Source organism: Streptomyces sp. EDA2-14 (genome assembly GCF_054963755.1).
In genome coordinates this window covers 685,982-741,810 of the sequence record NZ_JBUEGE010000001.1, presented here as the reverse complement: position 1 = coordinate 741,810, position 55,829 = coordinate 685,982, and the positions used below count along the sequence as shown (strand labels likewise).

General features: G+C 70.5%; 57 protein-coding genes and 1 tRNA gene (1 of these 58 cut by a window edge). 32 read left to right on the top strand and 26 right to left on the bottom strand.

The features are described 5' to 3' along the window. A protein-coding gene (locus ACY34M_RS03265; protein WP_462717499.1) for a bifunctional glycosyltransferase 87/phosphatase PAP2 family protein crosses the window boundary here: on the bottom strand, window positions 1–502 show its beginning. The gene continues 1,526 nt to the left of window position 1, outside the view; only the first 502 of its 2,028 coding nucleotides appear in the window; the start codon lies at window positions 500–502; the stop codon falls past the left edge of the window. A 358-nt stretch (window positions 503–860) separates the two neighbouring features. Here ACY34M_RS03265 and ACY34M_RS03260 point away from each other — a divergent pair, with 358 nt between their 5' ends. Continuing rightward, the gene (locus ACY34M_RS03260; RefSeq protein ID WP_462717498.1) at window positions 861–2,246 is read left to right on the top strand and encodes an MFS transporter; all 1,386 of its coding nucleotides are present in this window, start codon (window positions 861–863) and stop codon (window positions 2,244–2,246) included. A 95-nt stretch (window positions 2,247–2,341) separates the two neighbouring features. Then, complete coding sequence (locus ACY34M_RS03255; RefSeq protein WP_462717497.1) at window positions 2,342–3,028, top strand: O-methyltransferase; 687 nt, start codon at window positions 2,342–2,344, stop codon at window positions 3,026–3,028. On the opposite strand, the gene ACY34M_RS03250 is transcribed toward ACY34M_RS03255, so the two are convergent. Then, window positions 2,992–3,414, bottom strand: coding sequence for an FHA domain-containing protein (locus tag ACY34M_RS03250; RefSeq protein ID WP_462717496.1), 423 nt, complete (start codon window positions 3,412–3,414; stop codon window positions 2,992–2,994). The genes ACY34M_RS03255 and ACY34M_RS03250 overlap by 37 nt on opposite strands. A gap of 85 nt (window positions 3,415–3,499) precedes the next feature. Here ACY34M_RS03250 and ACY34M_RS03245 point away from each other — a divergent pair, with 85 nt between their 5' ends. After that, on the top strand, window positions 3,500–3,925 hold the full coding sequence (locus ACY34M_RS03245) for a DnaJ family domain-containing protein (protein WP_462717495.1): 426 nt from the start codon (window positions 3,500–3,502) through the stop codon (window positions 3,923–3,925). 25 nt (window positions 3,926–3,950) lie between these two features. Next, window positions 3,951–4,268, top strand: a complete 318-nt coding sequence (locus ACY34M_RS03240; RefSeq protein WP_462717494.1) for an antibiotic biosynthesis monooxygenase family protein — start codon at window positions 3,951–3,953, stop codon at window positions 4,266–4,268. Window positions 4,269–4,289: 21 nt separating this feature from the next. Here ACY34M_RS03240 and ACY34M_RS03235 read toward each other — a convergent pair whose 3' ends face one another. Beyond that, entirely contained in the window at window positions 4,290–4,757 is a 468-nt protein-coding gene (locus ACY34M_RS03235) for a hypothetical protein (RefSeq protein ID WP_462717493.1), read from the bottom strand. A 55-nt stretch (window positions 4,758–4,812) separates the two neighbouring features. Beyond that, a complete protein-coding gene (locus tag ACY34M_RS03230) occupies window positions 4,813–5,466 on the bottom strand; it encodes a hypothetical protein (RefSeq protein WP_462717492.1) in 654 nt (217 codons plus the stop codon). 127 nt (window positions 5,467–5,593) lie between these two features. On the opposite strand from ACY34M_RS03230, the gene ACY34M_RS03225 reads away from it, so the two are divergent. Next, window positions 5,594–6,148 carry a GNAT family N-acetyltransferase gene (locus ACY34M_RS03225; protein ID WP_462717491.1) on the top strand — a complete coding sequence of 185 codons (555 nt, stop codon included), beginning with the start codon at window positions 5,594–5,596 and terminating at the stop codon, window positions 6,146–6,148. On the opposite strand, the gene ACY34M_RS03220 is transcribed toward ACY34M_RS03225, so the two are convergent. Beyond that, entirely contained in the window at window positions 6,075–8,147 is a 2,073-nt protein-coding gene (locus ACY34M_RS03220; RefSeq protein ID WP_462717490.1) for an MDR family MFS transporter, read from the bottom strand. The two genes, ACY34M_RS03225 and ACY34M_RS03220, sit on opposite strands and share 74 nt — an antisense overlap. A 252-nt stretch (window positions 8,148–8,399) precedes the next feature. On the opposite strand from ACY34M_RS03220, the gene ACY34M_RS03215 reads away from it, so the two are divergent. After that, the gene (locus tag ACY34M_RS03215; protein WP_462717489.1) at window positions 8,400–9,221 is read left to right on the top strand and encodes a peptidoglycan-binding domain-containing protein; all 822 of its coding nucleotides are present in this window, start codon (window positions 8,400–8,402) and stop codon (window positions 9,219–9,221) included. 84 nt (window positions 9,222–9,305) lie between these two features. Here the strand turns inward: ACY34M_RS03215 and ACY34M_RS03210 are convergent, their stop codons facing one another. Both ACY34M_RS03210 and ACY34M_RS03205 read right to left on the bottom strand, forming a co-directional pair. Continuing rightward, window positions 9,306–9,983: an HAD-IA family hydrolase gene (locus tag ACY34M_RS03210; protein ID WP_462717488.1), complete on the bottom strand. Its 678-nt coding sequence runs from the start codon at window positions 9,981–9,983 to the stop codon at window positions 9,306–9,308. Between the two features lie 181 nt (window positions 9,984–10,164). Then, the gene (locus tag ACY34M_RS03205) at window positions 10,165–10,911 is read right to left on the bottom strand and encodes a DUF4142 domain-containing protein (RefSeq protein WP_462717487.1); all 747 of its coding nucleotides are present in this window, start codon (window positions 10,909–10,911) and stop codon (window positions 10,165–10,167) included. Window positions 10,912–11,157: 246 nt separating this feature from the next. Between ACY34M_RS03205 and ACY34M_RS03200 the strand changes: the two genes are divergently transcribed. The 4 genes from ACY34M_RS03200 to ACY34M_RS03185 all read left to right on the top strand — a co-directional run bounded on the left by ACY34M_RS03200 (window position 11,158) and on the right by ACY34M_RS03185 (window position 16,235). Next, complete coding sequence (locus ACY34M_RS03200) at window positions 11,158–11,829, top strand: HNH endonuclease family protein (protein WP_462717486.1); 672 nt, start codon at window positions 11,158–11,160, stop codon at window positions 11,827–11,829. 120 nt (window positions 11,830–11,949) lie between these two features. After that, window positions 11,950–13,584 carry an alkaline phosphatase D family protein gene (locus ACY34M_RS03195; protein WP_462717485.1) on the top strand — a complete coding sequence of 545 codons (1,635 nt, stop codon included), beginning with the start codon at window positions 11,950–11,952 and terminating at the stop codon, window positions 13,582–13,584. Between the two features lie 157 nt (window positions 13,585–13,741). Further along, a complete protein-coding gene (locus ACY34M_RS03190; RefSeq protein ID WP_462717484.1) occupies window positions 13,742–15,691 on the top strand; it encodes an FAD/NAD(P)-binding protein in 1,950 nt (649 codons plus the stop codon). A 94-nt stretch (window positions 15,692–15,785) separates the two neighbouring features. Next, window positions 15,786–16,235, top strand: coding sequence for a DoxX family protein (locus ACY34M_RS03185; protein WP_462717483.1), 450 nt, complete (start codon window positions 15,786–15,788; stop codon window positions 16,233–16,235). Between the two features lie 111 nt (window positions 16,236–16,346). On the opposite strand, the gene ACY34M_RS03180 is transcribed toward ACY34M_RS03185, so the two are convergent. After that, window positions 16,347–16,898, bottom strand: coding sequence for a superoxide dismutase family protein (locus ACY34M_RS03180; protein ID WP_462717482.1), 552 nt, complete (start codon window positions 16,896–16,898; stop codon window positions 16,347–16,349). Window positions 16,899–17,139: 241 nt separating this feature from the next. Here ACY34M_RS03180 and ACY34M_RS03175 point away from each other — a divergent pair, with 241 nt between their 5' ends. Then, a complete protein-coding gene (locus tag ACY34M_RS03175; protein WP_462717481.1) occupies window positions 17,140–17,772 on the top strand; it encodes a DedA family protein in 633 nt (210 codons plus the stop codon). Here the strand turns inward: ACY34M_RS03175 and ACY34M_RS03170 are convergent. Next, window positions 17,760–18,011, bottom strand: a complete 252-nt coding sequence (locus tag ACY34M_RS03170) for a DUF2277 domain-containing protein (protein WP_462717480.1) — start codon at window positions 18,009–18,011, stop codon at window positions 17,760–17,762. The genes ACY34M_RS03175 and ACY34M_RS03170 overlap by 13 nt on opposite strands. Before the next feature lie 156 nt (window positions 18,012–18,167). Between ACY34M_RS03170 and ACY34M_RS03165 the strand changes: the two genes are divergently transcribed. Then, window positions 18,168–18,569, top strand: coding sequence for a hypothetical protein (locus ACY34M_RS03165; protein ID WP_462717719.1), 402 nt, complete (start codon window positions 18,168–18,170; stop codon window positions 18,567–18,569). A gap of 52 nt (window positions 18,570–18,621) precedes the next feature. Here the strand turns inward: ACY34M_RS03165 and ACY34M_RS03160 are convergent. After that, window positions 18,622–18,693 (bottom strand) — tRNA-Val (locus tag ACY34M_RS03160). Window positions 18,694–18,875: 182 nt separating this feature from the next. Between ACY34M_RS03160 and ACY34M_RS03155 the strand changes: the two genes are divergently transcribed. From ACY34M_RS03155 to ACY34M_RS03145, 3 genes are all read left to right on the top strand, one after another. Then, entirely contained in the window at window positions 18,876–20,306 is a 1,431-nt protein-coding gene (locus tag ACY34M_RS03155) for a hypothetical protein (protein ID WP_462717479.1), read from the top strand. An 83-nt stretch (window positions 20,307–20,389) separates the two neighbouring features. Further along, window positions 20,390–20,914 (top strand): DUF4383 domain-containing protein, encoded by a 525-nt coding sequence (locus ACY34M_RS03150; protein ID WP_462717478.1) that lies wholly within the window; start codon window positions 20,390–20,392, stop codon window positions 20,912–20,914. Window positions 20,915–20,943: 29 nt separating this feature from the next. Further along, on the top strand, window positions 20,944–21,162 hold the full coding sequence (locus ACY34M_RS03145; protein ID WP_462717477.1) for an FmdB family zinc ribbon protein: 219 nt from the start codon (window positions 20,944–20,946) through the stop codon (window positions 21,160–21,162). 121 nt (window positions 21,163–21,283) lie between these two features. On the opposite strand, the gene ACY34M_RS03140 is transcribed toward ACY34M_RS03145, so the two are convergent. The 3 genes from ACY34M_RS03140 to ACY34M_RS03130 all read right to left on the bottom strand — a co-directional run bounded on the left by ACY34M_RS03140 (window position 21,284) and on the right by ACY34M_RS03130 (window position 25,760). Beyond that, window positions 21,284–22,015: an HAD family hydrolase gene (locus ACY34M_RS03140; protein WP_462717718.1), complete on the bottom strand. Its 732-nt coding sequence runs from the start codon at window positions 22,013–22,015 to the stop codon at window positions 21,284–21,286. 86 nt (window positions 22,016–22,101) lie between these two features. Next, window positions 22,102–24,510, bottom strand: coding sequence for a phosphoribosyltransferase (locus tag ACY34M_RS03135; RefSeq protein WP_462717717.1), 2,409 nt, complete (start codon window positions 24,508–24,510; stop codon window positions 22,102–22,104). A gap of 77 nt (window positions 24,511–24,587) precedes the next feature. Then, the gene (locus tag ACY34M_RS03130) at window positions 24,588–25,760 is read right to left on the bottom strand and encodes an HpcH/HpaI aldolase/citrate lyase family protein (RefSeq protein ID WP_462717476.1); all 1,173 of its coding nucleotides are present in this window, start codon (window positions 25,758–25,760) and stop codon (window positions 24,588–24,590) included. A 220-nt stretch (window positions 25,761–25,980) separates the two neighbouring features. Between ACY34M_RS03130 and ACY34M_RS03125 the strand changes: the two genes are divergently transcribed. After that, window positions 25,981–26,865: a TerD family protein gene (locus ACY34M_RS03125; RefSeq protein WP_462717475.1), complete on the top strand. Its 885-nt coding sequence runs from the start codon at window positions 25,981–25,983 to the stop codon at window positions 26,863–26,865. Here the strand turns inward: ACY34M_RS03125 and ACY34M_RS03120 are convergent. From ACY34M_RS03120 to ACY34M_RS03095, 6 genes are all read right to left on the bottom strand, one after another. Further along, window positions 26,852–27,595: a TerD family protein gene (locus ACY34M_RS03120; protein ID WP_462717474.1), complete on the bottom strand. Its 744-nt coding sequence runs from the start codon at window positions 27,593–27,595 to the stop codon at window positions 26,852–26,854. The genes ACY34M_RS03125 and ACY34M_RS03120 overlap by 14 nt on opposite strands. Before the next feature lie 114 nt (window positions 27,596–27,709). Beyond that, window positions 27,710–28,855, bottom strand: a complete 1,146-nt coding sequence (locus tag ACY34M_RS03115; protein WP_462717473.1) for a DUF475 domain-containing protein — start codon at window positions 28,853–28,855, stop codon at window positions 27,710–27,712. A 70-nt stretch (window positions 28,856–28,925) separates the two neighbouring features. Continuing rightward, window positions 28,926–29,501, bottom strand: a complete 576-nt coding sequence (locus ACY34M_RS03110; RefSeq protein ID WP_462717472.1) for a TerD family protein — start codon at window positions 29,499–29,501, stop codon at window positions 28,926–28,928. Between the two features lie 98 nt (window positions 29,502–29,599). Next, on the bottom strand, window positions 29,600–30,175 hold the full coding sequence (locus tag ACY34M_RS03105) for a TerD family protein (RefSeq protein WP_462717471.1): 576 nt from the start codon (window positions 30,173–30,175) through the stop codon (window positions 29,600–29,602). Window positions 30,176–30,308: 133 nt separating this feature from the next. Next, window positions 30,309–30,767, bottom strand: a complete 459-nt coding sequence (locus ACY34M_RS03100; RefSeq protein ID WP_266720040.1) for a peroxiredoxin — start codon at window positions 30,765–30,767, stop codon at window positions 30,309–30,311. 176 nt (window positions 30,768–30,943) lie between these two features. Next, window positions 30,944–31,375, bottom strand: a complete 432-nt coding sequence (locus ACY34M_RS03095; RefSeq protein ID WP_462717470.1) for a DUF3052 domain-containing protein — start codon at window positions 31,373–31,375, stop codon at window positions 30,944–30,946. Window positions 31,376–31,807: 432 nt separating this feature from the next. On the opposite strand from ACY34M_RS03095, the gene aceE reads away from it, so the two are divergent. Next, entirely contained in the window at window positions 31,808–34,555 is a 2,748-nt protein-coding gene (aceE, locus tag ACY34M_RS03090; protein ID WP_462717469.1) for a pyruvate dehydrogenase (acetyl-transferring), homodimeric type, read from the top strand. Between the two features lie 93 nt (window positions 34,556–34,648). Here aceE and ACY34M_RS03085 read toward each other — a convergent pair whose 3' ends face one another. From ACY34M_RS03085 to ACY34M_RS03075, 3 genes are all read right to left on the bottom strand, one after another. Next, window positions 34,649–34,957, bottom strand: a complete 309-nt coding sequence (locus tag ACY34M_RS03085; protein WP_462717468.1) for a small hydrophobic protein — start codon at window positions 34,955–34,957, stop codon at window positions 34,649–34,651. A gap of 129 nt (window positions 34,958–35,086) precedes the next feature. Then, a complete protein-coding gene (locus ACY34M_RS03080) occupies window positions 35,087–35,455 on the bottom strand; it encodes a peptidase inhibitor family I36 protein (RefSeq protein WP_462724106.1) in 369 nt (122 codons plus the stop codon). Window positions 35,456–35,659: 204 nt separating this feature from the next. After that, window positions 35,660–37,270, bottom strand: a complete 1,611-nt coding sequence (locus ACY34M_RS03075; RefSeq protein ID WP_462717466.1) for an MFS transporter — start codon at window positions 37,268–37,270, stop codon at window positions 35,660–35,662. Window positions 37,271–37,380: 110 nt separating this feature from the next. Here ACY34M_RS03075 and ACY34M_RS03070 point away from each other — a divergent pair, with 110 nt between their 5' ends. The 7 genes from ACY34M_RS03070 (at window position 37,381) to ACY34M_RS03040 (ending at window position 45,073) form a co-directional block, all read left to right on the top strand. Continuing rightward, complete coding sequence (locus tag ACY34M_RS03070) at window positions 37,381–38,022, top strand: TetR/AcrR family transcriptional regulator (RefSeq protein ID WP_462717465.1); 642 nt, start codon at window positions 37,381–37,383, stop codon at window positions 38,020–38,022. Window positions 38,023–38,215: 193 nt separating this feature from the next. Continuing rightward, window positions 38,216–39,427 (top strand): alpha/beta hydrolase, encoded by a 1,212-nt coding sequence (locus ACY34M_RS03065; RefSeq protein WP_462717464.1) that lies wholly within the window; start codon window positions 38,216–38,218, stop codon window positions 39,425–39,427. Window positions 39,428–39,503: 76 nt separating this feature from the next. Next, window positions 39,504–40,382 (top strand): DUF4429 domain-containing protein, encoded by an 879-nt coding sequence (locus tag ACY34M_RS03060; RefSeq protein ID WP_462717463.1) that lies wholly within the window; start codon window positions 39,504–39,506, stop codon window positions 40,380–40,382. A 111-nt stretch (window positions 40,383–40,493) separates the two neighbouring features. Continuing rightward, on the top strand, window positions 40,494–41,870 hold the full coding sequence (locus ACY34M_RS03055; RefSeq protein WP_462717462.1) for a sensor histidine kinase: 1,377 nt from the start codon (window positions 40,494–40,496) through the stop codon (window positions 41,868–41,870). A gap of 15 nt (window positions 41,871–41,885) precedes the next feature. Then, on the top strand, window positions 41,886–42,563 hold the full coding sequence (locus ACY34M_RS03050; RefSeq protein WP_462717461.1) for a response regulator: 678 nt from the start codon (window positions 41,886–41,888) through the stop codon (window positions 42,561–42,563). Between the two features lie 153 nt (window positions 42,564–42,716). Continuing rightward, window positions 42,717–43,847: an alpha/beta hydrolase gene (locus tag ACY34M_RS03045; protein ID WP_462717460.1), complete on the top strand. Its 1,131-nt coding sequence runs from the start codon at window positions 42,717–42,719 to the stop codon at window positions 43,845–43,847. Continuing rightward, window positions 43,844–45,073 (top strand): acyltransferase family protein, encoded by a 1,230-nt coding sequence (locus tag ACY34M_RS03040; RefSeq protein ID WP_462717459.1) that lies wholly within the window; start codon window positions 43,844–43,846, stop codon window positions 45,071–45,073. The genes ACY34M_RS03045 and ACY34M_RS03040 overlap by 4 nt, the downstream gene beginning before the upstream one ends. A gap of 45 nt (window positions 45,074–45,118) precedes the next feature. Here the strand turns inward: ACY34M_RS03040 and ACY34M_RS03035 are convergent, their stop codons facing one another. Both ACY34M_RS03035 and ACY34M_RS03030 read right to left on the bottom strand, forming a co-directional pair. Beyond that, a complete protein-coding gene (locus tag ACY34M_RS03035) occupies window positions 45,119–46,165 on the bottom strand; it encodes an aldo/keto reductase (RefSeq protein WP_462717458.1) in 1,047 nt (348 codons plus the stop codon). 5 nt (window positions 46,166–46,170) lie between these two features. Beyond that, window positions 46,171–46,644 (bottom strand): MerR family transcriptional regulator, encoded by a 474-nt coding sequence (locus ACY34M_RS03030; protein WP_462717457.1) that lies wholly within the window; start codon window positions 46,642–46,644, stop codon window positions 46,171–46,173. A gap of 108 nt (window positions 46,645–46,752) precedes the next feature. On the opposite strand from ACY34M_RS03030, the gene ACY34M_RS03025 reads away from it, so the two are divergent. Further along, a complete protein-coding gene (locus ACY34M_RS03025) occupies window positions 46,753–47,220 on the top strand; it encodes a GNAT family N-acetyltransferase (protein WP_462717456.1) in 468 nt (155 codons plus the stop codon). 30 nt (window positions 47,221–47,250) lie between these two features. Further along, window positions 47,251–48,060, top strand: coding sequence for a serine hydrolase domain-containing protein (locus ACY34M_RS03020; protein ID WP_462717455.1), 810 nt, complete (start codon window positions 47,251–47,253; stop codon window positions 48,058–48,060). 70 nt (window positions 48,061–48,130) lie between these two features. On the opposite strand, the gene ACY34M_RS03015 is transcribed toward ACY34M_RS03020, so the two are convergent. Then, window positions 48,131–48,784 carry a pirin family protein gene (locus tag ACY34M_RS03015; RefSeq protein WP_462717716.1) on the bottom strand — a complete coding sequence of 218 codons (654 nt, stop codon included), beginning with the start codon at window positions 48,782–48,784 and terminating at the stop codon, window positions 48,131–48,133. A gap of 97 nt (window positions 48,785–48,881) precedes the next feature. Here ACY34M_RS03015 and ACY34M_RS03010 point away from each other — a divergent pair, with 97 nt between their 5' ends. From ACY34M_RS03010 to ACY34M_RS02990, 5 genes are all read left to right on the top strand, one after another. Beyond that, window positions 48,882–50,111: a PucR family transcriptional regulator gene (locus ACY34M_RS03010; protein WP_462717454.1), complete on the top strand. Its 1,230-nt coding sequence runs from the start codon at window positions 48,882–48,884 to the stop codon at window positions 50,109–50,111. 89 nt (window positions 50,112–50,200) lie between these two features. Continuing rightward, window positions 50,201–51,124 (top strand): ACP S-malonyltransferase, encoded by a 924-nt coding sequence (locus ACY34M_RS03005; protein ID WP_462717453.1) that lies wholly within the window; start codon window positions 50,201–50,203, stop codon window positions 51,122–51,124. A gap of 18 nt (window positions 51,125–51,142) precedes the next feature. Further along, complete coding sequence (locus tag ACY34M_RS03000; RefSeq protein WP_462717452.1) at window positions 51,143–52,174, top strand: beta-ketoacyl-ACP synthase 3; 1,032 nt, start codon at window positions 51,143–51,145, stop codon at window positions 52,172–52,174. Window positions 52,175–52,247: 73 nt separating this feature from the next. Then, complete coding sequence (locus ACY34M_RS02995; RefSeq protein ID WP_266720003.1) at window positions 52,248–52,496, top strand: acyl carrier protein; 249 nt, start codon at window positions 52,248–52,250, stop codon at window positions 52,494–52,496. Window positions 52,497–52,586: 90 nt separating this feature from the next. Further along, complete coding sequence (locus tag ACY34M_RS02990; RefSeq protein WP_462717451.1) at window positions 52,587–53,858, top strand: beta-ketoacyl-[acyl-carrier-protein] synthase family protein; 1,272 nt, start codon at window positions 52,587–52,589, stop codon at window positions 53,856–53,858. A gap of 171 nt (window positions 53,859–54,029) precedes the next feature. On the opposite strand, the gene ACY34M_RS02985 is transcribed toward ACY34M_RS02990, so the two are convergent. Then, the gene (locus ACY34M_RS02985; RefSeq protein WP_462717450.1) at window positions 54,030–54,524 is read right to left on the bottom strand and encodes a DUF3145 domain-containing protein; all 495 of its coding nucleotides are present in this window, start codon (window positions 54,522–54,524) and stop codon (window positions 54,030–54,032) included. A 332-nt stretch (window positions 54,525–54,856) separates the two neighbouring features. Here ACY34M_RS02985 and ACY34M_RS02980 point away from each other — a divergent pair, with 332 nt between their 5' ends. Beyond that, complete coding sequence (locus ACY34M_RS02980) at window positions 54,857–55,801, top strand: SGNH/GDSL hydrolase family protein (RefSeq protein WP_462717449.1); 945 nt, start codon at window positions 54,857–54,859, stop codon at window positions 55,799–55,801. Window positions 55,802–55,829 lie beyond the last annotated feature (28 nt).

Genomic DNA, 55,829 nt, shown 5'->3' with positions numbered 1-55,829 from the left:
CGAGGAGAACGAGGAGGACCGGGAGAATGCTGGTCTGGCCGAGCGTGAACGCGTTGCGCACCGGCAGCGACAGCATGAGCAGGCTGATCGCGACGGGCGCCGCGAACTGGGCGGTGCGCCGGGACACGGGCGGCGGCAGGGCGCGCGCGGCGACCACGCCGAGCGCGACGACGAGGGCGAGCGAGCCGAACGTCCAACCCCAGCCGAGCGCCTGCTCGGCGCCGCGCGCCAGCGGTTTGAGGACGAGTCCGGCGAACGGGGGCCCGGTGAACCGGTCGGGCGCGTCGTACAGCGAGCCGCTGACGTGCAGCACTCCGTCGGGGCCGAGCCAGGTCTCCAGGTCGGTGAGGCGTTCACCGGGCGGGGCGCTGAGCACCGCCACGAGTTGACGCGCGCCGAGCACGCCGGCGATCAGCCACAGTCCGGCACGCAGCACGCCGAGCCGACCCTGCACTGGCCCCGTGGGGCCCGACGCCGCTCCTCCTTGTTCCGCGTTCGCCACGCTTTTCGGACCTCCCGCTCATCTCGGCCGGTTGACCGACATTCACCGCACACCCGGTAAGACGCAGGCAACTGCTCCTTCACCTGTCTGTCCACCGGGATTTGACGGATAGGCAGTGTCTTCAGCCACTTTGTCCCAGCCTTCACAGGTGCGGTTCCGCGACATAGATCACAAGAATTTGCATCAGCACCGTGCGAACACTTCGACGTTTTCCCAGGCCGGAGGGGGTTTCCTCACGGAGCGAAGTTAGCGGAACACTACCCGTTATGTGCGCGGACGCCCCTATGGTCGATGTGTCGGGCCGTTCCGCGTGGACGGCCCTTGCTCTTGCCCCCGACGAAAGGAAGGCGAAGGACCCGTGTCCAGCGCCACTTCCATCGCCCCCAGTACTGGCGGGTCCTTCACTTCCACGAAGGGCCGCACCTCATCCGAGCCGACCTCCACAGACCCCTCGCTCGTCAAGCGCGCGGTCAAGGCGGCGGCCCTCGGCAACGCGATGGAGTGGTTCGACTTCGGCGTCTACGGCTACCTGACCGCGACGCTCGGACACGTCTTCTTCCCTGCGGCGTCCAGCACGGCCCAGGTGCTGTCCACGCTCGGCACGTTCGCCGCCGCCTTCCTCGTGCGCCCCATCGGTGGCGCCTTCTTCGGCCCGCTCGGCGACCGCATCGGCCGGCAGCGCGTCCTCGCCATCACCATGATCATGATGTCGGCGGGCACCTTCGCGATCGGTCTGATCCCCTCGCACGGTGCCATCGGCATCTGGGCGCCGGTGCTGCTGATCGTGGCGCGCATGGTGCAGGGCTTCTCGGCCGGTGGTGAGTACGGCGGCGCGTGCACGTTCATCGCCGAGTACGCGCCGGACAAGCGCCGTGGATTCTTCGGCTCGTTCCTGGAGCTCGGCACGAACGCCGGTTACGTCGCCGGCGCCGCGCTCGCGACCGCGCTCACGACGATGATGTCCACCGACGCCCTGTACAGCTGGGGTTGGCGCATCCCGTTCCTGGTCGCGGGCCCGATCGGCCTGGTCGGTCTCTACGTCCGGATGAAGCTGGAGGAGACCCCGGCGTTCAAGAAGCTGGCGGACGAGGCCGAGGCGAAGGAGAAGTCCAACCCGAAGCCGAAGCTGAAGGAGATGTTCGTCGGCAACGCGAAGCCCATGTTCCTGTGCATCGCGCTGGTCCTGGTCTTCAACGTCACCGACTACATGCTGCTCTCCTACATGCCGACGTTCCTGAGCGAGGAACTGCACTACGACGCCACGCACGGCACGCTGATCCTCATCGGCGTGATGCTGCTGATGATGATCGTGCAGCTCCCGATGGGGCTCGCCAACGACCGCTTCGGCCACCGCTGGGTGATCGGCGCCGGCTGCGTGGGCTTCCTCCTGCTCTCCGTCCCGGCCATCCTGCTGATCCAGCAGGGCTCCACGTGGGCGATCGCGCTGGGCCTCGCCGCGCTCGGCCTGCTGCTCGTCTCCTTCACCTCGTCGATGCCGTCGACGCTGCCCGCGCTCTTCGACACGAAGGTCCGCTACGGCTCCCTGGCCGTCAGCTTCAACCTGTCCGTCTCGATCTTCGGCGGTACGACGCCGCTGGTCGTGGCGTCCCTCATCGCGGCCACGGGCAACCTGATGATCCCGGCGTACTACATGATGGCCGCGGCCCTCATCGGTGGTGTCGCGGTGTGGCGCATGAAGGAGTCGGCGGGCAAGCCGCTGCCGGGTTCGCCGCCCGCGGTGTGACGCGCTCCTGAGCTCTTCGAACGGCCGGGTTCCGGGCGATCTCCATCGCCCGGAACCCGGCCGTTCTCGGCGTATGCGGACTTACGCTGACGGCCATGACGACTCACCCACGCAACCGTCAGCCCGAGTCCGCGGCCGCCGTCGACGCCTACCTCGGCGGCCTCCTCGCCCCCGCCGACGAGGCACTGGCGGCGGCGCTCGCCGACAGCGAGGCGGCGGGGCTGCCCGCCATCAACGTCTCGGCCACCCACGGGAAGCTGCTGCAGCTCGTCGCCCGCATCCAGGGCGCACGCCGGATCCTGGAGATCGGCACGCTCGGCGGCTACAGCACGATCTGGCTGGCCCGCGCGCTCCCCGCCGACGGTTCGCTGATCACCCTGGAGTACAGCGCCCGGCACGCGGAGGTGGCCCGCGCCAACCTCGCCCGCGCGGGCCTGGACAAGGTGGTCGAGGTCCGGGTGGGCGCGGCGCTCGACTCGCTGCCGCGACTGGCCGACGAGGGCCGGGAGTTCGACCTCGTCTTCATCGACGCCGACAAGGGCAACAACCCGCACTACCTGGAGTGGGCGCTGCGCCTGACCCGGCCGGGCAGCGTGCTCGTCCTCGACAACGTGGTGCGCGGCGGCCGGGTGACGAACGCCGACTCCACGGAACCCGATGTCGTCGGCACCCGTGGCGCCCTCCAGATCCTCGCGGACCACCCGAGGCTGGACGCGACGGCGATCCAGACGGTGGGTGCGAAGGGTCACGACGGTTTCGCGGTGGCCTGTGTGACGTCGTGATAGAAGCCGACGTTCACGCTGCGCGGTCCGCTCCGGTCGAGCACCAGCACCTCACCGAAGGAGCCGCGCGGCAGCGTCACCGCCCCGCCGTACGCGACGGGCTGTCCGGGCCCCGGCGGCCCCAACCGCACCCGCACCTCGGAGGCGGGGTCGTTCTGCGAGCCGCGCAGCCAGAACAGGCTCCAGCCGCCGTCGGGCCCGCACCGGAACTCCAGGTGCACCCGCGACACGAACAGCCAGTCGTCCGGGGTCACGAGCCGGCACACACTCCCGTCGCGGCCGACCCGCAGCACCGCTCCCGGCTCGCTGTCGGCGTCGGCCATCGCCATGCCCGCCGTCGCTCCCGCGTCGCCGCCCGTCATGGTGGCCATGGTCAGTTCGAGCACGCCCGCCCCCAGCGTCCGATCGGTTCCTCGTCCCCGCAGCCGCCGCATCCTATGGCTCTTCGGGGCGCTCTGGGACACTGAGTGCATGACCGAACGCAAACCGCCCGGAGTCAGTTTCGAGTCATTCGTCGACAAGCAGATCCGCGACGCCGAGCGTCGCGGCGAATTCTCCGAGCTGCCCGGCGTGGGCAAACCCTTCGATTCGGGGGCCGACGCCACGTACGACGAGAACTGGTGGATCAAGCGGAAGCTGGCCCGCGAGGGCTTCTCCGTCCTGCCGCCCTCGCTCGCCCTGCGCAAGGAGGCCGAGGACACCGTGGCGGCGCTGCCGAAGGCCCCGTCGGAGCGGGTCGTGCGCCGCATGATCACGGAGCTGAACGACAAGATCCGCGACATGATGTTCAAGCCGCCGCCGGGGCCGCCGCTCGGTCTGAAGCCGTACACGGCCGAGGAGATCGAGGAGCTTGTCGGTGAGTGGCGGGTGGCGCGGGCGGGCCGGGAGTCGGCCTGAGCGGCGGCTGAGGCAGGATGGACGCATGTCTGTCGTAAAGATCAACGTCCTGAATGTCCCGGCCGAGCAGCGCGAGGTCCTGGAGAAGCGGTTCGCCTCGCGCGCCGGAGCCGTCGAGAACTCCGACGGCTTCGAGTGGTTCGAGCTTCTCCGTCCCATCGAGGGCACGGACGACTACCTGGTGTACACGCGGTGGCGCGACGAGGAGTCGTTCCAGGCGTGGATGGAGGGCCCCATGAAGGCGGCCCACCAGGGTGGCGCCGACCGGCCGAAGCCTGCCGCGAGCGGGTCCTCGGTGTGGTCGTTCGAGGTCGTCCAGCAGGCTGCGCCGAAGACCGCGTAACCGGTCTTCGCCGGTCGTCCCTCAGATCCGCAGCAGCCGCTCCGCCGTCTCCCGGTAGTCGCGCAGGGCGAGGCGGAGCCGCTCGGTGTCCTCGGTGGAGTCCTGCCAGGACGTGCGCAGCGTGCGGCGGTGCCCCGCGAGGGTTTCGGCGAGGCGGGCCGTCAGGTCCTCCAGGAGGTGGTCAGCCTCCTCCACCGCGGCGCGCGGCTCGTCGACGAACCCGCTGAGCGCGTGCCGCAACCGCCCTTCGAGCGCGTCACGCTCCCCCGCAGGAAAAAGATCGACCCCCCGCTCACCACGCACCTCCCACCCAACCCCCTGCTCGAAACCACCCACCGGGCCCGTCACACCGGCCTGCCCACGACCACCCGCCGGATCCAGCCCGGACGCCCGCTCGCGGCCCGCCGTCGGGTCCGTTGCGGGGATCTGCTCGCGGGCGGCCGGCCGGTCCGGGGCGGGTGTCTGTTCGCGGGCTGTCGGCGGGGTCATCGCGGCTCCCTTGTCGGTTCCGGCTGCACGGGGGCGCTCGATGTGCGTCATGACCTCAACTCCCCTTCACCAGGCGGTTCTTGAGGCCGCCGGTGCGCTTGTGGCGGTGGTGGTGCGTCGGGTCGTCCGTGGTGTGGCCGCGGGCCGTGGCACGGTCCGGGCCGACCAGTTCGTCGAAGAGGGGGCGCGCCTCGATCATCGCCTGGCGCAGCTCCTCCGTACCGGCCCCGTTCTCCTCCGCGTGGCCGGTGCGGTCGTGCGCCGCGCGGTGCACGCGCCGGTACCCGTGCACGTGCGGCCCGTGGTGGACGGAGAGCGCGTCGAGTTGCTCGTCGTACCGGCCGCCGTCCGGGAAGCCGCGCTCCTGCGCCAGGTCGGCGAGGAGGAGATCGGTCTCGGCGACGGCGACCTGCGGCGACTCGACGAAGCGTTCCTGGGCGTCGGCCCAGCGCGCCAGGTAGCGCTCGCGGGCGACGGGATCAAGCGGCTGCTCGCGCAGCGCGCCGTGCCGCTTCACGCGCTCGGCCAACTCCTGCTCGGCGGCCCTGGTGTCACCGTCGTGCCGCTCCACGGCCCGCTCGTACTCGGGCCCGAACCGGCGCCGCAGTCCGCGCCCCCCGCGGGGCGCGGTCCGCGCGACGAAGAGGCCCGCCGCGACGACGATCACGACCCCCACCACGATCAGAGCGATGATCAAGCCTAAGGACATGACTGCCTTCCCTCAACTGTGGCTGTTGCGGGCCGGGTTGCCCCGGTGGACGGGCTGAAACCGATCGGGCACGGGCAACGGCGATTTCCGGTTGCGCCCCCGCACCCCACCGGCCCCACCATGTCCCATGAACACCACCCCGTGGACCGTCGCCCCGGAGCCGTACGACTCCCCCGCCGCGACCGCCCTCTGGCGCGCCTACTACACGGAGATGAGCGACCGCTGGTACCTGCTGCACGAGGGCCGCACCTCGGATCCGGCCGAGCTGGAGCGGGCGATCGCCGCCGAGTCGGGCAGCGAACTGGCACCACCGAGCGGCCACTTGCTGCTGGGGCGGTACGAGGGCGCGCCCGCGGGGACGGCGGGCGTACGGATGGTGGACGCGATCACGGCCGAACTCACCCGCGTGTACGTCCGCGAGGAACTGCGCGGCACCGGCGGCGCCACGCTCCTGGTGGCCGCCGCCGAGGACGCGGCCCGCGCGCTCGGCGCCACCGCGATCCGCCTCGACACCCGCGCCGATCTGGTGGAGGCGCGGGCCCTGTACGCGCGGCTCGGCTATGTGGAGACGGCGCCGCACAACGACGACGTCTACGCCGAGCACTGGTTCAGGAAGCCGCTGCCGTCGCCCCCGACCCCGCGTGCGGCCGCTCCGCGTCCGAGCCGCACATCTCCGCGTTGAGGTCGGCGACGAGCTGCACGAGGTCGCGGGAGCGGTCGGGGCCCCACCAGTCGCCGAGCAGTTCCGCCAGGGACTCCTCGCGGGCCCGCGAGAGGCGCTCCGCGACCACGCGGCCCTCGGCGGTGAGGAGCAGATCGGGGCCCTCGCGCACGGCGAGCCGGCGCTCCTCGACCTGCCGGGCCGCATCGATGATCACCGGCAGCGGGATCGCCGTGTACTCGGCCAGCACACCCGGCTCGGCCCAGCCGTTGCGATGGGTGCGCAGGACCAGCCAGCTCGCCGCGGGCTGCAGGTCGTAGCCGGCCTTGGCAGTGATCTTCTCGTAGACGGCGCGGCGCCCTTCCCGGCTGCCGAGCGTGGACAGGGCGCGCACCGCCTCGTCGTACGAGGAGCGCTGGACGGGGTTGCTGGCGAACGTCTCGGTGGCGTCGGGCGCGGTGACCGAGCCGCGCAGCGGGTCCTCGTGCAGCAGCAGCGCGAGCGCGAAGGCGAGCAGCGTGATCGGGACGGCATACAGGAAGACGTCCGTGATGGACGACGAGTAGGCGTGGACGACCGGCCCTTGCAGGTTCGGCGGGAGGGCGGCGATGCCGCGCGGGTCGGCGCCGAGCGAGTCGGGGCTGACGCCCGGCGGCAGCTGCCGTCCGGCGAGGGCGTCGCCGAGCTTGCTCCCGAGCTGGTTGGCGAAGATCGTGCCGAAGATCGCCACACCGAACGAGGCGCCGATGGACCGGAAGAACGTGGCGCCGGATGTGGCGACGCCCAGGTCCTCGTACGGGACGGCGTTCTGCACGATCAGGACCAGGACCTGCATGACGAGGCCGAGTCCGGCGCCGAAGACGAAGAAGTAGAGGCCCATGACGCCGGTGGCCGTGTGCTCGTCCATGTTGTGCAGGAGCAGCAGCCCGATCATGGTGATGGCCGTGCCGGCGACGGGGAAGATCTTCCAGCGCCCGGTGCGGCTGACGACCTGCCCGGACGCGGTGCTCGACAGCAGGATACCGAAGACCATCGGGAGCATGTAGACACCCGACATGGTCGGCGTGACGCCCCGCACGACCTGGAGGAAGGTCGGCAGATAGGTCATCGCGCCGAACATCGCGAAGCCGATGACGAAGCTGATGATCGCCGACAGGGTGAACGTGCGGACCCGGAACAGATGCATCGGCAGGACCGGCTCGGTGGCCCTGAACTCGACGTACACGAAGGCCACCGCGAGGACGACACCCAGGATCGCGAGCCCGATGATCTGCGGCGAGCCCCAGGCCCACGTGGTGCCGCCGAGCGAGGCGACGAGGACGAGGCAGGTGGCGACGGAGGCGACGAGGAACGTGCCGAGGTAGTCGATGCGGTGCTTGGTGGCGCGGACCGGGATGTGCAGGGCCGTGGCGATCACGAGGAGCGCGACGACGCCGATCGGCAGGTTCACGTAGAAGACCCAGCGCCAGCTCAGATGCTCGGTGAACAGCCCGCCGAGCAGCGGCCCGAGGACACTCGTCGTGCCGAACACGGCGCCGAACAGGCCCTGGTACTTCCCCCGCTCACGCGGCGAGACGATGTCGCCGACGATCGCCATCGACAGCACCATGAGGCCGCCGCCGCCGAGTCCCTGGAGCGCGCGGAAGCCGATCAACTGCCCCATGTTCTGGGAGAGTCCGCACAGCGCCGAGCCCACCAGGAAGATCAGGATGGCGAGCTGGAAGAGCTTCTTGCGCCCGTACTGGTCACCGAGTTTTCCCCACAGCGGGGTCGCCGCCGTCGCGGCGAGCATGTACGCGGTGACGACCCAGGACAGATGCTCCAGGCCGCCCAGGTCGCTGACGATGGTCGGCAGGGCCGTCGAGACGATCGTCTGGTCGAGCGCGGCGAGCAGCATGCCGAGCAGCAGTGCGCCGATCGACACGAGAACGCTGCTGGACTTCGCGTTCTCCCTGGGGGCGAAGGGCGCGCCGCGACCGCTGTCTCCTGGCCCTGCGATGTCGATGTCCTGGCTGCTCATGGCCACCTCCGAAGCCAGCCCGGCCGAAGGGAGCCGGGTGCTTGGTACTTCCCATCCTGGTCGGTGTGACCAGGTTTGGCCTGTTGAATCGTGTGACACCGGATGTTTTTCGGGGCGTCACCGGGGCGCGGGGTGCCCGGCGGCGCCGGCGGGCTTTTATGGGACCGGCGCTGCGGGCGGGGCCCGAGGGTCTGCATAATGCGCTGCAACGGCCGGAGGGGGTACCGGGCGCGCCTGGAGGGGGTTCCAGCAGTGAGCGATGAACGTCGTACGTGTCCGGAGTGCGGGACCCGGGAGGGCCCCGACGGCACACCGTCCTGCGCCTGCGAGCCGGAGGCCTTCGCTCCGCTTCGTGTCCGTCCCTACGTCTCGCTGTCGGAGCCCTCGCAGCCGACGCCGCCGCGGGCCGCGGACCCGTACGCGTATCCGCCGCCGCCCCCGGTCCCCGAGGACGACGACCCGGAGCCGGACGAGCCGCAGCGGCACGGCCGGATCCTGCTGCTCTCCGCGGTCACGGGCGTGTTGAGCGTGGCGACCCTGGTGACGGTGCTGATCTCGTCGCCGGGCGGGGACGCGGTGTCGGCCTCGGACAACGCGGCCACGACATCGACCTCCGTACCGTCCGCCCCGCCCTCCTCGTCGAGCCCCACGCTCTCCGAGTCCCCGTCGGCACGGACCACCCCGTCGGCGTCCCCCTCCCCCACGCACTCCCGCACGCTCTCGGCGTCCCCGAGCCCGACGCACTCCAAGCCGGACACGGAACGCAAAAAGGACACCCACAGCCCGTCCCCCTCCGCCACCCGCTCCGCGTCCTCGACACCGACGTCCGGGACGACACTGCGCAGGGGCGACCACGGCCGGGACGTGGCCGAACTCCAGTGGCGCCTGAAGCAGTTGAACATCTACGTGGGCGAGACCAACGGCGACTACGACGGCAACACGGAGACGGCGGTGGGCACCTACCAACTCTCACGCGGCATCGAGGACGACCGGCGAGGCGAATACGGCCCCCCGACCCGCACGGCCCTGGAACGCGAAACAAGCGAAATGAACGGCCACCGCAACCACGGGTAACCCAGGGGCGCGGGGAACTGCGCGCGCAACCACGCACAACCGAAACCCGTGGCCGACGCACACCTCTATGGCCCGGGGCAGACGTCACCCGAGGTGCAGCGCGACCTCGCCCCCACCAAGAACCTCAACCCGCACGGCCGAAAGATCCGGCACACAAACGGTGGGCCCGTGCGAAAGAGCACGCGGCCCAACCCCCACCACCCGCATCCCCGCGGAGCGCCCCGCCGCGATACCGGCCCCCGAGTCCTCGAAGACCACGCAGTCCGCCGGGTCGACCCCCAGCTCGGCGGCCCCCTTCAGGAACCCCTCGGGATCGGGCTTGCTGGCCCCCACGTTCTCCGCGGTCACCCGCACCGCCGGATACGGCAGCCCCGCAGCCGCCATCCGCGCCGTGGAGAGCGCGAGGTCGGCCGAGGTGACGAGGGCGTGCGCGACGCCGCCCGCGACGAGCGAGTCGAGGAACCGCGGCGCTCCCGGCACCGCGACGACGCCCTCGACGTCCACGGTCTCCTCGGCGAGCATCCGCGCGTTGTCCGCGTAGTTCTCCTCCATCGGCCGCCCGGGCAGCAGCTCGGCCAGCGTGGCGTGGGCCTGGCGGCCGTGCGCGACGGAGAGCACCTCTTCGGCGTCGAATCCGTGGGCGGCGGCCCAGCGGCGCCAGATCCGCTCGACGACGGCGTCGGAGTTGACGAGCGTGCCGTCCATGTCGAGGAGGAGTGCGCGCGCCGTGAGGACAGTGGGCACCGTGGGCGTGGCCGGCATCGGCGGGCTCCAGACTCGTGGAGGCGAGAACAGGAAAGAGACAAGGCGGCCCCGCCCGCTGGTCAGGGTGAACGGGCGGGTGCCACTTTGTTCCCCCACGATACAAAAACTCTCCCGAAGATCGCCACCCGGCCCCCCTGTGGCGCGGCGGCACCCCACCCGCCCCCGCCCGACGCACCGCTCAGCGCGTCGTCGGCGGCGAGGACGGGAACGTCTTCGTGTACGGATTCGCGAGCCCCGGCGGCGCGATCAGCGCGACCTGCGGCGACCCGGGCTGCGGCGCCGGCGGCGTCATCTGCGCCTTGGGCAGCTTCGGCGGCCCCGTCTGCTGGGCGAGCGCCTGATCCATGTTGACCAGACCGGTCTTCTCCAGCACCTCCATGTGGTCGCGCACGACGTCGTTCGCCTCGTTCGCGAGCCGCCGCACCTCGGTGTTCTGCGTGGTGGCGCGGATATTGCTGACGGCCGGGAAGATCTGTCCGTGCGTCACGCGCATGATGTTCGACGCCGTGGAGTCGAACTCCGTACCGCGCTTGGACTCCACGGTCACCACGAACTGCTGCTGCTGCGGGGTGGGTTGATTGGGCAGGGTGATGCCCATCTCCTGGGAGATCCTGCGGCAGCTGGCGTCGAGCAGGGAGTGCCCGACGACGAGATGCCGTCCGGCCGTCTTCATCGCCGGTGTCGTCCCCCGCTTCAAGACCTCCTGCCCCAGCGGGAATTCCCACAGCCCGGCCGACCTGACCTTGACCACGAAGTCCCGGTCGGCCTCCGTGAGCGGCCCCCAGCGGGTGTTGGCGACGATGCGCGTCGGCGTCGTGGACGCCGTCTGCACACCGAGCATCGTCGGATAGGCGAGGGCGGAGCCGGTCACGAGCAACGCGCCGATCACGAAGAAGTTTCCGGCCGTGGAGCGCGAGAGCCGCATGGTGCCTCCAGTCACAAACGAGGGATACCGGAGAGTACGGACGCGAGGCCCGGACCAATCACCGCCCGGCGAAAAACTCCCTGTTCTTTTTCGCGCCCCGCCTCCGCCAACTCCCGTTTTGCCGGGCCCACTTGTGATCGACCGGCACTCCCGCCACCATGTTGACGCGACCCTGCCACACGGAGCACCCCACGGCACACGCCACGGCAGGGACCCGTAACTCCACCCCACATCAAGGGAGTTCACATGCGCCGCACCACGGCCTCGCACCGCATACGCCCGCGCTACGCGCGTCGATTCCTGACCGCGGGAGCGGCCACCGGCGCCACCGCCCTCGCCCTGCTGCTCGTCACCCCGTCCGCGCAGGCCTCCCCGCCCACCCCGGTCAGCGCCGCCACCGCCCGCACCTACCTCGGCGAGCTGACGGAGAAGGCGGAAGGTTCCTCCGACGGCTACAGCCGCGACAAGTTCCCGCACTGGATCACCCAGTCCGGCACGTGCAACACCCGCGAGGAAGTGCTCAAGCGCGACGGCAAGAACGTCGAGACCGGCTCCGACTGCGCGGCCACGTCCGGCAGTTGGTACTCGGAGTACGACGGCGAGACCTGGACCGCCTCGTCCGACGTGGACATCGACCACATCGTCCCGCTGTCCGAGGCGTGGAAGTCCGGCGCCAGCTCCTGGACGAACGACCAGCGCCAGGGCTTCGCCAACGACCTCACCCGCCCCCAGCTGATCGCGGTCACCGACAACGTCAACCAGTCCAAGGGCGACCAGGACCCGGCCGAGTGGATGCCCTCGCGCACCGCGTACACCTGCACGTACCTGCGGATGTGGGTCCAGGTGAAGCACTACTACAAGCTGAGCGTCGACCCCGCGGAGAAGTCGGCGATCCAGTCGGGCCTGAACGGCTGCTGACACCGGCTGCCGACACCCGCACCCCGCCCCGCCGCGGGCTTTTCGGAACCACCCCGCCCACCTCCGACGTTCCGTACCGTACGGTGCCGGGACGTCGGGGACACGAGCGGAGGCGATCACGTGGCGAGGCTGCGCCTTGGACCACTGCTGCGGTACGTGGACGAGGAGACGGCGACGGTCTGGGTCGAGGCGAGCCGACCCTGCGTCGCCGAGGTGCGCTGCGCGGACGGCGCGTCGGGCAGCGCGCCCACGTTCCAGGTCGACGGGCACCACTACGCGCTGATCCCGGTCACCGGCCTCACCCCCGGCACCGAGACCGCGTACGAGGTGGTCCTCGACGGGGGCGGGGTCTGGCCGCTGCCCGAATCGCCGTTCCCGGCCAGCACCATCCGCACCCCGGCGTACGCGGCGGACACCCCGGTCCGCGTCACCTTCGGCTCCTGCCGCTGGGCGGCTCCCCCGGCCGCCGAGCACGATCCGGTCGGTCCCGACGCCCTGGACACCCTGGCCGCACGCATCGCCGCGGACCCGGCCGCCGAGCGCCCCGACGTCCTCGTTCTCCTCGGCGACCAGGTGTACGCGGACGAGACCTCACCGGGGACGCAGGCGTGGCTGGCCCGCCGCCGCGATCTGTCGGACCCGCCGGAGACGGAGGTCGCGGACTATCAGGAGTACACGCACCTCTACTACGAGTCGTGGCTCGACCCAGAGGTCCGCTGGCTGCTCTCCACGGTCCCCAGCGTGATGATCTTCGACGACCACGACCTCATAGACGACTGGAACACCAGCGCCGCCTGGCTCGCCGACATGCGCGAGGTCCCGTGGTGGCGCGAGCGCCTGCTGAGCGGCCTGATGTCGTACTGGGTGCACCAGCACATCGGCAATCTCTCGCCCGCCGCCCTCGCCACCGACCCGGTCTACGCCGCCGTACGCGCGACGCCCGACGGCACGGACGCGCTGCGCGAGTTCGCCGCGCGCGCCGACGCCGACCCGGCCTCCGTGCGCTGGAGCTACCGCCGCGACTTCGGCCGCGTACGGCTGCTGATGGTGGACACGCGCGCGGCGCGCGTCCTCGACGAGCAGAACCGGGCGATGCTCTCCCCCGGCGAGGCGAAGTGGCTGCGCGAGCAGGCCCTCGCGGACCGCGGCACGTACGACCACCTCCTCATCGGCACCTCACTGCCCTGGCTGCTCCCGCACCTCATTCACGACGCCGAGGGATGGAACGCGGCACTGTGCCGGGGCGAGCGCGGTCCGCGCTGGGCGCGGTTCGGGGAGAAGCTGCGGCGCGCGGCGGACCTGGAGCACTGGGCGGCGTTCCCGACGTCGTTCGAGGCGCTCGCCGACCTGATCGCGGAGGCCGGGTCCGGGGACGCCGCGCCCGCGACGATCTCCGTGCTCTCCGGTGACGTGCACCACGCCTACGTCGCCGAGCCGAGCTGGCCCGCGGGCGCCGAGGCGCCGAGCGCCCGCGTCCTGCAGCTCACCTGCTCCCCGGTGCACAACTCCGTACCGGCGTCGATACGCGTCGGCTTCCGCTTCGGCTGGAGCCGGTTCGGACGGGTCGTCGGCCGCCGCTTCGCCCGCCACGCACGCGCGGGAACACCCCACATCGCCTGGCGCAGAACGGGCGGCCCCTGGTTCGGAAACCAACTGATGACCCTGGCCCTGCGGGGCCGCACCGCACACCTCTCCCTGGACCAGGCGGACACGAGAAGCGGCCTGGTGAGGGCGGACGAGCGTCGGCTCGCGTAAGGGCGCCGCCGCTCGGCCCCGGCAGGCCGACATCCCCGCCCCGCTGCGGGTGATACCAACCACACCCCCACTGGTCTGCACCACTCCCGGCAGGAAGACGGCATGATGAAGCGCACCGTCCGCTTCCAGCAGCCCCACATGCCTCGGGAGTTCCGCTTTGTCCGTCCCGCCCCCCGAGTTCACCGTGGCCGTCGTCGGCGCGGGCCCGCGCGGCACCAGCGTCCTGGAACGGCTCACCGCGTCGGCCGGCGAACTCCTGCCGCACGGGACCCGGCTCACGGTCCACGTGATCGATCCGCACCCGCCGGGCGCGGGCGCCGTCTGGCGCACGGACCAGGCCCCGGAACTCCTCATGAACACGGTCGCCTCGCAGGTCACCCTGTTCACCGACGACAGCGTCGGCTGCTCGGGGCCGGTCCGGCCGGGCCCGAGCCTGTACGAGTGGGCCGCGCGGCACGACGTGCCGGTGGGCCCCGACGCGTATCCGACCCGCGCCCAGTACGGGCGCTACCTGCGCTGGGTGTTCGCCGAAACGGTGGCCGCCGCCCCCGCGTCCGTCGAGGTCGTCCCGCACGCCACCCGCGCCGTCCGCCTCGACGACGCGGCGGACGGCCGCCAAGTCCTCACCCTCGCCGACGGCCGCCGCCTCACCGGCCTGCACGCGGTCGTCCTCACCCAGGGCCACCTGCCCGCCGTCGCGACCCCGGCCGAGCGCGACCTCACCGAGTACGCCCGGCGGCACGGACTGCGCCACCTCGCGCCCGCCAACCCGGCCGACCTCGACCTGAGCCCGATCGCCGCCGGCGAACCCGTCCTCCTGCGCGGCCTCGGCCTCAACTTCTTCGACCACATGACCCTGCTGACACAGGGGCGCGGCGGCCGCCACGTCCGCACGGCGGACGGCGGCCTGCGCTACCTGCCCTCGGGCAACGAACCCCGCCTGTACGCGGGTTCACGCCGCGGCATCCCGCACCAGGCGCGCGGGGACAACGCCAAGGGCGCGTACGGCCGCCACCGGCCCGCCGTACTCACCGCCGAGGCGATATCCGGCTTCCGCGAGCGCGCCGACTCCGGGGACGCCCCCGACTTCCTCACCGACATATGGCCACTGGTCGCGAAGGAGGTCGAGACGGTCTACTACGAGGCGCTGCTGCGGACCATGGACGGCCCGCGGCGCGACGGCCGCACCCTCCGTGAGTTCCGCGAGCGCTTCCTCGACGCGCCCCACCGGTCCCGGCAAGAGGCTTGCGCAATACGGAAGTTCGGGATTCCCGAGAACCTTCTGTGGTCCTGGGAGCGCGTCTCCCAACCGGCCTCGGGCCGCACGTACGCCTCTCCCGGCACATGGCGCGCCTGGCTTCTCGGCCATCTTCGCGAGGACGCCGCGCACGCCTCGCTCGGCAACGTGGACGGCCCCGTGAAAGCCGCCCTCGACGTGCTGCGCGACCTGCGCAACGAGCTGCGGCTCGTCGTCGACCACGGCGGCCTGTCCGGCGCCTCGCGCCGCGACCACCTCGACCGCTGGTACACACCGCTCAACGCGTTCCTGTCGATCGGCCCGCCCCGGCGGCGCATCGAGGAGCTGACCGCGCTGATCGAGGCCGGTGTCCTGACCGTCGTCGGGCCGCGCATGGAGGTGACGGCGCGGGACGGCCGTTTCGTCGCGCACTCGCCCGACGTCCCCGGTTCGACCGTGAGGGTCACCACACTCGTCGAGGCCCGGCTGCCCGAGCCCGACCTCCGCAGGACCGCCGACGACCTGCTCGAACAGCTCCTCAAGACGGGCGGCGCCCGGCCGCACACGGTCGACGGGCACGAGACCGGCGGCCTCGACGTCACGCCGCGCCCGTACCACCTGATCAACCGTCAAGGGCGCGCCCACGCACGCAGATTCGCCTTCGGTGTGCCCACCGAGGGGGTGCACTGGGTGACCGCGGCGGGGGCCCGTCCGGGCGTCGACTCGGTCACCCTCTCCGACGCCGACGCGGTGGCCCGGGCGGCCCTGCGCACGGCCGGAGCGAGCCCCTCCGGGGCCGGGACGGAGCCCGATTCGGAGGGCGATCATGGCCGGATGTTGAACTTGCAAGCACTAATTAGGTTCCCCTAATCTTTGGCGCCCCACACCGGTGGCGGCAGCGGCGACGAAGGCGCTCCGTGCGCCGGCTCTCGGTTTCGTCCCCACCGACCGAAGGAGCCTCACCATGACTGGACGTCTGAACCGCGGCCAGCCCTACGCTCTCGGCCTCTTCCGCATCGTCATAGGCCTGCTCTTCACCTGCCACGGCGCCGCCTCGCTCTTCGGCGTCCTCGGCGGCGCGATGGGCGGCGGCACCGTCCAGACCGGCACCTGGCCCGCGTGGTACGCGGCCGTGATCCAGCTCGTCGGCGGCGCCCTCGTACTGCTCGGCCTCGGTACCCGATTCGCCGCCTTCGTCGCGTCGGGCTCGATGGCCTACGCGTACTTCAAGGTCCACCAGCCCGAGGCGCTGTGGCCGCTCCAGAACGGCGGCGAGGCCTCCGTGCTGTTCTGCTGGGCGATGCTGCTGTTCGTCTTCACCGGCTCCGGCGCACTGGGCCTCGACCGCCTCTTCGCCCGGCGCGGCGAGCGGGCCGAGGACACCACCCCGGCCGGCGAGGCCGTCCCCGCCTGACGCCCCGCCCCCGCACGTACGACGGCGGCCCGCTCCCCACGTGACACGTGGAGGGCGGGCCGCCGTCGTACGCCCGCGCGTACCGCCTTACGTACCGACGTCCCTACGTGCTCACGTGTGCGCGACGAACGGCACCGTGAAGCACGCGACCCGGTTCCCCGACCCGCCCGGCTTGTCGTGGATCACGACGGAGGCCGCGCCGCCCGGCCGCAGGTGCCAGGACTTGCGCGCCTGCGCCATGCCGTCGCCGTTGTCGTCGGCGGTGAAGTCGAGCCAGATCTCGTTCTCGGCGTTCGCCTGCTCGGGGTCCACCACGTTCTGGTAGTGCCCGCCCGCGGCCTCGGGGTCGGCGCCGCACGGCTTCTGGTGCACGTGCGCGCCGTACTTGTGACCGGGGACGAGCCCTCGCACGCCCAGGCTCACGGTCATCTCGGAGTCGGTGCCGGCCTGCGTCACCTTGATCCGCGACGCCGCGGGCACGAGGGCCTTGTCGTACGTGATCGCCGACGACGGGACGAACGCGCCGGGCGGCGCGAACTGCCCCTGCGACACCACCCGGTACCAGCTCCCCGTGTCGGCGGAGTCCGCCGCACTGGCGGCGCCGCTGCCCGCCGCGAGCACCGCCGCGGCCGCCACGGCGCCGGTCCATACTTTTGCCTTCATTTCCGGTTTCTCCGATCACGTGGGGTCACTCGACCCGATCTCGTACTGGCTTGTTGGTACGGGAGGTGACCGACCGATCACGGGAGGAACACGCGAGAACGTGAGATCCGGAACAACTGTGCCCCTTTCACCACTTCAGTCACTCCTGAGGCGTACGCTGTAGAGCTGTCATGCAAGCCGCTCCTGTCGGGAGGGAACGGCCGGAGAGAACCGGAACGGTCCGTACGGGAGTAGGCGAACAGTGCTGCAGAGTGTCCTGGGGTCACTGGCCGACAGCCCGTGGATCTACGCGATCGTGGCGCTCTCCGTCGTCTTCGACGTGTTCGTGCCCGTGCTGCCCAGCGGCTTCCTCGTGATCGCCGCGGCCACCGCGACCGCCGCGGGCGGCGCCGCCACCGGCGAGGTCCCGCACCCCAATCTGCCGGACCTGCTCGGCCTCACCCTCTGCGCCGCGACGGCCTCGGTGCTCGGCGACCTGTTCGCGTACCGGCTCGCATGGCGCGGCGGCGCGCGCCTGGACCGCGCCCTCGCCCGCTCGCGGCGCCTGAGCACCGCGCAGGAACGTCTCGGCGGGGCGCTCGCCCGGTCCAGCGGCGGACTGCTCGTGATCATCGCCCGGTTCGCGCCCGCGGGCCGCTCGGTCGTCTCCTTCGCCGCGGGCACGGCGCACCGCAGGGTCCGCGAGTTCCTGCCGTGGTCGGCCGCGGCGGGTGTGGCCTGGGCCGTGTACAGCGTGGCGCTCGGCTACTTCGGGGCGCAGTGGCTCGGCGCGAGCTGGCTGTCCACCGTCGTCTCGGTGCTCGCCCTGGTCGGCGCGGGCATGGTCGCCGCGTACGTGATGCGCAGACCGGCACCGGCGGCTCAGGAGGCCTGAGCGGGCTCCGGGGACTTCTGCGACCGACCGGATCCGCGCACCTCGATGCCGTCGAGGAGCTCGGCGGTCGCGCGGGCGATGTCGTCCACGGCCCGCTCGAACACCTCACGATTGTGCGCGGCCGGCGCCCGGAAGCCGGACACCTTCCGTACGTACTGCAGGGCGGCGGCCCTGATCTCGTCCCCAGTGGCCTCTTCGGGGAGCGCGGGCGGGCGAAGGGTCTTGATGCTGCGGCACATGCCTCCAGTCTGCCGCCGCGGCGCGCCCGGCACCCGGCGATCGGCCACACGGCCGCCCCCGCGTTCGACCACACGTTCGCGTGAACTACCCGAGGAAGTAGCCGAAGTTGCTCGCACCCTGAATTCGAACAGACGTACCATTGCCGGGTGGCAGCGATCGATGATTCCGACTTCGACTTCCCCGACGACCTCCTCGCCGGCCAGTCCGAGCTGCATCAGATCAGGGCCGAGCTCCTGGCCCTGCTCAAGCGGCTCCCCTGGTCGGTGGAGCCCCACGACGCGGTCATGGACACGCAGGGCTGGCGCAGGATGGAGCGCGCCGCGTCACCGGGCTGGAGCGAGGACGACCAGGCGGAGGTCGAGAAACTCCGCAGGCGCGAGCTGGAACTGGCGGTCTTCGTGACCTGCCACCGCTACTGGTCCGAACTGACGGGCGGCGACGCGGTACGGGCCCGCGCCCGCCTCAAGCACGTGCACGACGAGCTACTGCGGGACGAGCCCGTGAGCGACGAGCCGGTGAGCGACGGCCCGGGGGACGACGAAGGCCCCCGGGCTTGATCGCCTGAGGGCCTTCGGTCGTCGCGTGTCCGTCGTGCTTCACGCATCACGGTGGGCGCGGACGGTTTCGAACCGCCGACATTCTGCTTGTAAGGCAGACGCTCTACCCCTGAGCTACGCGCCCGTGATCCCGGCGTACCGCCAGGACGAGTGGACAGCCTACCCTGCCCGTGCCCCTGCTCGGCAAACCCGTAACCGCCGAGGCCGGGACGGATACGACGGGCACGAAAGTCGCATGTCGAATCGCGAACTTTCAGGCCTGTGTGTTCGTCATTAACCGATGGGAGAATGTACCGGGCAGGGCTGATGACGGCACGGAAAGCGCGGGAGAGGTCAGTGAGGGCGACGACGACCACGAGGCACCCGCATCAGTCGTCCGCCCCCGCTCCCCGACGCTCCGCGGCGCCCTTCGGACGCGCGCTCAAGGACACCCTGACGCTCGTCTCCCTCCCGCTCCCCCTCCTGACGACCGCGCTCGCGGGCGCGTTCAGCGCGGGCGGCACGCGGCGCTGGTTCGGCGGCCGCGCCGAATCGCAGCGCGCCCAGGCCCAGACCGCCAAGGACGACGCGGCCGCCGCGTTCTACGAGCTGGACACCGCCCAGCGGGACCTGCGCATCTCGATAGAGACGATCACCGCGGTCGACGACTCCCCGGCGGCCCGCCGCGCCGTCGACGACTTCGCGGGGCTCGGCCGCCGGATCGACGAGGTCAGCGGCGAGTACATCACCGCGGTCGACGCCCACGACCTGGACCGGGACGATCTGGAGGCCTCCGCCGCCTCCCGCGCGCACGCCGAACTGACGCAGGCGAAGCAGCAGTTGACGCAGGTCAAGCAGGACCTGGACCGCTTCGCACAGGGCATCGGACCGCTGCTCGGCAAGGCGGAGACGCAGCTGGCCAGGGTCGCCCCGTCCGTGGAGCGCGCGCGGCAGTCCCTGCTCGCCGCGACGACCGCGCTCGACTCCGTACGCGAGGCGGGCCTGAAGGCAGACGACCTGGCGGCCCGGCTCGCCGCCCTCGCCCCCGAGCTGACCAGGCTGAACCAGGGGGCGGGGCAGCACGGCGTACCGGAGACGCTGGAGCGCGCGGAGCGGGTCGCGCGGGACGCCGAGTCCGTACGGGCCGAGGCCGAGCGGCTGCCCGAGCGGGCCGCCGAGATCGACCGCCGGCTCGTCTCGCTGCGGACCCGCGCGCAGGCGCTCCAGACGCGGGCGGGGCAGGTCGATCCGGTCCTGAGCGAGCTGCGGCGCAGGTTCACCGCCGCGTGCTGGCAGGACCTGCAGTCCGTGCCGGAGACCGCCGCGCAGAACGTGCGGCAGGCCGAGTCCAAGCTCGCCGAGGCGAAGGCGGCCCGCGAGGCCCAGCGCTGGCCGGACGCGACGGCGCTGCTGTCCACGGTGCGGGCGCTGCTGAACACGACGGACGAATCGGTGTCGGCGGCCTCGGACCGCCTCCAGCGGCTGAACGCGGTGGCGAAGGACCCGCGGGCGGAGATCGACCGCACCCGGTTCGCGATCCGGGACGCCCAGCGCCTGGCGATGGCGGGCCGCTCCACACCCGACCCGCGGCACGCGCGGCCCCTGGACGACGCCGTGGCCCGCCTGGACCGCGCCGTCGCCGGCCTGGAGGGGCGGCACCCCGACTACTGGCACTTCCTGACCGAGACGGAGGGCGTGCGGCGGACGGTGGCCCGCGTCGTCACGCAGATCCGGGAGGACCGGGGCGGCCCGGCCTGACGTTGGCGTTACCGGCCGGACGGGCGGATCCTTGAGGTGTAGGTACGTACTGCGTACCCGCGTACCAAGGAGGCGGGACGATCATGTCCGCACACGTACTCCACCCGGGGCCAGGGCGCGGCGCCGGTCGCCACGTCACCCTCGACGAGCAGCTGCCCCTCGACCACCGGCTCAGCAGGGTCTACCGCACCGGCGCGGGCGTCATGGGACTCGTCCTGCTCGCCTTCGGCGTCCTCGGGCTCATCGACAAGATCGGTTTCTTCGACACCCGCGGGGACACGGTCGCGGGTCTGAGCACCAACGGCGCGCTGAGCATCCTGTCGATCTGCGTCGGCCTGCTGCTGTTCGTCGGCATGCTGATCGGCGGCAACTTCGCGTCGACGCTCAACATGACGCTGGGCATCCTGTTCATCCTGAGCGGCTTCGTGAACCTGGCCCTGCTGGACACCGGCTTCAACTTCCTGGCGTTCCGGATCCAGAACGTCCTGTTCAGCTTCGTCGTCGGCGTCCTGCTGATGTGCTTCGGCATGTACGGCCGGGTCAGCGGCACGCTCCCGCACGACAACCCGTACTGGCGAGCCCGGCACATGCCGTCCGGCCAGGCCTGAACTCGGCCCGGCCCCCGTACTCTTGGCGCATGCCACGCTACGAGTACCGCTGCCGCAGCTGCGCCACGACGTTCGAACTGACCCGCCCCATGTCCGCCTCCTCGTCCCCGGCCACCTGTCCCCGGGGCCACGAGGACACGGTCAAGCTCCTCTCGGCGGTATCGGTCTCCGGCACCGCTTCCCCGACACCGGGCGCCGGAGCGGGAGGCGGTGGCGGCGGCTGCTGCGGCGGCGCCTGCTGCGGCTGAGCGACCGGGTGGGCCGGTCGGCCGCAACCCGCCTCGGGCGCTCGGAGCTTGTCGGAGAGCTTGGGGAAGGCAGGGTGGGCAAGGTGGCCCCCGGTGCCGCGCAACAGGAACACCGCAACCCTCAGACCGCCCCGAGGAACCCCCGCAACACCGCCTCCCCCGCCACAACTCCCCGCTCGGCCAACACCGTCACCCCGGGCGACACCCAGCCCGCATCCGCCAGCTCACCGTGCCCCGGCCGCCACCCCCGGTCCACCACGCGCAGCAGATCCGCGTCCAGCAACGAGTCCCCCGCGCCCAGCGTCAGCCCCGCCCCTGCTCGCCGCGCAACCTCCCGAACCGCCGCCCCCTTGGTCAACGGCTTCGGCACGGCGTACACCTTCCGCCCCTGGAGCGACACACCCCATCCGACCCCGTCGGCCCACTCCCCGAGCTCCTTGACCCACCCCTCGGGCAGGGCGGCCCGGTCGACCACCAAGTACGCGAACAGGTCCTCGGCCACCCGCTCCTTCAGCAACCACGCGGGATCGGCAGCCGCGACCATCCGCTCCCGCACCTCCGCGAGCGGCGCGCACTCCGTCTCCAGGCGCTCCCCGACCGCGCGCCGCCACTGCGGATCGGACACCCCGTCGACCAGCAGATGCCCACCGTTCGCGCAGATCGCGTACGTCGGCGCGGGCCCCGGCAACCGCACCCGCCCGTACTGCTCCCGCGTCCGCGTGGTCGTCGGCACGAACACCGCACGCCGCCCCAGCTCCACCAACAGCCCGGCGGCGTCCTCGGTGACGTACGACAGCGGCTTGCCCTCGTACACCTCGACGCAGAGCAGCCGCGGCGCCTGCGCGTCGGGCATGGTCAGGCCGAGCGCCCCGGCGGAGTAGATGAGCGTACGGTCGAGATCACTGGCAACGACGACGGTCGTGCCGGCATCAGCGGCGCTCACTTCCCCGCCACCGCCCTGCCGTCCGTCCCCGTGGCCCCCCGCGTGAACTTCGGATGGATCAACCCCACACAGCTGTACGGCAGTCGGTCCACCACCTCCACCGGCACTCCGCGCTGCTCGGCCAGCAGGCGCACATGGTCGAGGTCCGCCCCGGCGTCCGCCCGCGCCAGGATCTTCCACGGCACGCGGCGCAGCAGCACCCGGGTCGTCTCCCCGACGCCGGGCTTCACGAGGTTCACGTCGTGGATCCCGTACTCCTCGCTGATCCGCTCGACGGCCGCCCACCCTTCCCACGTCGGCGTGCGGTCACCGCCCTGCAACTCCTTGACCTCGGCGTCGACCGCGTCGGCGACCTCCCCGAACCGCTCCTCCACCGCGTCGAGGAACCGCTCGGAGACGTCCGAGCCGGCCAGCTCGGCGTAGAACTTCGCCCCGTGGAAGTCGTCGGGCCCGACCAGGTCGGACCGGAGCACGGTCCGCGAAATCAGCCCGGACACCGTGGAGTTGAGGCACGCGGAGGGTATGAGGAAGTCCTCCCGCGTCCCGTACGTCCGCACGCACGACCCCGGGTCGGCGAGCACGGCGATCTCCGGGTCGAAGCCCTCGAACTCGGCGACCGCGGCGGCGAGCTCCCGCGTGATGGCGCCCTTGCCGGTCCACCCGTCCACGAACACCACGTCCGCCGGATCGTGGTGCGCGGCGAGCCAGCGCAGCGCGTTCGCGTCGATGCCCCGCCCGCGGACGATCGACACCGCGTAGTGCGGCAGTTCGAGGCCGTGCCGCCGCAGCGCCCAGCGCCGCATCAGCACCCCCACGGGCGTGCCCGCGCGCGCGAGCGACACCAGCACCGGGCGCGGCGACCGCTCGGCAAGCACCGTCTCGGTCACGACGCCCACCGCACGGGCGATCCGCTCCGCCGACGTCTCGAGCGCCGAGTGGAACAACTCCTGGTACTGCGCGCTCGGCTGGTACTCGACCGGCAGCGACTCCGCGTAGTGCGCGCCCCCGCTCTGGATGGCCTCCTCGCGCTCCTCGGTGGGCGCCTCAAGGGTCACGTCCGAGAGGTCCTGCAACAGCCACCCCACCTCGTCGGGCGCGTACGAGGAGAACGCGGGGCCGCGCAGCGGCTCGGGCAGCGGCTCGGGCAGCGACATGGAGGACCTTTCCTGAGGAACGTACGACGGCACCACCGCCACGACCACCCGCTCGGCGTGCTCGGCGACCCGCTCCAACAGGCCACCAGGGCCGTGGAGTTCAGGCGTGTCGCCCACCGAGTCGAGTACGACGACGACCGTGTCGAAGCCGCCCCCGGCGACGTTGTACGCGAACCGCTCCCCCGGTCCGTCCGCCGGCGCGTCGTGCGCCGGGAAGACGAGGCGGCTGCGGATCGCGTAGCCGGGGTCGTCGACGGCGAGGACGGGCGAGCGGGTCGTGGTGGAGTACGCGACGTCGACGCCCGTCGCCTCCAGCTCGGTGGCGAGGCGCAGCGGGGCGTACATCAGCTCCTCGTTGCCGAGGACGAGTACGCGTCCGTCGCCCAGGTGCGGGGCGAGGCGCGCGGCCATGCCGGGCAGCGCCGCCTCGAGCCGCTCGCGGTGCTGCGGCGTGAACCCGTGCCGTCCGCCGTCCGGTATCTCCCGCGGCCAGCCGAGGTCGTCGACCCGTACCGTCCGGCCGCGCTCGCGCCGGGGCTGCGGGACCGCGCCGCCCTCGTGCGCCGCGACGAGCGCCTGTCCCTTTTCGAGCACCCCGTCGGGCAGCCCGACCGTGCCGCGCGCGGCGACCACCAGGTCGACGCGGGCGCCTATCTCCTGCGCGAACGCGTCGAGCCGCCCCTGGTCGCCCGGCGAGCGCAGGTCGACGAGCGCGACGATGACGTAGTGCCCGCGCGCGTGCAGTTCGTGCAGTGCCCCGATGGTGTTCAGCACCGTGTTCCCCGTGGAGAACTCGTCGTCGACGAGGACCAGCGGGCCGTCCCCGGCGAGCAGTTCCGGGTCCTCGGGCAGCAGCAGGTGCGAGGTGGCGTGCGAGTGGGACTCCTCGAAGCCGCCCGCGCGGGCCACGCCGTCGACGGGGCGGCGCGTGGAGTGCAGGTAGGGCGCGAGGGCGAGCCCGTCGGCGACGGAGTGGCCGAGGCCCGTCGCCGTCTCGGCGTAGCCGAGGACGACCGCCCGGCGCGCGGCGTCGTCGCCCAGCAGTTCCCTGACCCGCTCGCCGAGTTCGCGCCCGGACCGCCACACCACGGAGGGGCGCTGCGGGACGTGCTTGCCCAGCACGTTCGACACCAGGAGGTGGGCGCGCTTGGGGTTGCGCCGCAGCGCGAGCCCCAGCATCCCCGACAGCCCCCGGTCACCGGCCAGCTCGACCCCGAGCCGCTGGGCGACCCACTCCCCCGACCACACCACGTTCTCGCTGCCTCTCGTCTCTCCACCCGAACCGGACACCCGGCCGGTCTGTGCACCACTCACCCGTGCCCCACCGCTCATCCCGGCAACCCGGCCGTCAGCAGCTCCACGAACCCCACATCTTCCCGCGCCACCCCGAACGCCTCCGCGCGCCGCAGCGTCCGCTCGGCCCACGCGCGGTGCGGCTTCACCTCGTTCATCTTGTTCGTGTACGCCGACCTGAGCACACCGCCGCCGCCCCGCTCGGGCCGCACGATGTCGAGGGCGTCGCTGTACTCCTCGTGGCTGACGACGGAGAGCGCGTGCACGGGCAGCACGTGCGTGGGGTGGATGCAGGTCTTGCCCAGCAGTCCGTTGGCCCGGTCCAGCTCGATCTCGCGCAGCAGTCCGTCCATGTCGTGCCGGATGAGCGCCTGCCGCAGTTCGTCGGCCCGCCCCTCCAGGAAGGGGCTGCGGCGCAGCTGCGGCTTGAACATCCGCTCCTGGTGGCGGAAGTACTCCCAGACGGGCCCGGTCACCGTGAACCCGGTGCCGTCCGCCCTGCCCAGCAGGTTGACCACGTCGGCGATGACGGAGGCGACGATCTGGACGTCGTACGCCGTCATGTCGGGCGGCCTGCGCAGCCCGTAGGCGGAGCAGAAGTCGGTGACGCCGAGGCGCAGCGCGAGGACGCGGTCGCGGTACTTGTCGACGGTGCGGGCGATGCCGGCCAGTGTGTCGCGGCGCGTCTCCAGGTGCAGGAGGTCCGGCGATTCGAGGACCGGCATGGCGAAAAGTCGCCGCTCGGAGGCCGCCTCGGCGGCGGTGAGGGCCTCAAGGAACGGAACACCCCGCTCCTCGGTGAACTTGGGCAGCACGAATCCGGACAGCATGTCCACGGAGTCACCGAGCCGCGCCACGAGGTCGGTGATCTGCTCCGGGGTCCGTACGCGGATGAAGATCAGGGGCGGCTCGGCGCCCGCGGCGCTCCTGCGCCGGAGCTCGGCGAACTGCCGCACCAGGTTGTCCTCGGCGTCCGCGACCTCGCCGTCGTGGATCGAGTCCTCCAGGCACAGCACCATGGAGACGACGCCGCGCCCGGACTGCTTGAGCACGTCGTCCGCGAGCTGCGGGCGGGTCGCCGGGCTGTAGAGCGTCGCCCCGAGCGCCACCGCGAGCATGTGGGGCGGGGAGTCCGCGGTGAAGTCCCGCGGCTCCTCATGGAACAGGCGCTCCCGCACCTCAGGGGCGATGTGCCCGAAATGCCGCATTAGACTCCCCCGAACTGCCGGGCCACCCGAAATGATGTGGCCGGTAATAGTACGTACAAGGGTGTGTCAAAGGTTCCCGCCCGCCATGAAGTTCTGGTAACCGGCGAGTGTCCTGCGCCGCTTTCCGGCCGGGCGCGGAGCGGGCCGTTCCAGCGCACAGAGATGTCGATCTTTGCACCCCGCGTTGTGGCGGCCAGGAGCGGGGAGGCAGGATGACCGCATGACGCACGCGATGCTCAAGGGGGCGAACGTCCCGCTCGAAGCCACGGCGGTGCGCGCCGTGCTCCACTGGTCGCCGGGGCAGGGCGTGCCGACCGTCGACGCCTCGGCGCTGCTGCTCACGGCGGAGGGACGCGTCCGCTCCGACGAGGACTTCGTCTTCTACAACCAGCCGCGCCACCCCTCGGGGAAGGTCTCGCGGCTCGGCCAGAAGCGCGTCGCCGACGGCATGACGGACACCGTCCAGGCGGACCTCGCGGGCGTCCCCGCGGACATCGCCCGGATCCTCGTGACGGGCTCCACCGACCCGGAGGGCAGCCCGTTCGAGTCCGTGCGCTCGCTGCGGCTCTCCCTGTACGACGCCGGCGCCGAGGCCGCCGAGCCGATCGCGTACTTCGACATCAAGCCGGAGACCGGCGCCGAGACCGCGCTGATCTGCGGTGAGCTGTACCGGCGCGGTGACGGCTGGCGGCTGCGCGCCGTCGGCGAGGGGTACTCCGACGGACTGGTGGGCCTCGCCACGGACTTCGGCATCTCGGTCGACGAATCCGCCGAGCCCGACGCCGCGTCCGCCGCTCCCTCCGCGCCTTCCGCGGGCCCCGCGTCTTCCGCCCCTCCCGTGACTCCCGCGCCTTCGGCGGACCCCACGCCCGCCACGGAGCGCGTACCCGCGCCCGTCGCGGCGCCCGGCCCGATGCCCGAGGCGGCGCCGGTCCCGGCGACGTCGTTCCCGCTGCCGCCCCAGCAGCCGCCCGCGTACGGCTATCCGCCCGCGGCCGCCACCCAGCAGCAGCCGCCCGCGTACGGGTACCCGCAGCCGGTGTCGGCGTGGCCCGACCCGGCCTTCAAACTCCCGCCGCAGGGGCCCCAGTTCATCGGCCAGTGACGGACTTGTAGCCCCGGCCCCACTGCAGGCCCCAGCCGTACAGCCGGTCGAGCTCCGCCTGGAACCCGTACACGAAGCGCACCTCGCGCCGCACGACGAGGTCGCCCTTCACGTTCTCGATGGAGATCACGGCGCACGAACGGGCCTGTGGTGCCCGCTCGTCGAGGCTGATCTCGATCCGGGGGCCGTTGCTCGGGTACAGCGTCACATGGGCGTGCGTACGGTCGAACGCCGGCGTCTGGTCGTAGATGTAGACGAACACCAGCAGCCGCTTGATGGAGTCGCGGTAGTCGAGATTGACGTAGATCGTCTCGCCGGACGCCGAGCCGAACCGGTCGTCACCGCTGAGCTTGACGTACGGCGCCTCGTTGAGCGCCCCGAAGAAGCTGCCCAGCGGCTGTACGACACCCTTCTCGCCGTCCTTCAGCTCGTACAGGCAGCCGAGGTCGAGGTCCACATTGACCATCGACTGGGTGTGGGCCTGCACCACATCGGGCTTGAACATGCTGAACGGATGCCGCGTCAGGCTGTTCCGCTTCGGACCGCCGATGTCCGAAGTCCGCATCCGCCACGACAGGTTGATCCGGAGATTGCCGGTGGCCGCGCCCTGTTTGGAGAGCGAGACGACCGGATGTCGCTTCGTGAGTTCGATGGCGTTGGTCGCCGCACTGCCCGAATCGAACTCGAACTGCGCGGAGTTGCCGCGCCATAGCCTGTCCCAGAAGGACATACCGCCCCCAAATGCCGCCGTACATGCCGACGGGGCGGCCGCTGAGGACTCGTCCTCGTACAACCGCCCCGCTCACAGCGTTCCAGGAATGACCCATGGGTCAAACCCGGGAAGTCAGACTCCTGATGACACCTCGGCCTTGTCCGAACTCCCGGCTCCGCCCTCGGCAGCCGCGATGCGCCGATTGCGCCGCACCGAGGAGAAGAACGACAGGGCGATCAGGACGACGCCGATCAGGCCGGTGATGACCTCGTTGATCTCGTACTGGATGGTGACCAGAAGGATCACGGCGAGGGCGCCGATCGCGTAGTGCGCGCCGTGCTCCAGGTACACGTAGTCGTCCAGGGTGCCCTGGCGGACCAGGTAGACCGTGAGCGAACGGACGTACATGGCGCCGATACCGAGGCCGAGCGCCATCATCACGATGTCGTTCGTGATGGCGAAGGCGCCGATCACGCCGTCGAAGGAGAACGACGCGTCCAGGACCTCCAGGTAGAGGAACATGAAGAACGCGGCCTTGCCGGCCAGCAGCATCGCCGACTTCGGCTTGCCCTCGCGCTTGGCCTGCTCCTCGGCCTCCTGCTCACGCTCCTCCTCTTCCTCGAGGCGGTTCTCGAAGAAGCTGGAGAGGCCCCCGACGACGAGGTACGTGATCAGACCCCCGACACCGGCGAGCAGCACGGTCGCCTGCTTGTCGACGTGTGCGCCGCCGTGCTGGTGCGCGTTGACCGCGACGGTCATGGAGGCGACGAGCAGCACGATCAGGGCGATGCAGACCGACAGCATGTCGACCTTGCCGAGCTTGGCCAGCGGCCGCTCCAGCCAGCCGAGCCACTTGATGTCGCGCTCCTCGAAGATGAAGTCGAGGAAGATCATGAACAGGAACATGCCGCCGAAGGCGGCGATGGACGGGTGCGCGTCCGTGACCAGCTGCTGATAGCGGTCGGGCTGGTTGAACGCGAGGTCGACCGCCTCGATCGGGCCCATTTTGGCGCTGATGGCGACGATCACGACGGGGAAGACGAGCCGCATACCGAAGACGGCGATCAGCACACCGATCGTGAGGAAGATCTTCTGCCAGAAGGCATTCATCTTCTTCAGGACCCCGGCGTTGACCACCGCGTTGTCGAACGACAGCGAGATTTCGAGGATCGCGAGGATCGCGACGACCCCGAAGGCCTCCCAGCCGCCGTAGAACACCGCGGCGATCAGGCCGAGCACGGTGATCGCGAACGACCAGCCGAAGGTTTTCAGAACCACTGGCTACCCCATCATGTGAACGGGTTTCCCCGTGCTGGCTGTACGGGGCTCCCCCGCTCCGCGCACGGCTTTACGAAACATTGACCCCGAAGTCTAGAGCGATGCCCCGGAGCCCGGACGCGTACCCCTGGCCGACTGCCCGGAACTTCCACTCTCCCCCGTATCGGTACACCTCGCCAAAGATCATGGCGGTTTCGGTGGAGGCGTCCTCGGAGAGGTCGTAACGGGCGAGCTCCTGGCCGTCCGCCTGGTTCACGACGCGGATGAACGCGTTGCTGACCTGGCCGAAGGTCTGTCCCCGGTTGTCCGCGTCATGGATGGAGACGGGGAAAATGATCTTGTCGCAGACGGTCGGCACCTTGGAGAGGTCGACCAGGATCGACTCGTCGTCGCCCTCGCCCTCACCGGTGAGGTTGTCCCCCGTGTGTTCGACGGAGCCGTCGGGGCTCGTGAGCTGGTTGTAGAAGATGAACCACTCGTCGCCCATGACCCGGCCGCCGCTGCACAGCAGTGCGCTGGCGTCGAGGTCGAAGTCGGCTCCGGTGGTGGAGCGCGCGTCCCATCCAAGGCCCACCAGTACCTGCGTGAGGTTCGGTGCGGCCTTGGAGAGGGAGACGTTGCCTCCCTTGGCGAGTGTGACGCCCATGATCGTGATCCTCCCCGAGGTGTGCTGGTGCCATCGCGTCCGGCGCCGCACTGCGGGAGTGCGGCGCCGGACGGACGAACGTGCTGCGGTGCTTCGGCTCAGACGTTGACGCCGAAGTCCTGCGCGATGCCGCGCAGGCCCGACGCGTAGCCCTGACCGACAGCGCGGAACTTCCACTCCGCCCCGTTGCGGTACAGCTCACCGAAGACCATCGCGGTCTCGGTGGAGGCGTCCTCGGAGAGGTCGTAACGGGCGATCTCGGTGCCGCCCGTCTGGTTCACGACGCGGATGAACGCGTTGCGCACCTGACCGAAGGACTGCTGACGGCTCTCGGCGTCGTAGATCGACACCGGGAACACGATCTTGTCGACGTCGGCGGGGACCGCCGCGAGGTCGACCTTGACCTGCTCGTCGTCGCCCTCGCCCTCACCGGTGGTGTTGTCACCGGTGTGCTCGACCGATCCGTCCGCGCTCTTCAGATTGTTGAAGAACACGAAGTCCTGGTCGTTGCGGACCTTGCCCTCGGCGTTGGTCAGAATGGCGCTGGCGTCGAGGTCGAAGTCCGTGCCCGTGGTGGTACGGACGTCCCACCCGAGGCCCACGACGACCGCCGTGAGGCCAGGGGCCTCCTTGCTCAGCGATACGTTGCCGCCCTTGCTGAGGCTGACTCCCACGAATCCTCCCTATGGTCTCTAGGGGCGGGGAGCCCCCGTACTGCTCTGGTATCGGATCAACGTCTGGATCCTAGTAAGGGGTTCCCGCCCCCGGCGAGGGATCCAGCAGGGTGTCGCCCTTCGGCAGGGCGTCCTACAGCGCGTCGATCGCCTTGACGTACTCGTTCAGGTCACGGGCGTCCGGCAGGCCGTTGACGACGGTCCAGCGGACCACGCCCTCCTTGTCGATGATGAAGGTGCCGCGCACCGCGCAGCCCTTCTCCTCGTCGAAGACGCCGTACGCGCGCGAGGCCTCGCCGTGCGGCCAGAAGTCGCTCAGGAGCGGGTACTCCAGGCCCTCCTGCTCGGCGAAGACGCGCAGCGAGAACGGGGAGTCGTTCGACACGGCGAGCAGCTGCACGTCGTCGTTGACGAACTTCGGCAACTCGTCGCGCAGCGCGCACAGTTCCCCGGTGCACACCCCGGTGAAGGCGAACGGGTAGAAGAGCAGCACCACGTTCTTCTCGCCCCGGAAGTCCGAGAGCTTCACGGTCTCGCCGTGCTGGTTCTTGAGCTCGATCTCCGGAGCCTTGGTGCCGGCCTCGATCGCCATGGTGAAGCTTCCCTTCGGTGGGGCTGTTCGGGTGGCTTCAGCCTAGTTGGCCACGTAAGGGCGGTGCCGCGCAGGTGGCGGCCTGCCCGCGGGTCGCACGCGTGAGGGCCCCCACGGGCGCGGTGGTGCACCTGTGGGGGCCCTCACGACGGTCCTCGTCGTCCCGGCCGGGACTGCTATCGCTTCTTGGCGGCCGCCTTGGGCGTGGCCAGACGGCTGGCGGTCCAGTCCTTACCGGCGCTGACGCTCTTGCTCGCGGTCAGGCCGGCCGTGGTGGCGGCCTCGCCGATCTCGCTGGCCTCGACGTAGCCGTCGCGTCCGGTCTTCGGCGTCAGCAGCAGAATGGAGCCGCCTTCCTCCATGTAAGCGATGGCGTCCACCAGCGCATCAGTAAGGTCCCCGTCGTCATCACGGAACCAGAGCACCACGGCGTCGGCCACGTCGTCGTAGTCCTCGTCGACGAGCTCGGAGCCGATGGCCGCCTCGATGGTCTCTCGGAGCTCCTGATCGACGTCGTCGTCGTAGCCGATCTCCTGGACCACCTGGTCGGGCTGGAAACCAAGCCTGACGGCAAGGTTCGTTTCCGCGTGGTCCGCGGTCGCGCTCACGGATTGCCTCCTGATCGTGTTTACGAAGTTGTCTACAGCCTCGCGTACGCGCGAAGCATTGGCCGTAGTCCACACGTGCGCGACGGATCGCGCAAGTACCCGGCCGTCAAGACCGCCGAAACGGTGACTTTCCAGGCCGTGTCACCGCAACTCCTGTCAAGGATCCCCGCTGGCCAGTGATGTATGCCACAGCGTTCTGCCAGTTTTGCCCGTCACTGCCCGAGCACCCAGCGCTACCGGCGCCCACCACCCCCACGGAACACCTGAGCGAATTCGGCGTATCGTGGCGATTTGAGCGCAACGGCTGGAGGGATGCGGCCCGGGCCTCGAATTACCTCGCGGTAGAGATGACGATTCCGATTTCGAGGTACACGATGGACAACGGCGCACCCGACAGTGGAACAGTGGCATCACCGACAGTGAAGGAACAGCGTGGTTTCCGGATCCGATCGCAACCCGATCATCATTGGCGGTCTCCCCAGCCAGGTCCCGGACTTCGATCCAGAAGAGACCCAGGAGTGGCTCGACTCCCTTGACGCCGCAATCGACGAGCGCGGCCGCGAGCGGGCCCGGTACCTGATGCTCCGGCTCATCGAGCGGGCCCGCGAGAAGCGCGTGGCCGTGCCCGAGATGCGCAGCACGGACTACATCAACACGATCGCCACCAAGGACGAACCGTTCTTCCCCGGCAACGAGGACATCGAGCGCAAGGTCCTCAATGCGACGCGGTGGAACGCGGCGGTGATGGTGTCCCGCGCCCAGCGGCCCGGTATCGGCGTCGGCGGCCACATCGCCACCTTCGCCTCCTCCGCGTCGCTGTACGACGTGGGCTTCAACCACTTCTTCCGCGGCAAGGACGAGGGCGACGGCGGTGACCAGGTCTTCTTCCAGGGCCACGCCTCCCCCGGCATCTATGCCCGCGCGTATCTCCTCGACCGGCTCAGCGAGGACCAGCTCGACGGCTTCCGCCAGGAGAAGTCGAAGTCGCCCAACGGTCTGTCCTCGTACCCGCACCCGCGCCTCATGCCGGACTTCTGGGAGTTCCCCACCGTCTCCATGGGCCTCGGCCCGCTCGGCGCGATCTTCCAGGCGCGGATGAACCGCTACATGGAGGCCCGCGGCATCGCCGACACCTCCAAGTCGCAGGTGTGGGCCTTCCTCGGCGACGGCGAGATGGACGAGCCCGAGTCCCTCGGCCAGCTCTCCATCGCGGCCCGCGAGGGCCTCGACAACCTCACCTTCGTCGTCAACTGCAACCTCCAGCGCCTCGACGGCCCGGTGCGCGGCAACGGCAAGATCATCCAGGAGCTCGAGTCCCAGTTCCGCGGCGCCGGCTGGAACGTCATCAAACTGGTCTGGGACCGCAGTTGGGACCCGCTGCTCGCGCGCGACCGCGACGGCGTCCTGGTCAACCGGCTGAACACGACGCCCGACGGCCAGTTCCAGACGTACGCCACGGAGACCGGCGACTACATCCGCGAGCACTTCTTCGGCGACGACCACCGCCTGCGCGCGATGGTCGAGAACATGACCGACAAGGAGATCCAGCACCTGGGTCGCGGCGGTCACGACCACAAGAAGATCTTCGCCGCGTTCACGGCCGCCAAGGAGCACAAGGGCCAGCCGACGGTCATCCTGGCGCAGACGGTCAAGGGCTGGACCCTCGGCCCGAACTTCGAGGGCCGCAACGCCACGCACCAGATGAAGAAGCTGACGGTCGACGACCTCAAGGGCTTCCGCGACCGGCTGCACATCCCGATCACCGACGCCCAGCTGGAGAGCGGCGCCCCGCCGTACTACCACCCCGGCCGGGACTCCGAGGAGATCCAGTACATGCACGACCGCCGCAAGGGTCTCGACGGGTACGTCCCGACCCGCGTCGTGCGCGCGAAGCCCCTTCAGCTCCCGGACGACAAGGCGTACGCGGGCGTCAAGAAGGGCTCCGGGCAGCAGTCGATCGCCACCACGATGGCCTTCGTCCGGCTGCTCAAGGACCTGATGCGGGACAAGGAGATCGGCAAGCGCTTCGTGCTGATCGCCCCCGACGAGTACCGCACCTTCGGAATGGACTCCTTCTTCCCGAGTGCGAAGATCTACAACCCGCTCGGCCAGCAGTACGAGTCCGTGGACCGTGAACTCCTGCTCGCCTACAAGGAGTCGCCGACCGGCCAGATGCTGCACGACGGCATCTCGGAGGCCGGCTGCACGGCGTCCCTGATCGCCGCCGGCTCGGCCTACGCGACCCACGGCGAACCGCTGATCCCGGTCTACGTCTTCTACTCGATGTTCGGTTTCCAGCGCACCGGCGACCAGTTCTGGCAGATGGGCGACCAGCTGGCGCGCGGCTTCGTCCTCGGTGCGACCGCCGGCCGCACGACGCTGACCGGTGAGGGCCTCCAGCACGCGGACGGGCACTCGCAGCTGCTCGCCTCGACCAACCCCGCCTGCGTCGCCTACGACCCGGCGTACGCCTACGAGATCGCGCACATCGTCAAGGACGGCCTGCGCCGGATGTACGGCCCGACCGCCGACGGCCAGGCGGGCGAGGACGTCTTCTACTACCTCACCGTCTACAACGAGCCGATCCAGCACCCCGCCGAACCGGCCGATGTCGACGTCGAGGGCATCATCAAGGGCATCCACCGCATCAGCACCGGGACGTCGGGCTCGATCCCCGCCCAGATCCTGGCGTCGGGCGTCGGTGTCCCGTGGGCGATGGAGGCGCAGCAGATCCTCGCCGACGAGTGGAACGTGCGGGCCGACGTCTGGTCCGCGACGTCGTGGAACGAACTGCGGCGCGAGGCAGTGGAGGTGGAGCGCCACAACCTGCTGCACCCGGAAGAGGAGCAGCGCACGCCCTACGTGACACAGAAGCTGTCCGGCGCCGAGGGGCCGTTCGTCGCGGTCTCCGACTGGATGCGCTCGGTCCCCGACCAGATCGCGCGCTGGGTGCCCGGCACGTACCAGTCGCTGGGTGCGGACGGTTTCGGTTTCGCGGACACCCGGGGCGCCGCGCGGCGTTTCTTCCACATCGACGCCCAATCGGTCGTGGTCGGGGTGCTCACGGAGCTTGCGCGGGAGGGCAAGGTCGACCGGTCGGTCCTCAAGCAGGCGATCGACCGCTACCAGCTGCTGGACGTCTCGGCCGCCGATCCCGGTGCGGCCGGGGGCGACGCCTGACGGATGTGAGGTCCGGGCGGAGGGCGGCGAGGTCTCGACCTCGCCGCCCTCCGTCGTGGGAATCGACCGCTCGGACCGGTCAGCGACTCATGCTCAGAGCAGTCCACCCGCGGCGGAGCCGATCGACGTGGTCAGCCACACGATCGCGAGCAGAGTGTCGATCGCGCCGAGCACGACCGCGACCAGTGCCGGCACCGACTGCGTACCGGTCCAGCGACGGCCCATGGCCAGCCAGCCGCAGATGACGGCGACCGGCCCCAGCACGAACCCCAGGGCGAAGAACCCGGCGATCGCGCAGACGAGCCCGATGATTCCGAGCGACGCGCGGTCCGGCCCGGTCCGTGACCAGGAGTGGCCACGTGAGCGGGGGTGCTTGCGCGTGGTGTGTCCGAAGCCGGCCATCATCACTCCCTGAGTTGTTCCGGACTCGGGCGATGCTTCGGGTACCCCGCACGCAGCGGTCAATCGCGCACGGTGCTCTGTTTCCCTCCCGGAACTCTGCCTCCGCAGGTCGCCGTCCTCCCCGGGCCGCTATCTCTCCCAGACCTTGAACGCCCGGGCCCGGTAAGGAGATTCGGGCTCCCACGTCCCACTGCCGGGATACGTCTGGAACTCGCCGGTCTCGCCGCAGTGCGCGGACTGATAGGTGGTGACGGGGCGGCCGGTGCGATTGGCGAGGGAGGCCGCGCTGCTCCCCTCCGGCAGCGCGACGCAGCTCTCGATGTCGATGTCGGCCAACTCGTAGGCGTGACGGGCTCCCTTGAACCCGGTCTTGCTCCAGAGGCACAACTCGCCGGCCGAACAGCCGCCGAGCGTCGGTGGCGCCGCCGCGGTGGCGATGCCTGGCGCGAGTGCCATCGCGGCGAGTGCGGTCGCGGCGGCAGCCGTGGTCATGTACATACGCATGTGTTTCAACCCCCGTGTCATGTCGACCAGTTGCGTTCGTGACCGGTCGCTCGACAGACACTTTGGCCCGGAGGATCCGGTTCCGGAAAGGTCTGACGAGGGACGTCACCCGGATAAGCGAAAGCCCCCGGAGAGTTCCCGGGGGCTTCCCTCGCACGGGCGGTTTGGACGCCTGCGCACGACCAAGTACGGCGGCGGTCAGATGTGGGCCGCGCCCGCTCCGGCCTCCGCGTTCTCCCCCTTCTTGGTCAGCAGGGCGACGAGGACGGCGACGACGGCGACACCCGCGGCGACCAGGCAGGCCATGCTCATGCCGGAGATGAAGGTGTCCTGCGCGACGCCCGTGATCTTCTCGGCGAGCGGCGCCGGGGTACCGGGCGGCACCGGGGCGACACCGACCTGGACCGCCTCCGACACCTGGCCCAGCTGCCCGTGCGCGAGCGGCGGGAGCCCGGCCTCCTTCCAGTTCCCCGGGAGATCGGTGTCGACCTTCGATGCCATGACGGCGCCCAGCACCGCGGTGCCGAGGCTGCCGCCGATCTGCATCGCGGCCTGCTGGAGTCCGCCCGCCACTCCGGAGAGCTCCAGCGGGGCGTTGCCGACGATGACCTCCGTCGCGCCCACCATCACGGGCGCGAGGCCGAGGCCCAGCAGGGCGAACCAGACGGACATGATCCCGCTGCCGGTTCCCGGCTCCAGCGTGGACATCCCGTACATGGCGGCGGCGGTGAGGATCATGCCGCCGGCGAGCGGGACCCGGGGCCCGAACTTCGTGATCATCGCCCCCGCCAGCGGGGAGCCGACGATCATCATGCCGGTCAGCGGCAGCAGGTGCATGCCGCTCTCGACGGGGCTCATGCCGTGCACGTTCTGGAGGTAGAACGTGACGAAGAACAGGCCGCCCATGAACGCGATGGCCATGAGCACCATCAGGACCACACCGGCCGACAACGGCACGGAACGGAACAGGGCGAGCGGGATCAGCGGTTCGGCGACGCGGTTCTCCCAGAACGCGAACACCGCGAAGCACAGCACCGAAGCGGCGATGAACGTCCAGGTCATGCCGTCGCCCCAGCCCCACGTGGGTGCCTTGATGAGCGCCCAGACCAGGCAGAACATGGCGGCGGACAGCAGCACGATGCCGAGCACGTCGAAGGACCGCGGCGCGTTCTCGGCGCGGTGGTCCAGGAGGATGAAGAGCCCCAGGGCAAGAGCGAGCACGCCGATGGGGACGTTGATGAAGAAGACCGACTGCCAGCTGACGTGCTCGACGAGCAGCCCGCCGACGATCGGACCGCCCGCGGTCGAGGCACCGATGACCATGCCCCAGATGCCGATCGCCATGTTCAGCTTCTCGGCGGGGAACGTGGCGCGCAGCAGGCCGAGCGCGGCCGGCATGAGCAGCGCCCCGAACAGTCCCTGGAACACGCGGAAGGTGATCACGAGCGCGATGCTGTCGGACAGGCCGATGGCCGCCGACGCGGCGGCGAACCCGACGACTCCGATGAGGAACGTCTGCCGGTGGCCGAACCGGTCGCCGAGCTTGCCCGCGGTGATCAGCGTGACCGCGAGGGCGAGGAAGTAGCCGTTGGTGATCCACTGGACGTCGGCGAAGGTCGCACCGAGGTCCTTCTTAATAGTCGGGTTGGCGATGGCGACGATGGTGCCGTCGAGGGCGACCATCATGACGCCGATCGCGACGGAGAAAAGTGTCAGCCAGGGGTGACCGCGCAACCCCTTGGCCGGTGCCGCGACAGGCTCGGGCTCCGGAACCCGATCCGCCTTGTCGACAGTGGTCTGACTAGTCATACGTTCGAGGCTAGTGACAGCTACTGACAGTTGACGAACCATTTCACGAGTCAGTAACTGTCACGTCGCTCACACTAAGGTGAGCTGCACAAACGACGTGAAAGAGGGCCATGACGGATCGAATCAACCTGCGTGAACTCAAGAAGCAACGCACACGAAACTCCTTGTTGCGCACCGCACTTGAGCTCTTCACCACTCAGGGGTTCGACCGGACGACGGTCGACGAGATCGCCGAGGCCTGCGAGGTGTCCCAGCGCACCTTCTTCCGGTATTTCGCGAACAAGGAGGAGGTCGCGCTCGCGGTGCAGCAGACGGTGGAGGAACGCTTCGTCGCCGCACTGCGTGAACGCCCCCTGGAGGAGAGCCCATTCGAGGCACTGCGACGGACCGTACTCGGCACCTGGGACGCGATGAGTCGCGTCGTGGAGGAGTTCATCCCGCTCGAACTCCACATGCGCACCTATCAGATGATCGAATCCACCCCCTCCCTGCTCGCCGTTCACCTGCGCCGCTCCATCGAATTGGAGGAGGAACTCGCGCGCGTGGTCGCCGACCGCGAAGGACTCGACGTGAACAGCGATCCGCGCCCGCGTGTCGCCGTGGCCGCGTTCGGTGGCGTCATGCGAATGACCGGACGCCTGTGGGGTGCGGGAGAGGACGTGAGCATCGAGTCGATCCGCGTACTCACCGAGTCGTATCTCGACCATTTGAGACCTTCACTGGCCGGCCAATGGCGCCACGACCAGGAATGAAAGGCCTCGGCGGCACCTCGGCGCCACGAAGTGAGGTGGGTCGCACTCCCGCGCGCGGGGGCGCTTTTCGCCCTCACCCAGCGTGAAGCCATCACTGCAACTGCGTCCGGTTTTACCCAAATACACCACGTGAAACGTGATCCGGCTCACCTCATTCACGGTGCCCGACGCGCTTCTCCTAGGGTGTCCCGCAGTGACTTCCTTCGATACCTCTCCCCAACTCAACGTCTGGCGCGCAGTGCTTGCGCTGGTCGTCGTGTTCGTCATGCTGGCCACCACCGGCTGGACCGCGGTACGCCATCAGCGAGGCGTCACATCGCCGCTCCAGACCGCGCTCACCGCCTGGGAGCACGGTCGGATAAACGGACATGCCCTGCCCGCGCCCGACGGCTCCCCCACCCGCCTCGCGCACTTCTTCGGCTCGCTGAGCGCACACCAGCGCGGCGAGCTCGCCGACCGGTACCCGCTCGCGGTCGGCAATATGAACGGTGCCCCTGTAGAGCTGCGATATCGGGCCAACCGCATCGCGCTCGACCAGGCCCAGCAGACCGAGCACCGACGCATGTACGACAACCGACTGTCGTCCGTCGGTCACGCCGACGCGAAGAAGCGCATGAACAGGTTCGCGTCCCTGTCCAAGCCCGACCGCAAGATCCTCTCGTTCGACCCCATGGGCGGCGGCCGCGTCGCCGAGGTCTTCGGCAACCTCGACAAGGCCCAGCGGGTGTCCGTCGTGGTGCCGGGTGTCGACACGAACGTGCTCACCTTCGAGCGCACGTCCCGCCAGTACTCCGCTCCCGTGGGCATGGCGCGCTCCCTGTACGGCGCCGAGCGCAGCGCCAGCAGGCAGACCCGGACCGCCGTCATCGCGTGGGCCGACTACACCGCGCCGGCCGGTCTCGGCGTGGACGCCGCCACGGCGATGCGCGCAGAGGACGGCGCGGTGCGGCTCAACGCCATGCTGCGCGGCCTGCCCGGACACTCCTCCGTCGCCCTGTACTGCCACAGCTACGGCTCCGTGGTGTGCGGCGTCGCGGCACGCCACATGCCGGGCCGGGTCAGCGACATCGCCGTGGCGGGCAGCCCCGGTATGCGTACCCAGAGCGCCGCGGGCCTCGGCACGCACGCGCGCGTGTGGGCCACTCGCGACAGGGACGACTGGATCCAGGACATTCCCTACATGGAGGTGGGCGGCCTCGGTCACGGAGCCGATCCCGTTTCCTCCGCGTTCGGCGCGCGCGTCATGGCCTCACAGGACTCCAAGGGCCACACCGGCTACTTCGTGCCGGGCACCGAGAGCCTCGCCAACTTCGCCGACATCGGCACCGGCTCGTACAAGACGGTGCACTGCGCGGGCGGAGGTCAGGGGTGCCTGGACGGTTTCTCCGGGAAGGTCTCTGTCTGACGCGCGTAGAAAGTGGTGAAACCGCGGTCTGCCGCGACAGGCGACGGAGACGCGCGCTCCGCCTACGATGAGCCACATGGGTGATGTACTGGCCGGATTTCATGCCGCCTGGGAGTTCGAGTCCGACTCCGTGCTCATCCGCTTCGAACGGGGGATCCGCACGCCGAAGCTCCTTCAGGCGCTGGGCGAGCGCCGCATCCCTCTGGAAGCGATTGCGGCGGTGACTCTGACGCCCGGGAAGCGCGGGACGGTGGTGCTGCAGGCGGTGCCACGTCCGGGCGCGGACCCTCTGATGGATGCTGCGGCGGGGCAGCTCAAGGAGGGCAGCGACCCGTACCGCCTCGTGCTGCCCGCAGAGCGGGAGACGCTCGGCGAGTACTACGCCGACGAGCTGCGCGGTCAGCTCTCCGATCACGAGGACGAGCGCCCGGAGAGCTATCTGGTGGCTCCTCCCGAGGCGCCCCGCCAGTTCAAGGCCTACGACGGGAAGGCCACCTTCGACGGCGACTCGGTCGCCTTCCGCTGGTTCTGGACCGGAGCCTCGTCGGCGAAATGGAAGGCCGGGGACAAGACGTTCCCGATCGCGGACCTGAGCGGCGTCGAATGGCGCTCGCCGGAACTCTTCGAGGGACATCTGCGCCTGCTGCCCCGTGACACCGGCGCGGAGCAGCCGGGGCAGGCCGACCAGGACCCGGCCGCGGTCGTCTTCGGCCTCGGCTACGGTCCGGTCCACGAATCGTTGCCGTTCGCCGCCTCGGTCCTGGCGGCCGTGCGCGCGTCGGGCCCCGCACCGCAGCAGGCCGGAGCGATGTGCACCGAGTCGGCGGGGACCGGAAGACGCGACCCCGCGGACATCGCGGATCGCATCCGGCACCTCGGCGAACTGCATCAGGCGGGCCTGGTGACGGATGCGGAGTTCACCACGAAGAAGGCCGAGCTGCTCGCCGAGCTGTAACGATTGGCCACGCCGTCCGGCAGCCGGTTCTGTCATACCTGGGTATGGGGTGCGGTTGAGCACTCCGGTATGACGGCACGATCGGGTCCGGATGCCTACGCTGATCTGGCCATGAGCACTGCACCCACCTCACAAGGGCCATCGCCCCGCCCGCCGGACGACGAATCCGGCCGGGCGGGCTCCCGGCGCATCCCTGAGGCGGTGCGTCGGCTGGGCGACCGGCTGACCGCGGCCGGGTCGGCGCTCACGACGGCTGTGATCGAAGACCGGTCGGAGCCTTTGTTGGCGCACGCGCCCCGACGGTGGATGCGGCTGCTGCCCTACGTGGTCGCGCTCGGCTTCACCGCGTCGCTGATCCCGGTCACGACCCAGGTGTTGGCGAACGACTACGGGGTCGGTGGCGGCCTCGCCGCCGCGATCGGCGTGGCCCAGTCCGCGCCCCTGATCCTCGCGGTGAGCCGCCCGCTGACCGCCTGGTGCATCATGATCACCGCGGCGGTGCTGGGCACGATCCCGCTCTTCCAGGGAGACGCCCACAACCCGTCGCCGTGGACCCCCGCGCTGATGGTGGGCTACCTGGCTCTGTGCGTCGCGCTGGCCCTGCGGGAGAGCCGTCGCAATCTCGTCCGCATCTGGCTGGTCACCGTCGGCGCCACCGTCGTGCTCGGCTTCTTCCGCGACAGCACCAGCCAGGACTCCGGGGTGCTCCTCATCGTGCTGAGCGGTGGAGTGCTGCTCCTGGGCGCCCTGCTGCGCGAGCGCGGCGAGACCAGACGCAAGCTCGTCGTGCAGGAGACGATCAGCGAGGCCGAGCGGACCCGCCGGACCCTGCTGGAGGAGCGGGCCCGGATCGCGCGGGAGTTGCACGATGTCGTCGCCCACCACATGTCGGTGATCACCGTGCAGGCCGACTCCGCGCCCTACCGGCTGCAGGACCTGCCCGGCGAGGCGCGCGAGGAGTTCGAGTCGATCGCCGCGAGTGCGCGCGCGTCGCTCACCGAGATGCGGCGCCTTCTCGCGGTCCTGCGCAGCGAGGAGGCGCACGGAGATCTGGTGCCGCAGCCCGGCCTGGCGCACCTGCGGCAGCTGGTCGAGGCGACGATACGGGGTGGGGTGCCGGCCGACCTGTCCGCTCCGGAACTGGCGCTCGTCGGTGAGCTGGCGCAGGTGCCTCCGGCGGTGGACCTCTCCGCGTACCGCATCGTGCAGGAGGCGCTGGCGAATGTGGTGCGGCACGCTCCGGGGGCGCAGACCCAGATCTCGGTCGGCCTCGACGACGACGCCCTGCTGGTGGTCGTGGTCAACGGGCCGGCGGCGGAGCCGGTATCGCCTGTCGAGTCGACCGCCGGAACGGGACAGGGGCTGATAGGGATGAACGAGCGCGTACGGTTGGTCGGCGGCACGCTGGATGTGGGTCCGCTGCCCGACGGAGGTTTCCGTGTCGCGGCCCGGCTGCCGCTGACCGTGCCCGACTCGCCGACGGAGTAAAGGAATTCGGCACGCATGACCATCCGCGTGATCATCGTCGACGACCAGAGCATGGTGCGGGCGGGCTTCGCCGCGCTACTGAACGCGCAGAGCGACATCGACGTCGTGGGCGAGGCCCCGGACGGCAGGGAGGGCGTCGAGGTGAGCCGCTCCACGCATCCCGATGTCGTCCTCATGGATGTGCGGATGCCCGAGATGGACGGGCTGGCCGCGGCGAAGGAACTGCTGGACCCGCCGCCCGGCGTGGTGCACCGGCCCAAGGTGCTGATGCTCACCACGTTCGACGTCGACGACTACGTGTACGCCGCGCTGCGGGCGGGCGCGTCCGGCTTTCTGCTCAAGGACGCACCGCCGAGCGATCTGATCGCCGCGGTGCGGGTGATCGCGGCCGGCGAGGCACTGCTCGCGCCGACGGTCACCAAGCGCCTCATCGCGGACTTCGCCAAGACCCGCTCCGCACATCGCAAGAGCCACTCTCCGTTGCTGAAGAGCCTGACGCCGCGCGAGGCGGAGGTTCTGGAGCTGATCGCGCGCGGGCTCTCCAATCAGGAGATCGCGCAGAAGTTGGTGCTGGCCGAGCAGACGGTGAAGACGCACATCGGCCGTGTGCTGGCGAAGTTGGGGCTGCGGGACCGCGCGCAGGCCGTGATCTTCGCGTATGAATCGGGCCTCGTAGCACCCGGCGACCAGTGACTTCCCGCGCCTGAGAGGCCCTACCCCCTACTGGGGTATCACTGGTGAATACCCAGGTACCAAGGGCGAGTTGGCTCCGCGGTGTGACGTATCGACCGCGTCCGTACTCCTACCTTCCCCTCGTCACACCACTGGACGAAGGGGAGACGGGCGATGGGCCTGGGCTTTTGGAAGAAACGCGGTCGCCGCGCCGTGGCAACCGCCGTGCTCACGGCACTCGTCGTGTCCGGGACGGCAGGTTGGGCAGCGGGGCAGGAACAGCGCCCGCTCACCGGACCTCCCCCGGGCACCGCCTCGTGGCGCGCGGACGACTCGCTGGGCGGCAGGCTCCCTGATCCCGCGAAGACTTCTCCCGTACAAGTCGCCGCATTCTTCCGTGGGTTGAGCGGGGCGGAGCGGCACGATCTGGTCGCGCGACACCCGTCGGTGGTCGGCAATCTGGACGGTGCCCCGGTCGGTCTGCGCTACGAGGCGAACACGCTCGCGCTTAAGGCCGAGCAGACCCGAGCGCGCGCCCGGGCCAAGAACCGCTCGCTCACCGAGCAGCAGCGGTCCTCGGCTCGTGCGCTCGCCGACCGCTGCGCTCAACTGCTCGCGCAGGAGCGCCACATACTTGCCTTCGACCCTCGCGGACGCGGCCAGGTGGCGGAGGTCTACGGGGACTTGGCGGCCGCTCGGCATGTTTCCGTGATCGTGCCGGGCTCCGACATCGACCTGGACACTTTCGACCGGACCACGGACGTGTACGGAACTCCGGCCGGAATGGCGCGTTCCCTGCACCGCGCGGCGGAGGGACCGACGGCCGTGGTGGCGTGGGTCGGCTACACCACGCCAGTGGGGCTCGGCCCGGATGCCGCCACGGGCCGGCTCGCGGAGGCGGGAGCGCCGAGACTGGCCCGCTTCGTGCAGGGCCTCACCGCGGCGGGTGCCCCGAAGCCCACCGTCTTCTGCCACAGCTACGGGTCGGTGGTGTGCGGGCTGGCCGCGCCCCGGCTGCCCGCATCCGACCTCGTGGCCCTCGGTTCGCCGGGCCTCCGGGCCGACTCGGTGGCCGATCTGCACACCCGCGCCAGGGTGTGGGCGGCTCGGGACGACAGTGACTGGATCGGCAAGGTGCCGAACGTCGAACTGTTCGGCCTGGGGCACGGAACCGATCCGACCGACCCGTCCTTCGGCGCCCGCCGGATCCCGGCCGAGCACGCCCGGGGACACACGGGCTACTTCGCGCCGGGCACGGACTCGCTGCGCGCCTTCGCCGACATCTCCACCGGAGCTGCGTCATGACCGCCACTTCTCTCCGTGCTTCCGTGTCCTCGGCCATCGCCTCCATCGACGCGAAGACCCCGGCCCACCGGGACCGGGCGGTGGACGGGCTGCGGGCCTTGGCCCTGCTGGCCGTCCCCACGGGCCACTGGCTGCTCGCCGGCTTCTCTCTGGACACGCAAGGCGCCCTGCACAATGCGAGCCCACTGAGCAGCTTCGGCTTCTTCGCACCGCTCAGTTGGGTGTTGCAGATGCTCGGGGTCTTCTTCCTCGTGGGCGGTTACGCATCGGTTCTGTCCTACCGGCGGGCGGGCGAGCGGGGCACGTCGACGGCCGGGTGGCTGCGGGGCAGGCTCGCCCGTCTGGGCCGCCCCGTGCTGGGCGTGACCGCTGTGTGGGCGGCGATGGCTTCCCTGCTGTACGCCCTCGGCGTGCCCCTGGCGACGCTGCACACGGCTTCCACCCTGGTGATACAGCCGCTGTGGTTCGTCGGCGTGTACACCGTGATCACCGCGCTCACTCCGTGGTGCGTCAAAGCGGCGCATCGGCTCGGTGCCTGGTCCGCGGTTCCCCTGATCGGATCGGTCGCCGTCGTCGACTTCCTCCGGTACGGCCCCTTCGCGTCGGCCATGCCGTCGTGGTTGAGCCTGCTCAACCTCCTGCCGGGCTGGATGTTCGCCTACCAACTGGGCGTCTGCTGGGGTGAGAAGAAGCTCGGAAAGCGGGGAGCCCGGATACTGCTCATCGGTGGATCGGCTCTGTTCGCGGCCCTGCTGCTGCTCTTCCACTACCCGGCGTCGATGGTCGGGGTGCCGGGTGAGGTGCGGACGAACTCCCACCCGCCGTCGCTGTTGGTCCTCGCCCTTGCGGCCGCACAGAGCGGCGCGGCGATCCTGCTGCGGGACCGCATGGCCAAGCTGCTGCGCCGCCCTGCCCTGTGGGCACCGGTCGTGGTCATCAACCTGTCGGCGATGACCATCCTGTGCTGGCACCAGACGGCGCTGCTCGCGGCCGCGATACCGGGCTCCTTCGCGGGCGCGATACCGGGGCTCACGACGGCACCGGACACGCTTGCCTGGATAGCGATCCGCCTCGCGTGGCTGCCGCTGTTCGCGGCGCTGCTCGTCCTGATAGGTCGCTACGCGCGGGGCTTCGAGTCACCGTGGCAGCAGGTGAGTCGGGGGCGGCGGGCGCTGGCCGGCCTGCTGGCCGCCGGATTCGCGGTGTTCGCGCTGGGGTTGGCATGAGGGGCGCCGCCACCACGAGCCCGAACCGCCCCTGTGGTGGCCCGGCTACTCGCGGCCCGCCGATGTGGGGGTCATGTCCGCGTAGCGGTCACCGGCGACCTTGGAGGCGATCGGCTCGAGGAGCGACAGTTCCTGCTCGGTGAGCACGATGCGGGTGGCGGCGGTGTTCTCCTCGACACGCGAGCGCTTGCGTGTGCCGGGGATCGGGACGACACCGAGGCCGAAGGTCTGCGCCTGCTGCTGCACCCAGGCCAGGGCGATCTGGCCGAGTGAGGCGCCGTGGGTCTCGGCGACCTGCCGGACCGGTTCCAACAGGGCCGCGTTGGCGGCGGCGTTGTCCCCGGTGAAGCGGGGCTGTTGGCGGCGGAAGTCGTCGTCGGCGAGTTCCTTGTCGGCGGAGACGAAGGCTCCGGTGAGGAAGCCGCGGCCGAGCGGCGAGTACGGGACGAGTGCGACGCCGAGTTCCGCGGCGGCGGGCACGACCGAGCGTTCGATGTCGCGGCTGAACAGCGACCACTCGGACTGGACGGCCGCGATCGGATGGACAGCGTGGGCGGCACGCAGTTCGGCGGCGGTCACCTCGCTCAGGCCGAGGTGCTTCACCTTGCCGGCGGCGACGAGTTCGGCCATCGCGCCGACCGACTCCTCGATCGGCACCTTCGGGTCGCGGCGGTGCATGTAGTACAGGTCGACCGAGTCGACGCCCAGGCGTTGGAGGCTGGCGTCGATGCAGGTCCTGATGTAGGCGGGGTCGTTGTTGATGACGCGCTTGTACGGGTCGCTCGGATCGGACCCGATGGCGAATTTGGTCGCCAGGACGACCTCGTCCCGGTGCGCCTTGACGAAGGGAGAGAGGAACTTCTCGTTCTCACCGGCACCGTAGGCGTCGGCGGTGTCGTACAGGGTGACGCCGAGTTCGAGGGCCCGCTCCAGGGTGGCCCTGGCCTCGTCGACATCCGTCGGTCCATAGGCCCAGCTCATTCCCATGCAGCCGAGGCCCTGAGTGCCCACCACGGGCCCGTTGTTTCCCAACTCAACAGTGGAGATGCGCTGCTGCTCGCCCGCCTGCGGCGTCCGCTCCGTGCTGCTCATGCGGTTCACGCCCTCTCCGACGCCGGTCGGGCGCCCGCATAGATGTCGATCTTGTAGTCCAGTACGGCCAGGGTGCCTTGCAGTTCGGCCATCCGGTTCAGGACGTCGCGGCGGGTCGCTTCGAGCAGTTCCCTGCGCTCGTCGAAGGTCTGCTCGCCCCGGCGTACGAGCTCGGCGTAGCGCACCATGTCGGCCACCGGCATCCCGGTGAGGCGGAGCTTGCCGACGAGGGCCAGCCAGTCCAGGTCGCGATTGCTGTAGCGGCGCTGCCCGGTGTGCGAGCGGTCGACGTCGGGCATCAGGCCGATCCGCTCGTACCAGCGCAAGGTGTGGGCGGTCAGTCCGGTAAGGGCGACGACTTCGCTGATGGTGTAGTGGTCGCGGCCCTCGGGGCGGGGGCGCGGGGGTGGCGCCGCGGCACAGTCGTCGGTCTTCCGGGTCGCCGCGCGGGACCGGGGCGTGGTCTCCATCACCGTCATGGCCCCCACGCTAGAACCTTGGAGTGCACTCCAAGCAAGCGCAGTACCGGAACGCGGCGCGGAAAATCGGGACGACGCCTCGCAGACGGCCCGGTTACGGTGCGGGCCATGACTGCCGTACGCCGCGCCGCACCTGCCGACGCCGAGGAACTGGTCCGCCTGCGCAAGATCATGCTGGACGCGATGAGACCGAGCGACGACGTGGAATGGCAGCCGTACACGGCGAAGGCCCTACGGTCCCATCTGGCCGACGAGGGTGGCCCGTTGGCGGTGTTCGTGGTCGAGGCACCGGATATCCCCGGCACGCTCGCGGCCTGCGCGACCGGCACGATCAACCTCAGCCTGGGCAGTCCGGGCAATCCCGAGGGCACTGCGGGCCACGTCTTCAATGTGTGCACCGATCCCGCCTACCGCCGCCGCGGCTACTCGCGGGCCTGCATGGATGCGCTGCTGGCCTGGTTCGAGGAGCGCGCCGTCCGCCGCATCGACCTGCACGCCTCCGCGGAGGGTGAGCCCCTGTACTCCTCCCTCGGCTTCGTCCGCACCCCCGCGCCCGCGATGAGGCTGACGCTCTGACGTCGTCGGCGAGGAATTAGGCTCGTACGCATGCAGAGCCTCGCGTTGATCGAGAACTGGCCGGTACCGACCGCCGCAGCAGCCGTCGTCCGTGCGGACGGCACGGTACTGGGGGCCCATGGGCCCACGGCCCACCGTTTCCCGCTGGCCTCGGTCACCAAGCCGCTCGCGGCCTACGCGGCGCTGGTCGCGTTCGAGGAAGGGGCGATCGAGCTCGATGAGCCGGCCGGCCCCGAGGGCGCGACCGTCCGGCACCTGCTGGCACACACCAGCGGCCTCGCCTTCGACGAGCACAAGGTGACCTCGGATCCTGGGACGCGGCGGCTGTACTCGAACGCGGGCTTCGAGGTGCTCGGGGACCACATCGCGAAGGCGACGGACATTCCGTTCGCCGAGTACCTGCGCCAGGCCGTGTTCGAGCCGCTGGGGATGGTGTCGACGGCGCTCGACGGGTCGCCGGCCAAGGACGGTGTGTCGACGGTGGACGACCTGGTGCGGTTCGCCGCGGAGGTGCAGGCGCCTCGGCTGCTCGATCCGCGGACCGTGGCCGAGGCGATGACCGTGCAGTACCCGGGCACGAAGGGAGTGCTTCCGGGGTACGGGCACCAGAACCCGAACGACTGGGGCCTCGGCTTCGAGATCCGGGACCACAAGTCGCCGCACTGGACGGGTGGTTCCTCGTCGCCGCGGACGTTCGGGCACTTCGGGCAGTCGGGCACGTTCCTGTGGGTGGACCCGGACGCCGGGGTGGCGTGTGTGGCGCTGACGGACCGGGCGTTCGGGCCGTGGGCGGCCGAGGTGTGGCCGCCGTTCACCGACGCGGTGCTCGCGGAGGTGTGACCGCGGGCGCGGGTGGCCCACCTCGGGTCACCCGGACCGGGCACGCACTCCGCGTGTCACCCGCCCCGGATCACTCGCCCATCTCCCAGATCAGCAGCTGCGCGTCCGTCGCCGCCAGTACCTCCAGGTCGGTCTCGGCGGTGATACGGGCGGCGTCCCCCTCGGTCAACTCCGTGTCCGCGAGCTGCACTTCACCCCGCACCACGTGGACGTAGACATGCGGGGCGGCCGGTAGCTCGCCGCGCTCACCCGGTGACAGGCGCCGGACGTGCAGCATGGCGCCCGCCTCGGGGACGTCGTAGGGGGTCGAGTCCGCGATGCCGTGCACCACTTCGTACGCGGGGTCGCCGCCCGGGTCGAGGGGGGCGAGCCACATCTGGACGAAGGTGAGGGGCTCGGCGCCGTCGTTGCGTTCGACGTGGCGGACGCCGCCGGCCGAGCTGAGGCGCTGCACGTCGCCGGGGCGGACCACGGACTCGTGACCGGTGGAGTCGCGGTGGGTGAGTTCGCCGGTGACGACCCAGGTGACGATCTCCGTGTGGCTGTGGGGGTGTTCGTCGAAGCCGGCGCCCGGCGCGAGGCGCTCCTCGTTGCAGGCGAGGATCGCACCGAAGCGCAGGTTGTCCGGGTCGTAGTGCGGGCCGAAGGAGAACGCGTGGAGGGATTCGATCCCCGCCGCGGGTTCGCCGCCGGGGTAGCGGTCGCCGGAGCGGCGTACATCAATCACGCGGTACACGGTAGCTCTCGATTCCAGCCGTTCGCCGGGGCCACCTCCGACCCTCCACTCCGCTGAGGCGTCCCGATAAGGCAGTCTTGTCCCCGTGCCCCAATCGGAATCAGAGCAGCCCTCAGCGAACGAACCAGCAGACCGTCAAGGCGGCCCCGCGGATCCTCATCCGCACTCGGCGACCCTGAAGCGCCTGGAGAAATCGTCCGGGGCACTCGCCGCGCAGGCGATCACGCGCATGGACGAGACGTTGCCCTGGTACCGGGCGATGCCTCCGGAGAACCGGTCGTGGATCGGCCTGGTGGCGCAGGCGGGTATCGCCGCGTTCACCGAGTGGTTCAGGCACCCGGACGCCCCGCAGGCCATCTCGACGGACGTGTTCGGCACCGCGCCGCGGGAGCTGACCCGGGCGATCACTCTGCGCCAGACCGTGGAGATGGTGCGGACGACCATCGAGGTCATGGAGTCCGCCATCGACGAGGTGGCGGCGCCCGGCGACGAGAGCGTGCTGCGGGAGGCGCTGCTCGTGTACGCGCGGGAGATCGCGTTCGCGACCGCCCAGGTGTACGCGCAGGCGGCGGAGGCGCGGGGCGCCTGGGACGCGCGGCTCGAGTCGCTCGTGGTGAACGCTGTCCTGTCCGGGGAGGCCGACGAGGGCGCGGTCAGCCGGGCCGCGGCGCTCGGCTGGAACTCCCCCGAGCACGTGTGCGTGGTGCTCGGCACGGCGCCCGACGGGGACAGCGAGCTGACGGTGGAGGCGATCCGGCGTGCTTCGCGCCACGCCAAGCTGCAGGTCCTGACCGGGGTGCTCGGGAACCGGCTCGTCGTGATCGCGGGCGGCAGCGACAATCCGCTGGCCGTGGCGAAGTCGCTGATCGGGCCGTTCGCGGCGGGGCCCGTGGTCGCCGGGCCCGTGGTGCCGGACCTGTTGGCCGCCACGCGGTCCGCCCAGGCCGCGGCCGCCGGACTCAAGGCGTGCGGGGCCTGGCAGGACGCGCCGCGCCCGGTGCTGGCGGACGATCTGCTTCCGGAGCGCGCGATCGCCTCGGACCCCGCCGCGCGGGACCAGTTGGTGGAGGAGATCTACAGACCGCTCGAGGAGGCGGGCTCGGCGCTCCTCGAAACGCTCAGCGTCTACCTGGAGCAGGCAAGCAGTCTGGAGGGCGCGGCGCGGATGCTCTTCGTGCATCCGAATACCGTCCGCTACCGGCTTCGACGTGTGACCGACGTCACCGGCTGGTCGCCCTCGGACGTTCGCTCGGCTTTCACCCTGCGCATCGCCCTGATCCTGGGGCGTCTGGCCGAGGCCGATCCCCAGCCGTAGGCTTTTGTCGGGGGCCTACAATTCCCCCTTCGGTTCTTCGTCCCTGTCCCCACGGGCGGCCCGGCCCGTCCCCAAGAGAGAGTGTGAGAGTGCTCGTACTCGTCGCTCCCGGCCAAGGCGCCCAGACGCCCGGCTTCCTGACTCCCTGGCTCGAACTCCCCGGTGCCGCGGACCGCCTCGCCGCGTGGTCCGACGCCATCGGCCTCGACCTTGCCCACTACGGCACGCAGGCCGACGCGGACGCGATCCGCGACACGGCCGTCGCCCAGCCGCTCCTCGTCGCGGCCGGGTTGCTCTCGGCCTCCGCGCTCGGCGATGTCGCGCCGGGCGCCGTGGCGGGGCACAGCGTCGGTGAGATCACCGCCGCGGCGTTCGCCGGGGTGCTCGACGACACGACCGCGCTGAAGCTCGTGCGTACGCGTGGGCTGGCCATGGCCGAGGCCGCGGCGATCACGGAGACCGGGATGTCGGCGCTGCTCGGCGGCGACCCCGAGGTCACCGTCCCGCACCTGGAGAAGCTTGGCCTGACTCCGGCGAATGTGAACGGCGCGGGCCAGATCGTGGCCGCCGGCACGCTGGAGGAGCTGGCCGCGCTCGAGGCCGACAAGCCCGAGGGCGTGCGGCGCGTGGTGCCGCTGAAGGTGGCGGGCGCGTTCCACACCCGGCACATGGCGCCGGCCGTGGCGAAGCTGGAGGAGGCCGCCAAGGAGCTGGCCCCGGCCGACCCCGCGGTCGCGTACGTCTCGAACAAGGACGGCAAGGCCGTCGCGACCGGCTCCGAGGTGGTTTCCCGCCTGGTCGGCCAGGTCGCGAACCCCGTCCGCTGGGACCTGTGCATGGAGACGTTCAAGGAGCTCGGCGTGACCGCGCTCATCGAGGTGTGCCCGGGCGGCACCCTCACCGGGATCGCCAAGCGCGCGCTGCCCGGCGTCAAGACCCTCGCCCTGAAGACCCCCGACGACCTCGACGCGGCCCGCGCCCTGATCGCCGAAGCTACCGACGCCACGGCCTGAGAAGGAGATCCGAGCAGCATGTCGAAGATCAAGCCCAGCAAGGGTGCCCCGTACGCGCGCATCCTCGGCGTCGGCGGCTACCGCCCGACGCGGGTCGTGCCGAACGAGGTGATCCTCGAGAAGATCGACTCGTCCGACGAGTGGATCCGCTCGCGCTCCGGCATCTCCACCCGCCACTGGGCCGGTGACGAGGAGACCGTCGCGATGATGTCGGTCGAGGCGTCCGGCAAGGCCATCGCCGACGCGGGCATCCGGCCGGAGCAGATCGGCGCCGTGGTCGTGTCGACCGTCTCGCACTTCGCGCAGACGCCGGCCATCGCGACGGAGATCGCGGACAAGCTCGGTACGGACAAGGCCGCCGCGTTCGACATCTCCGCCGGCTGCGCCGGCTTCGGCTACGGGCTCACCCTCGCCAAGGGCATGATCGTCGAGGGCAGCGCCGAGCACGTGCTGGTCATCGGCGTGGAGCGGCTCTCCGACCTGACCGACCTGGAGGACCGCGCGACGGCCTTCCTGTTCGGTGACGGGGCCGGTGCCGTGATCGTCGGACCGTCCCAGGAGCCCGCGATCGGCCCGACCGTGTGGGGTTCCGAGGGCGACAAGGCCGGCACCATCAAGCAGACGATGCCGTGGGACGAGTTCCACGGCACGGATGCGGCGCAGCTGCCCGTGGACTCCCAGGGCAACATCAAGTTCCCTGCGATCACGCAGGAGGGCCAGGCGGTGTTCCGCTGGGCCGTGTTCGAGATGGCGAAGGTCGCCCAGCAGGCGCTGGACGCGGCCGGGATCAACCCGGACGACCTGGATGTCTTCATTCCCCACCAGGCCAACGAGCGGATCATCGACTCGATGGTGAAGACTCTGAAACTGCCGGAGCACGTCACGGTCGCCCGTGACATCCGCACCACCGGCAACACGTCGGCCGCCTCGATTCCGCTCGCGATGGAGCGGCTTCTGGCGACCGGCGAGGCGAAGAGCGGCGACACCGCGCTCGTCATCGGCTTCGGGGCGGGTCTCGTATACGCCGCCACGGTCGTTACCCTCCCCTAGGCATCACGTCCGGATCTTCGGATCCGTACCGATGCCGCCACACCCTCTGGATACACACCGAAGGAGCGCCACAATGGCCGCCACTCAGGAAGAGATCGTCGCCGGTCTCGCCGAGATCGTGAACGAGATCGCCGGGATCCCCACCGAGGACGTCCAGCTGGACAAGTCCTTCACCGATGACCTGGACGTCGACTCGCTGTCCATGGTCGAGGTCGTCGTCGCCGCCGAAGAGCGCTTCGACGTCAAGATCCCGGACGACGACGTCAAGAACCTCAAGACCGTCGGCGACGCCACGAAGTACATCCTCGACCACCAGAACTGAGTCGCAAGCCTCAGACCCTGAAGGTCAGTCGCTCCGCCACCCGGCGGTGGCGCCGCTGAATCCCTCGTATCCGTTGGAGAAAGAATTCCTGTGAGCTCGACCAATCGCACCGTGGTCGTCACCGGTATCGGCGCAACCACACCGCTGGGTGGCGACGCGACATCCACCTGGGAGGGCCTGGTCGCCGGACGTTCCGGTGTCAAGCCCCTTGAGCAGGAGTGGGCCGCCGATCAGGCGGTTCGCATCGCGGCGCCGGTCGCCGTGGAGCCGGGCGAGGTCATTCCCCGCCCGCAGGCCCGCAAGCTGGACCGCTCCGCGCAGTTCGCGCTGATCGCCGCCAAGGAAGCGTGGGCCGACGCCGGTTTCACCGACAAGGCGGGCGACGACCCGAGTGTCGACCCCGACCGTCTGGGCGCCGTCATCGCGTCCGGCATCGGTGGTGTGACCACGCTCCTCGACCAGTACGACGTGCTGAAGGAGAAGGGCGTACGCCGCGTCTCCCCGCACACCGTGCCGATGCTGATGCCCAACGGCCCCTCGGCCAACGTGGGTCTGGCCGTGAACGCCCGCGCGGGTGTGCACACGCCGGTCTCCGCCTGCGCCTCGGGCGCCGAGGCCATCGGCTACGGCATCGAGATGATCCGTACCGGTCGCGCCGACGTCGTCGTCTGCGGTGGCACGGAGGCGGCCATCCACCCGCTGCCCATCGCCGCGTTCGGCAACATGATGGCGATGTCCAAGAACAACGAGGACCCACAGGGTGCTTCGCGCCCCTACGACACCGCCCGGGACGGCTTCGTCCTCGGTGAGGGCGCCGGTGTCATCGTTCTGGAGTCGGCCGAGCACGCCGCCAAGCGCGGCGCCCGCGTCTACGCGGAGGCGGTCGGCCAGGGCATCTCCGCCGACAGCCACGACATCGTGCAGCCGGAGCCGGAGGGCCGCGGCATCGCGCACGCCCTGCAGAACCTGCTGGACAACACCGACCTCGACCCGGCGGAGATCGTCCACGTCAACGCGCACGCGACGTCGACGCCCGCCGGTGACATCGCCGAGCTGAAGGCGCTGCGCAAGGTGTTCGGTGACGACACCGACCACTTCGCCGTCTCCGGCACCAAGTCGATGACCGGGCACCTGCTCGGCGGCGCCGGTGGTGTCGAGTCCGTGGCGTCGGTGCTCGCGCTGTACAACCGCATGGCTCCGCCGACCATCAACGTCGAGAACCTCGACCCGGAGGCCGAGGGCACCGCCGACGTCGTCCGCGGCGAGGCGCGCAAGCTGCCGGTCGACGGCCGGATCGCCGCGCTGAACGACTCGTTCGGCTTCGGTGGCCACAACGTGGTGCTGGCCTTCCGCACGATCTAGCGCTCCGCTGAACGTGGGAGTGGGCCCGCCCCGGGTTTCCGGGCGGGCCCACTTCGTTTTTCGCCTGCTTACGTGTCCCTCGGTTCGCGCTCGTGTGTGCGGCTTGTCGCGGTGCCGGTTTGCGCAGTTCCCCGCGCCCCCGGGCGGCCCGCCCTCAGCCCCACCGCAAGCTCACACCACCTGGTGGAGCCACCTCACCGGGGCGCCCTCGCCGGCGTAGCGGAAAGGCTCCAGTTCGTCGTCCCAGGGCTTGCCGAGGAGCTTGGCGAGCTCGGCCTCCAGGTCCGTCTCGCCGGCCGTGGAGCGGGTCAGTGCGGCCCTCAGACGGTCCTCCGGGATGAGGATGTCGCCGTGGATGCCGGTGATGGCGTGGAAGATGCCGAGTTCGGGGGTGGCGCTGTAGCGCTCGCCCTCGGCGGTGGCGCAGGGTTCGGCCGTCACCTCGAAGCGCAGCAGCTGCCAGCCGCGCAGCGCGGAGGCCAGCTTGGCCGCGGTGCCCGCCTCGGCCCGCCAGGAGAACTCTGATCTCCAGGTGCCCGGCGCCGCGGGCTGCCTGATCCAGTCGAGGCTGACGCGCGCGCCGAGTACACCCGCGACCGCCCATTCGACGTGCGGGCACAGCGCGCGCGGAGCGGAGTGCACGTACAGAACTCCACGTGTCGTCACCGGACCTCCAGTGTGGGTCGAGGTTCGCCTTCCCCAGCGGCCTCGCGCCCGTGCCGAGCCTTCTTCCCTCTCACCCGGAACGAAACGGTCCAGACAAAAGGGACACATCTGACGTGTAGTAATTTAGCGGAACCGGTACAGCGGGCTCTCAGTGGGTCGACCGAGGATCCCGGGGCGAGGCTATCGCGCAGCGGTGCAAGGAGTGTGACGTACTGTCGGTCCGGGGGCCCACAAACACCGAGCTTTCACCCGGCGGGACGCAACCCCGCTCGCGCGTACACCGTCAGACGGATCGGGATCGGTATGGGGTGAGCGAAAGGGCAGGAGGGTTGATGCGGGAGCGTAGCGACCGGCCGTTCGCCGTTCGGGCCGCTGTCGCCGCCGCGCTGGCGGTCGCGGTCGGTGTCGCCCCGCTCGCCGCGTGCGACAGCACGGGGGACAACTCCCCCGGCCCTTCGGGCTCCGCGACCAGCGCGAAGCCGTCGCCGAAGCCCACCCCCACGTGGGACACGTCTCCACGGTCGGTTGCCGCGGTGGGCGACTCGATCACACGCGGCTTCGACGCCTGCTCGGTACTCTCCGACTGCCCCGAGGTGTCGTGGGCGACGGGGACCAACAAGTCGGTCAAGAGCCTCGCCGTGCGGCTGCTCGGCAGGGCGCGCGCCGAGACGCACAGTTGGAACCACGCGCGGACCGGGGCCCGAATGGCCGATTTGCCTGCGCAGATGAGCCGGGCGGCGGCCGAGAGGCCGGATCTCGTGACGGTCATGGCCGGGTCGAACGACGCGTGCCGGCCGTCGGCCGCCGGGATGACACCCGTACCGGAGTTCCGGGCCGACTTCCAGGAGTCGCTGCGGCAGTTGCGGCGCACGGCACCCAAGGCGCAGGTGTACGTGCTGAGCGTGCCGGACCTGAAGCGGCTCTGGTCGCAGGGGCGGGCGAATCCGCTGGGCAAGCAGGTGTGGAAGCTCGGCATCTGCGCGTCGATGCTGGCCGATCCGGACGACCTGAACTCCGCGGCCACCGCGCGGCGGGACTCCGTCCAGGCGCGCGTGGTGGCGTACAACAAGGTGCTGCGCGAGGTCTGCGCGAAGGACAAGAAGTGCCGGTACGACGGCGGGGCCGTGTTCGGGTACAGGTTCGGGCAGGCGCAGTTGAGCGAGTGGGACTGGTTCCACCCGAGCGTGGACGGTCAGGCCCGGCTCGCCGCGCTCGCGTACCGCGGGGTGACGGCCGAGCAGCCGACGGCCGGGCAGCCGAAGGAACCTCTCGGCTGAGGTCCGGGCAGCCGAGCGTAGGGTCACG

Bases quoted from the DNA above. Each gene is read 5' to 3' on its own strand.
- ACY34M_RS03125 (WP_462717475.1), top strand. From the start codon at position 25,981: ATGACGCACGCGATGCTCAAGGGGGCGAACGTCCCGCTCGAAGCCACG.
- ACY34M_RS03000 (WP_462717452.1), top strand. From the start codon at position 51,143: ATGTCGAAGATCAAGCCCAGCAAGGGTGCCCCGTACGCGCGCATCCTC.
- ACY34M_RS03170 (WP_462717480.1), bottom strand. From the start codon at position 18,011: ATGTGCCGCAGCATCAAGACCCTTCGCCCGCCCGCGCTCCCCGAAGAG.
- ACY34M_RS03040 (WP_462717459.1), top strand. From the start codon at position 43,844: ATGACCGCCACTTCTCTCCGTGCTTCCGTGTCCTCGGCCATCGCCTCC.
- ACY34M_RS03035 (WP_462717458.1), bottom strand. From the start codon at position 46,165: ATGAGCAGCACGGAGCGGACGCCGCAGGCGGGCGAGCAGCAGCGCATC.
- ACY34M_RS03110 (WP_462717472.1), bottom strand. From the start codon at position 29,501: ATGGGCGTCACACTCGCCAAGGGAGGCAACGTCTCCCTCTCCAAGGCC.
- ACY34M_RS03085 (WP_462717468.1), bottom strand. From the start codon at position 34,957: ATGGCCGGCTTCGGACACACCACGCGCAAGCACCCCCGCTCACGTGGC.
- ACY34M_RS02980 (WP_462717449.1), top strand. From the start codon at position 54,857: ATGCGGGAGCGTAGCGACCGGCCGTTCGCCGTTCGGGCCGCTGTCGCC.
- ACY34M_RS03255 (WP_462717497.1), top strand. From the start codon at position 2,342: ATGACGACTCACCCACGCAACCGTCAGCCCGAGTCCGCGGCCGCCGTC.
- ACY34M_RS03020 (WP_462717455.1), top strand. From the start codon at position 47,251: ATGCAGAGCCTCGCGTTGATCGAGAACTGGCCGGTACCGACCGCCGCA.
- ACY34M_RS03055 (WP_462717462.1), top strand. From the start codon at position 40,494: ATGAGCACTGCACCCACCTCACAAGGGCCATCGCCCCGCCCGCCGGAC.
- ACY34M_RS03120 (WP_462717474.1), bottom strand. From the start codon at position 27,595: ATGTCCTTCTGGGACAGGCTATGGCGCGGCAACTCCGCGCAGTTCGAG.
- ACY34M_RS02995 (WP_266720003.1), top strand. From the start codon at position 52,248: ATGGCCGCCACTCAGGAAGAGATCGTCGCCGGTCTCGCCGAGATCGTG.
- ACY34M_RS03145 (WP_462717477.1), top strand. From the start codon at position 20,944: ATGCCACGCTACGAGTACCGCTGCCGCAGCTGCGCCACGACGTTCGAA.
- ACY34M_RS03205 (WP_462717487.1), bottom strand. From the start codon at position 10,911: ATGCGGCTCTCGCGCTCCACGGCCGGAAACTTCTTCGTGATCGGCGCG.
- ACY34M_RS03185 (WP_462717483.1), top strand. From the start codon at position 15,786: ATGACTGGACGTCTGAACCGCGGCCAGCCCTACGCTCTCGGCCTCTTC.
- ACY34M_RS03030 (WP_462717457.1), bottom strand. From the start codon at position 46,644: ATGACGGTGATGGAGACCACGCCCCGGTCCCGCGCGGCGACCCGGAAG.
- ACY34M_RS03075 (WP_462717466.1), bottom strand. From the start codon at position 37,270: ATGACTAGTCAGACCACTGTCGACAAGGCGGATCGGGTTCCGGAGCCC.
- ACY34M_RS03180 (WP_462717482.1), bottom strand. From the start codon at position 16,898: ATGAAGGCAAAAGTATGGACCGGCGCCGTGGCGGCCGCGGCGGTGCTC.
- ACY34M_RS03225 (WP_462717491.1), top strand. From the start codon at position 5,594: ATGAACACCACCCCGTGGACCGTCGCCCCGGAGCCGTACGACTCCCCC.
- ACY34M_RS03235 (WP_462717493.1), bottom strand. From the start codon at position 4,757: ATGACCCCGCCGACAGCCCGCGAACAGACACCCGCCCCGGACCGGCCG.
- ACY34M_RS03230 (WP_462717492.1), bottom strand. From the start codon at position 5,466: ATGTCCTTAGGCTTGATCATCGCTCTGATCGTGGTGGGGGTCGTGATC.
- ACY34M_RS03245 (WP_462717495.1), top strand. From the start codon at position 3,500: ATGACCGAACGCAAACCGCCCGGAGTCAGTTTCGAGTCATTCGTCGAC.
- ACY34M_RS03140 (WP_462717718.1), bottom strand. From the start codon at position 22,015: ATGCCCGACGCGCAGGCGCCGCGGCTGCTCTGCGTCGAGGTGTACGAG.
- ACY34M_RS03080 (WP_462724106.1), bottom strand. From the start codon at position 35,455: ATGTACATGACCACGGCTGCCGCCGCGACCGCACTCGCCGCGATGGCA.
- ACY34M_RS03045 (WP_462717460.1), top strand. From the start codon at position 42,717: ATGGGCCTGGGCTTTTGGAAGAAACGCGGTCGCCGCGCCGTGGCAACC.
- ACY34M_RS03200 (WP_462717486.1), top strand. From the start codon at position 11,158: ATGCGCCGCACCACGGCCTCGCACCGCATACGCCCGCGCTACGCGCGT.
- ACY34M_RS03060 (WP_462717463.1), top strand. From the start codon at position 39,504: ATGGGTGATGTACTGGCCGGATTTCATGCCGCCTGGGAGTTCGAGTCC.
- ACY34M_RS03210 (WP_462717488.1), bottom strand. From the start codon at position 9,983: ATGCCGGCCACGCCCACGGTGCCCACTGTCCTCACGGCGCGCGCACTC.
- ACY34M_RS03150 (WP_462717478.1), top strand. From the start codon at position 20,390: ATGTCCGCACACGTACTCCACCCGGGGCCAGGGCGCGGCGCCGGTCGC.
- ACY34M_RS03050 (WP_462717461.1), top strand. From the start codon at position 41,886: ATGACCATCCGCGTGATCATCGTCGACGACCAGAGCATGGTGCGGGCG.
- ACY34M_RS03025 (WP_462717456.1), top strand. From the start codon at position 46,753: ATGACTGCCGTACGCCGCGCCGCACCTGCCGACGCCGAGGAACTGGTC.
- ACY34M_RS03240 (WP_462717494.1), top strand. From the start codon at position 3,951: ATGTCTGTCGTAAAGATCAACGTCCTGAATGTCCCGGCCGAGCAGCGC.
- ACY34M_RS03155 (WP_462717479.1), top strand. From the start codon at position 18,876: ATGACGGCACGGAAAGCGCGGGAGAGGTCAGTGAGGGCGACGACGACC.
- ACY34M_RS03130 (WP_462717476.1), bottom strand. From the start codon at position 25,760: ATGCGGCATTTCGGGCACATCGCCCCTGAGGTGCGGGAGCGCCTGTTC.
- ACY34M_RS03070 (WP_462717465.1), top strand. From the start codon at position 37,381: ATGACGGATCGAATCAACCTGCGTGAACTCAAGAAGCAACGCACACGA.
- ACY34M_RS03100 (WP_266720040.1), bottom strand. From the start codon at position 30,767: ATGGCGATCGAGGCCGGCACCAAGGCTCCGGAGATCGAGCTCAAGAAC.
- ACY34M_RS03220 (WP_462717490.1), bottom strand. From the start codon at position 8,147: ATGAGCAGCCAGGACATCGACATCGCAGGGCCAGGAGACAGCGGTCGC.